This window comes from Achromobacter sp. JD-1, assembly GCF_038594925.1.
In the GTDB taxonomy this organism is placed as follows: Bacteria; Pseudomonadota; Gammaproteobacteria; order Burkholderiales; family Burkholderiaceae_B; genus Achromobacter; species Achromobacter spanius_C.
Genome location: NZ_JBCGCS010000016.1, coordinates 54,880 through 111,566 on the forward strand (window position 1 = coordinate 54,880; position 56,687 = coordinate 111,566).

The following is a 56,687-nucleotide window of genomic DNA, read 5'->3' on the forward strand; positions in this document are numbered from 1 at the left end:
GGGCAAGCGCGGCGTGGTGCGCGCCAAGCCGCCGCTGCCGGCCATCTCGGGCCTGTTCGGCAAACCCACCGTGATCAACAACGTGATCTCGCTGGCTACCGTGCCCATCATCCTGGCCAAGGGCGCCACCTACTACCGCGATTACGGCGTGGGCCGTTCGCATGGGACGCTGCCCTTCCAGTTGGCGGGCAACCTGAAGCAAGGCGGGCTGGTGGAGAAGGCCTTCGGCCTGAGCCTGCGCGACCTGCTCTATGAATTCGGCGGCGGCAGCGCCTCGGGGCGGCCCCTGCGCGCCGTGCAGGTGGGCGGGCCGCTGGGCGCCTATCTGCCCGAATCGCAATGGGACGTACCGCTGGACTACGAGGCCTATATCCAGATCTCGGCCATGATCGGCCACGGCGGGCTGGTGGCGTTTGACGACACCGTCGACATGGCGCGCATGGCACGCTACGCGATGGAATTCTGCGCCATTGAATCCTGCGGCAAATGCACGCCCTGCCGCATAGGTTCGACGCGCGGCGTCGAAACCATCGACAAGATCGCGGCGGGCGGGGCCGACGCCGGCCAGCGCGAACAGCAAGTACATCTGCTGCGCGACCTGTGCGACACGATGATGGGCGGTTCGCTGTGCGCGCTGGGGGGCATGGCGCCCTACCCCGTGCTGTCCGCGCTGAACCACTTTCCGCAGGACTTCGGCATCGAGTCCTCGCAGTCTGCCGCGCACGCGGCCTGAACCCGAGAGGCGACCATGCTGGAAACCGTCATCAAGCGCGACCGCGACCTGGGCACCCCGGCCCGCGTGTCCGAGAACACCATCACCCTGACCATCGACGGCCAGGAAATCCGCGTGCCCGAAGGCACGTCCCTGATGCGCGCGGCCGCCGAGGCCGGCATCAACATCCCCAAGCTGTGCGCCACCGACAGCCTGGAACCATTTGGATCCTGCCGCCTGTGCCTGGTGCAGATCGAAGGCCGGCGCGGCTATCCCGCGTCGTGCACCACGCCAGCGGAAAACGGCATGGTGGTCTTTACCGAAACACCCAAGCTGCACGAGCTGCGTCGCGGTGTGATGGAGCTCTACATATCCGACCACCCGCTGGACTGCCTGACCTGCCCCGCCAACGGCGACTGCGAATTGCAGGACATGGCCGGCGTGGTGGGCCTGCGCAATGTGCGCTACGGCTACAACGGCGCCAATCACCTGGACGCCAAGGTCGACGACTCCAACCCCTACTTCAGCTACGACGCGTCCAAGTGCATCGTCTGCAACCGCTGCGTGCGCGCCTGCGAGGAAACGCAGGGCACCTTCGCGCTGACGATATCCGGCAAGGGCTTTGAGTCGCGCGTATCGCCCGGGCAGGACCAGCCCTTCCTGGACAGCGAATGCGTGTCTTGCGGCGCCTGCGTGCAGGCTTGCCCCACGTCCACGCTGCAGGAAAAAACCGTCATCATGATGGGTCAGGCCGAGCACTCGGTGGTCACCACCTGTGCCTATTGCGGCGTGGGCTGCGGCTTCAAGGCCGAGATGAAGGGCCAGGAAGTGGTGCGCATGGTGCCGTGGAAAGACGGCCAGGCCAACCGCGGCCATTCCTGTGTGAAGGGCCGTTTTGCATGGGGCTACGCCACGCACAAGGAACGTGTGCTGAAACCCATGATCCGCAAGCACATCACCGATTCCTGGAAAGAAGTGTCCTGGGACGAGGCCATCAACTACGCGGCCTCTGAATTCCGCCGCATCCAAAGCGAGTACGGCCGCGACGCGGTGGGCGGCATTACCTCGTCGCGCTGCACCAACGAAGAAACCTGGCTGGTGCAAAAACTGGTGCGCGCGGCCTTCGGCACCAACAACGTCGACACCTGCGCGCGCGTCTGCCATTCGCCCACCGGCTACGGCCTGAAGCAGACCCTGGGCGAATCCGCCGGCACGCAAACCTTTGATTCGGTCATGCACACCGACGTGGTGATCGTGATGGGCGCCAACCCCAGCAGCGGCCACCCGGTATTTGCCTCGCGCCTGAAGCGCCGGCTGCGCGAAGGCGCGCGCCTGATCGTGATTGACCCGCGCCGCATCGAACTGGTCAGTTCGCCGCACATCAAAGCTGACTTCCATTTGCAAGTGCGCCCCGGCACCAACACCGCGCTGCTGTCGTCGCTGGCGCACGTGATCGCCACCGAAGGCCTGATCGATGACGCCTTCGTGGCCGAGCGCTGCGAAACCAAGGCCTTCAATGAATGGCGCGACTTCGTGTCCTTGCCCGAGAACTCGCCGGAAGCCATGGCCGAGATCACGGGCGTGCCGGCGCAAGACGTGCGCGGCGCGGCGCGTCTGTTCGCCACCGGGGGCAACGGGTCCATCTATTACGGCCTGGGCGTGACCGAGCACAGCCAGGGGTCCACCACCGTGATGGCGATTGCCAACCTGGCCATGGCCACCGGCAACGTCGGCCGCGAGGGCGTGGGCGTGAACCCGCTGCGCGGCCAGAACAACGTGCAGGGCTCGTGCGACATGGGCTCGTTCCCGCATGAGCTGCCCGGCTACCGCCACATTTCCGACAACACGGTGCGCGCGCAATTCGAAAAGGATTGGGGCGTGACCTTGCAGCCTGAACCCGGCCTGCGCATTCCGAACATGTTCGAAGCGGCGCTGGGCGGCTCCTTCAAGGGTCTGTACTGCCAGGGCGAAGACATCGTGCAGTCCGACCCCAACACGCAGCACGTGGCGGCCTCGCTGGCGGCCATGGAATGCATCGTGGTGCAGGACCTGTTCCTGAACGAAACCGCCAAGTACGCGCACGTGTTCCTGCCGGGTTCGTCGTTCCTGGAAAAGGACGGCACCTTCACCAACGCCGAACGCCGCATCTCACGCGTGCGCAAGGTGATGGAGCCCAAGAACGGCAAGTCGGACTGGGAAGTGACGGTGGCGTTGTCCAACGCGCTGGGCTATCCCATGAACTACACGCACCCGCGCCAGATCATGGAAGAAATCGCGCGGCTGACACCGACGTTTGCGGGCGTCAGCTACGACAAGCTGGACAAGCTGGGCAGCCTGCAATGGCCGTGCAACGACGACACACCCGAAGGCACGCCCATCATGCACATCGACACCTTCGTGCGCGGCAAGGGCAAGTTCATGATCACCAAGTACGTGCCCACCGACGAACGCAGCACGCGCCGCTTTCCGCTGCTGTTGACCACCGGCCGCATCTTGTCGCAATACAACGTGGGCGCGCAGACCCGACGCACGCCCAACGTCATGTGGCACAGCGAAGACGTGCTGGAACTGCATCCGCAAGATGCCGAAGACCGTGGCGTGGCGGAAGGCGATTGGGTGGGCATTCAAAGCCGCGCGGGCGAGACCGTGCTGCGCGCCACGCTGACCGACCGGGTGCAACCGGGCGTGGTATACACCACGTTTCACTTTCCCGAGTCCGGCGCCAACGTCGTCACGACGGATGCCTCCGACTGGGCGACCAACTGCCCCGAATACAAGGTCACGGCCGTGCAGGTTACGCGCGTGTCCCAGCCTTCGGAATGGCAGCGCCAGTGGTCGCGCTTTGCCGACATCCAGCAAAAACTGCTGCGCGAGCGATCGCGCGAAAACGAAGCGGCGCTGACCGGGAAATAACGCCCCACAGCCCTGGATGCCATGACCGCCCCCACGCCCCCGTCTTCTCGCCCCGACTGCACGCAGACCCAGGTCACGCGCGTGCGGGCCGGGGCCATCGCCCCGGCCTCCGAGTCCGACTTCGTTGCCGAGGAAACGCCGGTGGCCTTGGAGTTCAACGGCATCAGCCACGCCACCATGCTGGCCACCCCCGCCGACCTGGAAGACTTTGCGGTGGGCTTTTCGCTGTCCGAAGGCATCATCGACAGCGTCAGCGATGTGCGCGGCATTGACGTGCTGCCGCAGTGTGACGGCATCGTGGTGCAGGTGGAAATATCCAGTGCCTGCGAGGTCCGTCTGAAAACACGCCGTCGCGCCATGGCCGGCCGCACCGGCTGCGGGTTGTGTGGTGTGGAAACACTGCCTGAAGTGCTGCGACCGGTGACGCCGGTGACGAATGGATCGACGGTACGCATCCAGGCGGTGCTGAACGCCATGCGCGACATGCGCGCGCGCCAGGCGCTGCACGACATCACGGGCGCCACGCACGCGGCGGGCTGGGCGGGCGCCGATGGCGTGGTGGCGCTGGTGCGTGAAGACGTGGGCCGCCACAACGCGCTGGACAAGCTGATCGGCGCGCTGGCGCGCCAGGCCATGCACGCCGGCAACGGCATCGTGCTGGTGTCCAGCCGCGCCAGTTTTGAAATGGTGCAAAAGACGGCGGCGGCCGGCGTGGCCGTGCTGGCGGCGGTGTCCGCCCCCACCGCTTTGGCCATCCGCCTGGCGCAAGACGCCAACGTCAGCCTGGTGGGCTTCATGCGCGGCGACGACGCCACGCTGTATTCCCACCCCGAACGGCTTATCCCCTGAATCGGGCCTTGAATCGAGCCTAAATCCGGGCTCTGCATTGGACTTAGACACGCAATGGAAATCGGCAACCTGATCCGCATGGCCAACCGCATCGGCCAGTTCTTTGACGCCATGCCGGACCGCCAGGAAGCGCTGGAAGGCGTGACCAACCATATCCAAAAATTCTGGGAACCGCGCATGCGCAACGAGCTGCTCGGCTTTCTGGCGGCCACGCCCGACGGCGATGCCGGCGACGAACAACTGCACCCGCTGGTGCTTGAAGCGGTCACGCAGAACCGCCAGCGCCTGACGCCCGCGCCCCGCGTGGACTAACGGGCGACCAAAACAAAAAACAAACAAAGCGGCAATAAAGCCGCACCCCAGAGGAGACTTCATGGAAAGCACCGCCACCTTGGATTTGCCCGGCGCCAAGCCGGGTTTTTTTGACAAAGAACGCACCATTGCCGGGCCGGGTTTCTCGCGCTGGCTGGTGCCGCCGGCTGCCTTGGCCATCCATTTGTGCATCGGCATGGCCTACGGCTTTTCGGTGTTCTGGTTGCCACTGTCCAAGGTGGTGGGCGGCGCCCAGCCGCTGGCCTGCCCGGCCGACATGAGCCTGGCCGCCGAGCTGTTCACCACCAGTTGCGACTGGCGCATTTCCACCATGGGCTGGATGTACACGCTGTTCTTCGTACTGCTGGGGTGCTCGGCGGCGCTGTGGGGCGGCTGGCTGGAACGCGCCGGCCCGCGCAAGGCAGGCGTGGTGTCGGCCGTGTGCTGGTGCGGCGGTCTGGTCATTTCGGCCATCGGCGTGTACCTGCATCAGATGTGGATGCTATGGCTGGGGTCCGGCGTCATCGGTGGCATCGGGCTGGGGCTGGGCTATATCTCGCCCGTCAGCACGCTGATCAAATGGTTTCCCGACCGTCGTGGCATGGCAACGGGCATGGCCATCATGGGCTTTGGCGGCGGCGCGATGATCGGCGCGCCGCTGGCCGACATGCTGATGCGCCACTTCGCCACGCCCACCTCGGCCGGCGTCTGGCAGACCTTCCTGACCATGGCGCTGGTGTACTTCGTCTTCATGATGTCGGGCGCGCTGGGTTACCGCGTGCCGCCCACCGGCTGGAAGCCGCAGGGCTGGACCGCGCCGGCCAAGCATGCCAACAACGCGATGATCACCAAGGGCCACGTCCACGTGAAGCGGGTCTGGGGCGTGCCGCAGTTCTGGCTGGTGTGGCTGGTGCTGTGCCTGAACGTCACGGCCGGCATCGGCATTCTGGGCATGGCCTCGCCCTTGCTGCAAGAGGTGTTTGGCGGCGGGCTGATCAACAAGCCGGAACTGGGCTTCGGCCAGTTGGACAAGTCACAACTGGCCGCCATCGCGGCCATTGCCGCGGGCTTTACCGGCCTGCTCAGCCTGTTCAATATCGGCGGCCGCTTCTTCTGGGCCAGCCTGTCGGACAAGCTGGGCCGCAAGATGACCTATCTGGTCTTCTTCGTGCTGGGCTTCGTGCTGTACGCCGCCATTCCCTGGACGGCGCACATTGGCGCGCTGGCCCTGTTCGTGGCCGCGTTCTGCGTGATCCTGTCCATGTACGGCGGCGGTTTCGCCACGGTGCCCGCCTACCTGGCGGACCTGTTCGGCACGCAGATGGTGGGCGCCATCCACGGCCGCCTGCTGACCGCGTGGTCGGCGGCCGGTATCTTCGGCCCGGTGCTGGTGAACTACATCCGCGAATACCAGTTGTCGATCGGCGTGCCGCGCGCGCAGGTGTACGACATCACCATGTACATCCTGGCGGGCATGCTGGTGCTGGGCTTTCTGTGCAATCTGGCGATTCGCCCGGTCAACCCCAAGTACTTCATGACGGACGAAGAACTGGCCCGCGAAAAAGCGCTGGCGCATGAGCGCGCCGTGGCAGCCGAAACGCATGGCGTGGGCGCATCCACGTTCCGCACGCCCCTGGCGCTGGTGCTGTTCGCCTGGGCCTGCGTGGGTATTCCGCTGGCCTGGGGCATCTGGATCACGTTGCAGAAGGCGGTGGTGTTGTTCCACTGAACCCGCCCGACCGCTCGGCGCCTGGTGCGCCGAGCGCCGCCCCAGGGCGCGAAGCTGCTACATTGGCAGCCCGCGCCCTATCTTTTTTATTGGTCCCCATGATTCTTAGCCATTCCCCCGTCTTTGCCGGAGCGACACATTGAGCGCCCCTGAATTGCACTGGGAAGAAAACAACGCCCCCCATTCCGCCCGCTGGCGCTCTGAAACCGGCGCAACGCCGCCCAAGCGCGTGGTGGTGGTGGACGACAAGCTGACCGCCGACATGGCCTATCGCCAAGCCTGCGAAGGCGTGGGCCTGCTGTGGCGCGGAGACTTCCAGAACGCCCGCCAGTTGCTGCTGGCCATGACCCGGCGCGTGGACAAGCGTCCGCGCAAGCCCGTCGAGACCATGCTGGAAGCCTTCAACCAGCACCGCCAGATCCAATCGCAACGCGCCCGCATCCTGGGCATGCTGCTGATTCCGTTTGACGCCGGCCACGGTATTTCGCTGCGCCGCGCGCCGGATGCGCGCCAGGCCTGCGAAGAAGCCCACGGCCCGGCCGACGAACCCTATGTGGCGTCGCTGCGCGAACTGCTGGGCTTGATCGGCGCCTTTGAATGGCGCAAGAAAGGCGTGGAGATTCCCGCGCTGAACAACCGCATCCATCCGCACTACGGCGTGTTTTCGCCGCTGCGTGGCGAATATGTGGACCTGGTGGCGAACACGCCAATGCCGCGCGGCAGCGTGGCGTTTGATGTGGGCACCGGCACCGGCGTGCTGGCCGCCGTGATCGCGCGCCGGGGCGGCAAGCGCGTCATCGCCACCGACCTGGACCCGCGCGCGCTGGCTTGCGCCCGCGAAAACCTGGAACGGTTGGGCCTGTCCAAGCAAGTCGATGTGGTTGAGGCGGACCTGTTCCCCGAAGGCCGCGTGTCGCTGGTCGTCTGCAACCCGCCGTGGTTGCCCGCGCGCCCCAGCTCGCCGCTGGAACAAGCCGTGTACGACCCCGACAGCCGCATGCTGCGCGGCTTTCTCAATGGATTGACGGCGCACCTGACACCCAATGGCGAAGGCTGGCTGATCTTGTCGGACCTGGCAGAGCACCTGGGCCTGCGCACCCGCGAACAGTTGCTGGAAATGATCGACGCCGCCGGTCTGCGTGTCATCGAACGCATCGACACCCGCCCCACCCACAGCCGCGCCAAAGACCCCAGCGACCCGCTCTACGCGGCGCGTTCGAAGGAAGTGACGTCGCTATGGAGATTGGGCGCCGCCGCCTGATCGTCGCGTCGTTGCCGGATTGAACCCGCTGCGCGCATCACGCGCAGCGGTTGATCGCCGTTGCGACATCGCCGGCCAGCGATAAACGGCAAACGGCAAACGGCAAACAGCAAAGCACCCAGCGCTAACCGACCGCCAGCAAACCCACCAGCGCCCCGCCGAACAGCAGCCATAGTGGGTGAATGCGCGTCGTGCTACCCAGCACAGCCACCACCACGGTAATCGCACCCAGCACCCAGCTATGCACGGACGCTTCGGTGATGAGCGCCGCGCTGGCGGCCACCAGGCCCACCGTCATCGGAAAAATGCCGGCCTGGATCACGCCGCGCCACGGGCGGTCCTTGAAGCGTTCCCACAAGCCCAGCGCCAGGATCGTGATGAGCGACGACGGGCCAAACTTGGCGATGGTGGTCACCAACATGCCCCACCACCCGGCCACGTGCCAGCCCACCAGCGTCACCACCATCAGGTTGGGGCCGGGCGCGGCCTGGCCCAGCGCGAACAGCGCGGAAAAATCAGCGGCCGTCATCCAGCCGTGCACGTCCACGACTTGGCGCTGCATCTCGGGCAGGATGGTGTTGCCGCCGCCGAACGCCAGCACGGAAAGCTGGGAAAAGATCAGGGCCAGCGCAATCAGGGTATGGATCATCGACGTTGCCTCCAGACCATCAGGATGCTTAACGGCGTCAGCACCGCCATGGTGGGCAAGAGCGGAATGCGCAGCACGGCAATGGCCACGAAGCACAGCGTGGCCACCACGCCGGCCAGCCAATCGCGGCGCTTGATGACCGGCACGCCGATCTTGACCGCCATCGAAATCAGCAGCCCCGCCGCCGCGGCCGCCAGGCCGGCGAACAGGTGCTGGATATGCGGATCGTTCTGAAAGCGGTCATACACCATGCCCAACAGAATGACGATGGCCGACGGCGCCAGGATCAGCCCCATCAAGGCCGCGAAAGCGCCGCGCGGCCCGCGAAATTTCATCCCCAGCGCGACAGACAGGTTGATGATGTTGCCACCCGGCAGGAACTGGCACAGGCCCAGCAAGTCGGTGAATTCCGAGCCGCTGAGCCAGCCGTGCTTCTCGACGACCATGCGGCGCGCCAGGGGTAGCGCCCCGCCAAAAGCGGTCAGGCCCAGCATGAGAAAACCGGTGAACAACTGCCCACAGGTGGGCGGCGGCCGGTTGCCGGATTCAAGGGTGGAGGGTGCTGCATTCATGGGATGACGGGCCGAAGCAAAGCCGGCGGACAAGAGCTGCGCGTGTTGTCGCGCGCGGTGGAAATAACAGAGCAGGAGCCTACTCTTCGACTCAGATAATGTCTAATATATGACCTCATCACCACTCATATTCACTGCATATGGCATCAGTTGATCTACGCCTGCTGCGCTACTTTCTGGCTGTTGCCGAAGAGGCCCATCTGACCAAGGCCGCGGCGCGGCTGGGCATCCGCCAACCGCCTCTCAGCCAACAGATACGCGTGCTGGAACAAGAACTGGGCGTCACCTTGTTCAACCGTCTTCCGCGCGGCATGGAACTTACCGAAAGCGGCCGCGCGTTACTGGAAGACGCGCGCAACATCCTGGCGCTGGTGGATCAGGCCGTGGACGGCGTGCGCCGTGTCTCGCAAGGCGAAGCCGGCCGGCTGACGGTGGGCTTCACCGGGTCGGCCGCCTTCCATCCCTTCGTGCCATCGGTCATCCGGCGTTTTCGTGAAAGCGCGCCGAACGTGCGGCTGGTGCTGGAAGAAAGCAGCACGGGCGAACTGCGCGACGCGGTCAGCGAAGGCCGCGTGGACGTGGCCTTCATCCGGGGCGCGGTCCTGACCAGGCCGGGCGTGGCTGAAGAAACCGTGCTGGAAGAAACCATGCTGGCCGCCTTTCCCGCGGACCACCCCTTCGTCAAGGGCCGTGATCGGCGGCAGATCGCGCTGGCGGAACTGGCCGACGAGTCGCTGATTCTGTACCGCCGCCACAGCGGCCCCGGCCTGTATGACGCCATCATCACGGCGTGCAGCGCGTCCGGCTTCAGCCCGCGCGTGGCGCAGGAAGCGCCGCGCATGTTGTCCACGCTGAGCCTGGTGGCGGCGGGCCTGGGCGTATCGCTGGTGCCCGCGTCCTTGCGGCGGGTCAACATCGAAGGCGTGGTGTACGTGAACGTGACCGGCCCGGTGGCCTTGCGCGCCGGCTTGAACCTGATCTGGCGCGACGCTCCGCTGTCGGGCGCGACCCGCAAACTGATCGACGAAGTGCGCCGCCATCGCGCCGAGGGCCTGGACGAGGGGCATTCCCATCATGCCTAGCGATTCCCTTATTGGCGTATACGACTCGGGCGTGGGCGGCCTGAGCGTGCTGCGCGCCATCCGCGAGGCGCTGCCCCAGGAACAACTGCTGTATGTGGCCGATACGGCGCATGTGCCGTATGGCGAAAAGACGCAGGCCTTCGTTCTGCAGCGTGCCTACGCCTTGGCGGATTATTTCGTGTCGCGCCAGGCCAAGGCCATGGTCGTTGCCTGCAACACGGCGACCGCCGCCGCCATCGCGCCGCTGCGCCAGCGCCATCCCGACCTGATCATCATCGGCGTGGAACCGGCAATCAAACCCGCCGCGCACCTGACGCACAGCGGCGTGGTGGGCGTGTTCGCCACCACCGGCACCTTGGCCAGCCCCAAGTTCGCCACCTTGGTCCAACGCGAAGCGCCCGAAGTACGCATCCTGCTGCACCCTTGCCCGGAATGGGTGCGGCTGGTGGAGCAAGGCAAGTTGTCCGGCCCTGACGTCGACGCCGCGGTGCGCGGGCCGGTGGCCGCCCTGCGCACAGCGGGCGCCGACGTGCTGGTGCTGGGCTGCACCCATTTCCCATTTTTACGCGATGCGATCCAGGCGGCGGCAGGACCCGATGTGCCCCTGCTGGAAACGGGCGCCCCCGTGGCGCGCTGGCTCAAGCATCAACTCCACCAGCATGGCCTGCTGCGCACCGAAGGTGTGGGCGCGCTGCGCCTGGAAACCACCGGCGATGCGCCCACCCTGGCGGCGCTGGCCAGCCAGTTGCTGGCGCCGGGCCTGGACGTTGGGGAAACGCCCGAACGCTGGCGCTAGGCGCAACATTGTGGATGGGGCTTGATCAAGCGCAGCTTTCGATCGGCAAACCGGGCAAAACGGGCTGATCATTCGAAAACAATTCGAATACAGTAGAGCGACCGCCTACCCAGGCTCGCATAACAAGGAGACGCGCAATGAAACGCATCCTGATCCCCGTTGATGGCTCGCAACCCTCGCTGCATGCCGTGCAGGCCCTGCTGGCCGCGCGCGCGTATGACCCGGTCGAACGGGTGGCGCTGCTGACGGTGCAGATTCCGCTGCAGTCCGGCAAGATCGGGCGTGGCCTGTCGCAGGCCGACATCGACGCCTACTACCAGGACGAAGGCGCCGCCGCGCTGCAAGCCGCCAGCGAACTGCTGTCCAAATCCGGCGTGCCGTTCGATGTGCGCGTGGAAATCGGGGAAGCCGCCGAAACCATCGTCCGCGTGGCCAGTGAATCCAACGCCGATGAAATCTACATGGGGTCGCGCGGGCTGGGCTCGGTGTCGTCGCTGTTCATGGGGTCCATCGCCACCCGCGTCCTGCACCTGACGGACCTGCCCGTCACGCTGGTCAAGTAACGCATCCAGGAGCAACCATGCTGAACATTCTTGTCCCCGTCGACGGCTCCGACAATGCCAACCGCGCCGTGCTGTATGCGCGCCAACTGGCCCAGGGCACATCCGCCACGCGCATCCATCTGCTGAACATCCAGGCGCCCACGCACAGGCGCGCTGGCCTGTCGCGCTTGATCACGCAAGACATGATCGATGAGTTCTACCTTCGACAAGGCCAGGAGGCCACGCGGGAAGCCCGCGAACTGCTGGACGTGACCGGCACTGACTACATCACCCACACGGCATTCGGCCACCCCGCCACCGAAATCGCCGGCTACGCGCGCGACCACGGCTGCGCCCGCATCGTGATGGGCACGCGCGGCAACGGCACGCTGGCCAACATCCTGATCGGCTCGGTCGCCAATCAGGTCCTGCAACTGACGGATGTGCCGGTGACCTTGGTGAAGTAAACGCTCAGGCCGTGGGCAGCCGCAGGGTGACGCGCAGCCCGCCCAGCGGCGAACGCCCGGCGTGCACCTCGCCGCCATAGGTGCCGGCAAGGTCTCGCACGATGTCCAGGCCCAGGCCGGAACCCGGCAGTTGCTCGTCCATGCGCACGCCGCGCAGAAAAATCCGTTCGCGCGCATGGTCGTCGATGCCCGGGCCGTCGTCGTCGATGTGCATCAGCAAGTGCCCCGCGTTGGGCATTTCGCCCGTGATCCGCACGTGGCTGCGCGCCCATTTGCAGGCGTTGTCCAGCACATTGCCCAGCATTTCCTGCAGGTCTTGCGGGTCGCCCCGAAACACCAGCGCGCTGGACACGCCCTGCATCTCGATGTGCAGGCCACGTTCGGCATACAGGCGCTGCATGACGCGCACCAGCCCTTCTGTCGCCTCGCGCAGCGGCGCGCGCCCATCCGCCGCGCCCGATGAGGCGGCGGCGCGGGCGCGTGCCAGATGGTGGTCGATCTGGCGGTTTGCCATGGCAACCTGTTCGTTCACCAGCGATGCCGGCACGCTGGCCTGGCGCGACGCGGCGTTGGACAGAATGGTCAGCGGTGTCTTGACCGCGTGCGCCAAATTACCCGCCTGCGTGCGTGCGCGCTGCACGATCTCGGCGTTCATCGCCAGCACCTTGTTGAAGTCGTCCACCAGCGGCTGGATTTCGCTGGGGTAGCGGCCGTCGATGCGGCTGCTGCCGGCGTTCTGCCTGGCCAACTGTTGCCGCAAGCGCGCCAAGGGCCGCAGCCCCACCACCACCTGAACCACCGCCGCCGCCGTCAGCCCCGCAGCCAGCGCGCCCAGCGCCATGGCCAGCATGCCATTGAAGCGGCCGATGGGTTCGGCCAGCACGCGGCGGTCGGCGGCCACCACCAGCCGCAAGGGCGCGGCGTCTTCCTCGGCGGGTTTCAAGATGCGGGCCAACGCGCTCAGGTCACGTCCAGCCGGCCCCATCGTGTCATAGGTGTGATCGCCGGACTCGGTGGCATGCAGCGCCGACGGCGCGGGCGCGGCCAGGGTCTGATCCCACAAAGAACGCGAGCGCGCCACGCCGATGGCGGCCGGACGCGCGCCATCGGCCAGCCTGTCCACCTGCCAATACAGGCCCGACAAGGGCTGCTCCAGTCTAGGGTCGCTAAGCGGCGGGGACACCACGGGGCGCCCATCCGCGCCCACGTTCACGGCGGCGGTCAGCTGATTCAAATGCAGGGCAAGTTCGGCCTGGAACTGCTGCGTGACGTGCTGGCGGAACAGGCTGGCCAAGCCCCAGCCGGCCAAGGCCACCGACCCCACGATCCAGGCCAGGGTGCCGGCAAGCAGCCGCAGTCGCAGCGAGCCCAGCATGCCGGCGCGCGCCGGCTTCATCCGCGCGCCGCCAACCGGTAACCCAGCCCGCGCACGGTTTCGATGGTGTCGGGCGGTAGCTTCTTGCGCAGCCGGCCGATGAAGACCTCGATGGTGTTGGAGTCGCGGTCGAAGTCCTGGGCGTAGATGTGGTCGATCAATTCGGTGCGCGACACGACCTCGCCCGCGCGTTGCATCAACACGGACAACACCTTGAATTCGTGGCTGGTCAAGGACAGAGCCTGGCCGTCGACCGTGGCCTTGGCCTGGCGCGTATCCAGCATCAGCGGGCCGCAACGCCATTGCGCGCTGGCATGCGCGGTACTGCGGCGCAGCAGCGCGCGCACGCGCGCCAGCAACTCTTCCATGTGAAACGGCTTGGTCAGGTAGTCGTCCGCGCCGGCGTCGATGCCCGCCACCTTTTCATGCCAGTTGTCGCGCGCCGTCAAGATCAGCACCGGCATGTTGCGCTGCGCCGCGCGCCACTGCTTCAGCACGGTCAGGCCGTCCATGACCGGCAGGCCCAGGTCCAGCACCACGGCGTCGAACGCTTCGACGTCGCCCAGGAATCGCGCGGATTCGCCGTCGCTGGCCTTGTCCACCGTGTACCCCGCCGCGTGCAGGGCATCGGCCAATTGGGCGGCCAGCGTGGGCTCGTCTTCCACCACCAGGATGCGCATCAGTCCTTGCCCTTGAATTTGATGTCGCGCCCCTTCACGGCCAGCAAGGCGCCGTCGCGCGCGTCGATCTTCAGTTTCAGGATGCCGCCGCCGCTTTGCAACACGCGGATCTCGTAGATGAATTCGTCATCGTCCTCTTCGAATTCCACCTTGACCACCTGCCCGGGAAAATCACGTTCAACGATATCCAGCACCGCGCCCAGCGGCAGCACCTTGCCGGCTTCCAGCGCCTGGCGCGCGCGTTCGTGGTCGTTGTCGTCGGCCAGACCGCTGACCGGCCCCGACATCAACGCCACGGCCAGCACGCACCCCGACAGCAGGATGCCGCCGCGTTTACGCCGGAAGAATGGAGCTTGCCGCAATGCAGGACCTTTGAAACGTGTAGGGAATCGACCGCCATTTATACCGCGTCGGCGATGAACCGCACATGAACAAGGGCTTCAGAAAAGGTTCATGCGGCGAACCCAATAATGGCCACAGGGTCAACGAAACGGCCTGATTTTTTCCACCCTTTTTTCTCATACCCTTTCCCTTACTGCTAGGAGCTACCCACCATGACGCGCATTCAGAAAACCTTGGCCGCATTGGCAATTGGCGCTTCCGCCCTGGTCGCCGGCACCGCCGTGCAGGCGCAGACCGCCACGCCGGCGCCCGCCGCGCCCGCCGCCACCACCCCCGCCGCACCGATGCTGACCATCCGCCAGGTCTACGACAAGATGGAAGCCGCGGGCTACCGCAACATCTCCGAGATCGAGCGTTCGCGCAAACACGGCTACGAGGTCAAGGCCTACGACCCTCAAGGCCAGCGCGTGGAGCTCTACGTCGATCCGCAGTCTGGCGCCGTCACGCGCAGCCGCTTCGACGATTGATCTTGCCAGGCCGGGGCCGGCCCGCGCGGGTGAGTATGATGGGGCAGTCCAACCGCCTTGGAGTCGCCTCATGCCCCCCTTGCGAATCGCGCGTGCCCTGGCGGCCGGCGTGGCGCTTGCCACGCTTGGCGCCCTTGCCGCCTGCGGCGAAATGGCCACCTTGCCCGTCGAAGCGGGCATGGGCCCCAAGCCTACCCTGCCCGCCCCCAACACCACCCTGATCCCCACCGTCAACACCGCGCGCGCCGTCGGCTGGGCCGATGGCGCACAGCCCGTGGCCGCCACCGGCCTGGCCGTGAACGCCTACGCCAGCGGCCTGGACCATCCGCGCTGGCTCTATGTGCTGCCCAACGGCGACGTGCTGGTCGCCGAAACCAACGCCCCGCCCAAGCCCGAAGGCGCGGGCGGCGGCTTGAAGGCTTGGGCGGCGGGCATCGTCATGAAACGCGCGGGCGCCAAGACGCCCAGCGCCAACCGCATCACCTTGTTGCGCGACGCCAACCACGACGGCGTGGCCGAAACGCGCAGCGTCTTGCTGCAAGACCTGAATTCGCCCTTCGGCATGGCCTTGATCGGCAATCAGCTGTATGTGGCCAACGCCGACGCCGTGCTGCGCTTTCCGTACGAAACGGGCCAGACGCGAATCACGGCCCCGGGCGTGCGCGTCACCGAACTGCCTGCCGGCATCAACCATCATTGGACCAAGAACCTGATCGCCAACGCCGACGGCAGCAAGCTGTACGTGTCGGTGGGTTCCAACAGCAATGTGGGCGAAAACGGCATGAACATCGAAGAAGGCCGCGCCGCCATCTGGGAAATCGACGTGGCCAGCGGCAATAAGCGGCTTTATGCCACGGGCCTGCGCAACCCGGTCGGCATGGCTTGGGCGCCAGACGGCAAGACCCTGTGGACGGCGGTCAATGAACGCGACGAGCTGGGCAGCGACCTGGTGCCTGACTACATGACGTCGGTGAAAGACGGCGGTTTTTACGGCTGGCCCTACAGCTATTTCGGGCAGCACGTGGACACCCGCGTCACGCCGCCACGCCCGGACCTGGTTGCGCGCGCCATCGTGCCCGACTACGCGCTGGGTCCACACACGGCGTCCCTGGGGCTGGCCTGGTCGGGCAAGACCCGGCTGCCGGCGCCGTTTACCGGCGGCATGTTCGTGGGCCAGCACGGATCATGGAATCGCGACCCGCGCAGTGGCTACAAGGTCATCTTCGTGCCGTTTGCCGACGGCGCGCCCAGCGGGCCGGCACGCGACGTGTTGACCGGGTTTCTGAACGAACAAGGGCAGGCGCAGGGGCGGCCGGTGGGCGTGGCCATCGACAGCCAGGGTGATCTGCTGACGGCGGACGATGTGGGCAATGTGATCTGGCGCGTCAGCCCGCAGCCATGATGCGGGCCTGCCATGCCAGCCGGGTCATGCAGGCTTTCAGCAGCCTGCTTATTCGCGCCGGCTTGCGTTGTATCAAATGCGCCCTTGCGGGCCTTGGCATTCTGACTGGCAGCGGGGTGAGAATGTCGTGAAACCGGTTCCATGCGCATGGCACGGGCCGGACATCCGCTTTTTGCGAAACGTTGGAGGCATGAATATGTTGTTCAAGAAATTGTGCGTGGCAGCCGTCCTGGCTGCCGCGTCGGCCCCGGTCCTGGCCGCCGAATGTTCGGTGGATATCGCCGGCAACGACCAGATGCAGTTCGACAAGAAGGAAATCACGGTCAGCAAAAGCTGCAAGCAATTCACCGTGAACCTGACGCATCCAGGCAAGCTGGCCAAGAACGTCATGGGCCACAACTGGGTGCTGACCACCACGGCCGACATGCAAGGCGCCGTGAACGACGGCATGGCCGCCGGGCTGGACAAGGACTACGTGAAGCCGGGTGACGCCCGCGTCATCGCGCACACCAAGGTCATTGGCGGCGGTGAAAAAGATTCCGTCACCTTCGACGTCAGCAAGCTTGCCGCCGGCACCGCCTACACCTATTTTTGCTCCTTCCCCGGCCACTTCGCGCTGATGAAGGGTAGCTTGAAGCTGGTCGACTGAGCTGGCGCGCGGCTAGCTGGCGCGCGGCTAGCTGGCGCGCAGGCGCTGCGACGCACGGGCTCCGCCCCTCGGAAAATCCGGGGCGCGGGGCCCGTTTCCATGAAGGGGATCCCCCTACAATGGCTGCTCTTCGTACGCTTCGTACACCCCGACAGGAGCAGGCATGAGTACCGAAAAAGTAGCGATCGTGACGGCGGGCGGCAGTGGCATGGGAGCGGCCGCGGCGCGCAAACTGGCGGCCGACGGATATCGGGTCGCCATTTTGTCATCGTCCGGCAAGGGCGAGGCCCTGGCGGGCGAACTGGGCGGCATTGGCGTCACCGGCTCGAACCGGTCCACCGACGACCTGGCCCGGCTGCTTGAAACCACCTTGGAAAAATGGGGCCGCGTGGATGCCGTGGTCAATAGCGCCGGCCACGGTCCCAAGGGCCCGCTGCTGTCCATCAGCGACGACGACTGGCACCTGGGCATGGAGTTCTACCTGCTGAACGTGGTGCGTATCACCCGCCTGGTCGCGCCGGTCATGAAGCAGCAGAAGTCGGGCGCCATCGTCAATATCTCCACCTATGCCACCTTCGAACCCGAAGCGCTGTTTCCCACGTCGGGCGTGTTCCGCGCCGGCCTGGCCGCCTTCACCAAGGTGTTTTCGGATGAATACGCCGAACACAATGTGCGGATGAACAACGTGCTGCCCGGCTTTATCGACAGCCTGCCCGAAAAAGAAGATCGCCGCACCCGCATCCCCATGGGCCGCTACGGCACCGCCGAAGAAGTGGCGGACCTGATCGCCTTCCTGGCCTCTGACGCGTCGTCCTACATCACCGGCCAGAACATCCGTATCGACGGCGGCATCACGCGCTCGATCTGAGCCTCATGCTTTGGGATTAATCCTCTCGTCCGTATGACGGTATTGAAGCGCGCGGCGCGGTTCAGTACCGTAGTCAATCGCATACGACGAGAGGCTTGCGATGACAGTTACCCCCGGCCAGGCCTCGCGCTTTCTGGCGCAGGCCACGTTCGGGCCCACCCCCGCCCTGATCGACGCCGTGGTGCGCGAGGGCTATGCCGACTGGCTTGACGCCCAGTTGGCGATGCCGCCGTCCCAGACGCATTTTGACTGGCTGCTGCAACAGCGGAAAAACACCGAGGCGTTCAAGGGCAACGGCATCAACGCGCCGCTGGAGTCCACGCTGTGGCGCAAGTTCATCAGCGCGGAAGACCAGGTGCGTACGCGCATGGCCTTCGCCCTGTCCGAGATTTTCGTGGTGGGGGTGCAGTCCATTACCGCATCGTGGCCGCTGTTTGGCGCGGCGGGCTTCATGGACCTGCTGGCCGAACACGCGCTGGGGAACTACCAAGCGCTGCTGACCGCCGTCACCAAAAACCTGTCGATGGGTTGCATGCTGACGTATCGCGGCAACCGCAAGGAAGACCCCAAGACCGGCCGCCACCCCGACGAGAACTACGCGCGCGAGGTCATGCAGTTGTTCAGCATCGGGCTATTGATGCTGGAACCGGACGGCACCGTGAAGCTGGTGAACGGCGCACCGGTGGAAACCTATACCAATGCGGACGTGCAGGGGCTGGCGCGTGTGTTTACCGGCTGGGACATCAACGGCCCGGAAACCAATGTGGAGTTTCACCGGCGGCCCATGGCGTTGAACAATGCCCTGCATTCGATGAGTGAAAAGCGGTTTCTGGGCGCGGTGATACCGGCGGGCACCGACGGGCATCTATCGCTGCAAAAGGCCATGGACGTGATTTGCGCGCATCCGAACGTGGGGCCTTTCATCGGCATGCAACTGATTCAGCGGCTGGTCACCAGCAACCCCAGCCCGGCCTATGTGCGACGCGTGTCGGCGGTGTTCGACGACGACGGCAGCGGCGCGCGCGGCAATCTGAAGGCAGTGCTGCGCGCCATCTTGCTGGACCCCGAAGCGCGTGCGCCTGATCTGAACGACCCCACCTGGGGCAAGGTGCGCGAACCCATCCTGCGCTTCTCGGGCTGGGCGCGCGCCTTTGGCGCCACGTCCACCAATGGGGCGTGGGCCATGCCGGACACCACCGACAACACCATCCGGCTGGCGCAAAGCCCCATGCGATCGGCAACGGTGTTCAACTTTTTTCGCCCTCGCTACACGCCTCCGGTCACGGAACTGGCCAAGCGCCATCTGGTCGCGCCCGAGCTGCAGATTACCGATGAGACAAGCATCGCGGGCTACTTGAATTTTCTGGCCATCTACGCGGATCGCGGGTGGGAAGATTTACAGACTAGCTACGCGCCGGAGATCGCCTTGGCGAAGGACCCGCAAGCGTTGGTGTCGCGCATCGTGCTGCTGTTGGCGGGAGACGCCTTCAGCGCGCGCACCGCCGAGTCCATCGCGGAAGCCGTCGCCACCCTACCCGCCAATCGGCCACGCGACCGCGTGCGGGCGGCCATCCTGCTGGTGGCCGCCAGCCCTGAATACCTGGTGCAGAAATGAAGCGATCCCACGACGCAGACCGCCGCGCCTTTCTGTTGCGCGCCTGCGCGTTGGGCGCCACGGGCGCCGCCGCGCCGCTGGCCTTGAACCTGGCGGCCTTGGGCGCGGCGGCCGCGCAGTCCGCGCCAGCATCCTACAAGGCGCTGGTCTGCGTGTTCCTGTATGGCGGCAACGACCCCTACAACACCGTCGTGCCCTACGACACCGCCGCCTATCGCGCCTATGCCGCCGCGCGTGGCGATATCGGGTTGAAGCGAGATGCGCTGCAAGCCACCGTCTTGCGCGGCAAAGCGCCCGCTGCCGGCGGGGCGCAGTTCGCCCTGGCCCCCGCGCTGGCGCCGCTTGCGCCGCTGTATGAAAGCGGACAGCTGGCCGTGCTGCTCAACGTTGGGCCATTGGTCACGCCCACGTCCAAGGCGGAATACATCAGCGCGCGCGTGCCGCTGCCGCCAAAACTGTTTTCCCACAACGACCAGCAAGCCTACTGGCAGGCGCTGGCCCCTGAAGGTGCCTCGTCAGGCTGGGCGGGTCGGCTGACGGATCTGTTTGCCGGCGCCAACGCGCAGCGCACCTTCACGGGTATTACAGCGGGCGGCAGCACGGTGCTGCTGGCCGGGCGCAAGGTGGCGGGGTATCGGGTGGGTATCAATGGGTCCACGTCGATTGATCTGTTGGGCCGGGATATGTACGGCTCCAGCGCCTGCACCGCGCTGCTTCGGCAGTTGATCACGCAACCGCGTGAACACTTGATGGAACGCGAAATGGCGCGCATCGCGGCGCAGTCCATCAGCGCCGATACGCAGTTGCGCGCGGCCCTGGCGGATGTGGCGGTGCCGGGAGATTTTTCGTCGCCCCTGGCGCAGCAGTTGAAGATCGTGGCGCGCATCATCGGCGCCCGCCAGGCTTTGGGCGCGAGGCGGCAGGTGTTTTTTGTGTCGCAGAATGGGTATGACAATCACACCGGATTGAATGACACGCACCCGGCGCTGCTGCGCGAGCTGGGGCAGGCGATGGCTGCGTTCCAGCAAGCGCTGTCGTCGATGGGCGTGGCGGATCAGGTCACCACCTTCACGGCGTCGGAGTTCGGACGCACGCTGGGTTCAAACGGCAACGGCTCGGACCACGGCTGGGGTTCGCATCATTTCGTGATGGGCGGCGCGGTCAAGGGCGGCCGCTATTACGGCGCGCATCCAGAGATTGCGCTGGACGGCCCTGGGTTTGTGGATAACGGGCGCTTGTTGCCGACGTTGGCGGTGGACCAATTGGGGGCGGCGTTGGGAGGGTGGTTTGGCGCGGGGAGGGAGGAATTGGGGATGGTGTTTCCGAATTTGAGGAATTTTGATGTGGGTGGGGTGGGGGTGATGGGGGGGGATGTTTGATGGGTTTCGCGCGAATTACGCTTGGGTTCTTTTCCTGGGCATCTCGCGCTTCACCCATCCTACGATCACCGTGTTGTGCAGCCACCGTAGGATGGGTGAAGCGCGAGGATGGCCGTGGCAAGAAAAAGGCGCGGATCGCGCGTAACCCATCTGCCGCCATGGAACACCGCGTGGCTCGTTAGCGTTGTGGCGGGCTTCGCGTTGCGGGCGGCGCTGCTTGATGGGTTTCGCGCGAATTACGCTTGGGTTCTTTTCCTGGGCATCCCGCGCTTCACCCATCCTACGATCACCGTGTTGTGCAGCCACCGTAGGATGGGTGAAGCGCGAGGATGGCCGTGGCAAGAAAAAGGCGCGGATCGCGCGCAACCCATCTGCCGCCATGGAACACCGCGCGCCATACGAACGTATGGCATCCGTTATGCGTGCCGAATTCATCTCCCTATCGCGGCGCACGTTACGCCAATTTCCTATGCTTCCCTTTTCACTCCGGAGGCGGAAATGACTGCGTATCGGCGTTTGTATATCCCTGGTGGCACTTACTTCTTCACCGTCACCGCGCAGGCTCGGGAACATCAGGATCTTACCGTTCACGCAGCGTGGCTAAAGGCCTGCATACGGGCGGAACAACAGATCGCGCCGTTCGCGGTGCTGGCGGCGGTATTGTTGCCCGACCATCTGCACATGATCTGGCGGCTGCCCGCAAGCGACACCGACTACTCTGGCCGCTGGCGCAGGATAAAGGCGCGGTTTTCCCGGGCGCTGCGCCCTTACACCGTCCGCCGCAGCATCTACCGGAAAGGCGAACGCGGCATCTGGCAGCGGCGCTTTTGGGAACATGCCATACGCGATGAACGCGAACTGTCCGCCTGCATCCAGTACATCCACATGAATCCCATCAAGCACGGTTATGTTTCCGCGCCCGACGCCTGGGAGCACACGACGTTTCACGCTTGGCAAAAACGGCAAGACGACTGGTACAGCGCTTGTCGGCACACCCATAGCTTGCAACCTACACGGACCGCGCCCTAGCGCGCCATCCCTCAAGGCTTGCGACAGGCGCATGCCAGACCCTGCCGCGTCGACACACCCATCACTCGCGACCAGCACGGGCCTCCCCCCAACGCGCCATCCCAAGGCTTGCGACAGGCGCATGCCCCCCCTACCGCGCCGCCAACTTTCGCTTGTCCGCCAATTGCTTCCACCGCACCGCTTCGCTTTGCACGAAGGCTCCCAATTCAGCGGACGTACCGTGGCGAACTTCCGCGCCTTGTTCGGCAATCTTCGTTGCGACTACCGGGTCCGACAAAGCTTGATTCAGCGCCTTGTTCAGCTTGACCACAACCGCCGGCTCGACCTTGGCTGGGGCGAAGATGGCGTACCACTGCGGCACGTCCACGCCCGCCACGCCCAATTCCGCCAAGGTCGGCAACTCCGGCAGCGCCGCGATACGGTTTGACCCTGCTACCGCCAGCGCCTGGATCGTGCCTGACTTCAGGTGGGGGTACACGCTGAACAAGCTGGGAAACATCACCTGCGTCACGCCGGCCAAGGTGTCGTTCAGCGCCGGCGCGGAACCTTTGTAGGGCACGTCCAGCATGGCGAGACCGGTGGCCTGGTTGAAAAGCTCACCCGCGATTGCCGGCGCAGTGCCGGGCCCGGCAGAAGCGAAGTTCAGGCCATCGGGGTGCTCGTGCCCATACTTCACCAGCGCGGCCACATCCTTCACCGGTATGCGCTTGGACACGACCATGATGGTGGGCGAATCGGCCACCATGCCGATGGGCGTGAAGTCCTTCACGGGGTCGTAGTTCAGCTTCTGCATGGCGGGGTTGATGCCATGCGTGCCGATGTAGCCCAACATCAGCGTGTAGCCGTCCGGCGGCTGGCGGGCGACATAGTCGGACGCGATCGCGCCCTGCGCGCCGGGCTTGTTCACCACGATGACGGTCTGGCCGAGTAGTTCGCCAACCTTCTGGCCCACCACGCGCGCCAGCACGTCGTTGCCGCCGCCCGCGGCGGTGGGCACGACCAGGGTGATCGGGCGTTCGGGATACTCAGCCTGTGCGGCGGCGCTTGCAGCCAGCAGCATGGCGGCGGCGCAAAACGTTTTGATGAGGTGATGCTTCATTGCTTGTCTCCAGATATAGCGATTGCCGTGTTGTGGCAGCCTCTTTGCGGGCCGCTTCGGCGGAATAAAATTTCGGATCGATCAGTGATTTAAAACTGGCGTGTTACGCAACCGCGCGCATCGGTTCATCGCCCGCCAACACATAATGGCCAGGCACATACAACAGCCCCTTCATGATCTTGCGCGCCGTCCGCACCAGGCCCGCGCCGCGCACCTCGCCACTGACCGTGTCCAGATCGACATCGATGTCCATGCCTCCGGACGGATGTTCAATGCGCACGGTGCGATAGCCCTCCACCACGGGCGGCCCACCGCAAGCATGCGCCACGGTGCCCGGCATCAGAAACGCGCTGGCCACGCCCACTGCACCCGTAGCCGCGTGGGCACGATGGCAGGCGTGGGGCGTGAAATAGCGTGAACGCAGCGCCAAGGCGCCCGCGCGTTCGCATGGCGCCACCAGCACCGGTTTGGGTATGACGCTCTGCGACACGTCACCCAACCCCATGCGACGCCCCGCTTCCAGCCGTATACGTTCCATGCGTTCAAGCAAGCCGGAATTGCCATCCAGTTGCGCGGACGTTTCATCGCCACGCAGGCCGAAGTCCTGGGCGCGCATCAATACCATCGGCATGGCCGCATCGATCAGCGTCACCGCTACTCCGTCAACATATTCCTGCCGCTGCCCGGTGGGAAACAGCTTGCCGGTGATGGCGCCCCACGCCTCCAGAAAGTTCAACCGCACCGGTGCCGCCGTGCCCGGCACGCCATCGATGCGCGCATCGCCTTCATAGGTCAGGTGGCCGCCCGGCGTCTGCACCACGGCTTCGATCACCGCGCCGGTGTTGACGTTGTGCACCCGCACCGAGGTGACGCCATCGCGCGGCACGACCAAGCCTTCGTCGATGGCAAAGGGCGCGGCGCCCGACAGCATGTTGCCGCAGTTGGGTCGGGTGTCGACCATGGCGCGGTCCACCGACACCTGCGCAAACAGGTAATCGATATCGCAGTCGGGCCGGGTCGAGCGCGAGACGATGGCGACTTTGCTGGTCAGCGTGTTGCCACCGCCCAAGCCGTCAACCTGTAGCGCATGGGGCGAACCCATGGCGGTCAACAGCAGGCGGTCGCGCTGCAGGGGGTCGGCCGGCAGCCAGTCGCCCAGAAAAAAGGGGCCGCGCGACGTGCCGCCGCGCATCAGTACGCAAGGGATTACGGTTTCCATGGAAGCCATTCTGCGACTTGGCGGCTATTATTTGAATTGCAACTTACGGATGGATTAATGCATGGCACGCATCAATTTCGATTTGCAGGAATTGCAGGCCTTCGTGGCGGTAGCCGAACGCGCCAGCTTTCGCGCGGCGGCCGACGACCTGCACTTGTCGCAGCCCGCGCTCAGCCGGCGCATCGACAAGCTGGAAAGCATCCTGGGCGCGCGCCTGCTCGAACGCACCACGCGGCGCGTAGCCTTGACGCAGGTGGGGCGCGTGTTCCTGGAGCGCGCCCGCAGCGCCATCGACGAACTGGAAAGCGCCGTGCTCAGCATCGGCGACCTGGCCGCGCAGCGCGGCGGGCTGGTGACGGTAGCCTGTGTGCCGTCCGTGGCCTATTACTTCCTGCCGTCCGTCATCCGCGACTACACCGAGCGCTTTCCGCGCATCCGCGTACGCATCATCGATGAAACCGCCAACACGGTGCTCAATAGCGTAGTGACGGGCCGCGCCGATTTCGGCATCAGTTTTTTCGGCACCCAGGAACCAGATGTGGATTTCAAGGCGGTGCTGCGGGAAGACTTCGTATTGGCGGTGCGCCGCGACCACCCGCTGGCTGGCCGGCGCAGCGTGTCCTGGGAGGCGCTGTCGCAGGAACGCTTCATGACGGTGGCCAAGGAAAGCGGCAACCGCCTGTTGATTGACGATGCGCTGGCAAAGAGCGGCAAGCGCACCGTCAGCGCGTTTGAAGTCAGCCACGTGATGACCTTGCTGGGCCTGGTGGAAGCGGGCCTGGGCGTGGCCGCCGTGCCGCAATTGGCCATGCCGCTGGCGGGTCACGCCACGCTGACGAGCGTCAAGCTGGAACATCCGCGCGTGACGCGCACGCTGGGCCTGATCGCCCGGCGCGGCCGCCCCCTGGCGCCCGCCGCGCAACAGCTTTATAACTTGATCCATCAGGCTGGCAAGACGGCTAAACGCAAAACGCCATCCGCAGAACCCCTTACGCAGCCGTAATTCCATGACGCATTCCCCTACCCCGGAGCATTCCCTGGCCCTGCAACCCGCCACCGAAGAAGACCTGCCCTTTCTGCTCGCGCTGCGCAAAGCCACCATGCAGGAACATATGGAACGCGCCGGCGTGCCCGCGACTGACGCGGACCATCTGGCCCGCATCCAGTACCACTTCGACGACGCGCAGATCGTGTGGGTGGATGGCCGCCCCGCCGGCCTGTTCAAGCATTACCGCGATACGGACGGGTGGCACATTCTGCAGATACAGATCGCACCGGATTTCCAAGGCATGGGCCTGGGCCGCCGCCTGATCGAGCCCGTGCTGGACCGGGCAGACGCGGAAGGCGCGCCCGTCACCCTGAGCGTGTTGAAAGGCAACCCCGCCCAGCGGCTCTATGCGGCACTGGGCTTCACCCCCTTCAAGGAGACCGAGCTGGAATTTGAAATGCGTTACGAACCCGGCGCCGTCCGACCGGCCGGCTGAGCGTTGCAGATTTTTTTGGGCTGGCGGGAATAATCCCGCCATGGCCGGCGTCTGTAGCGGGCAGTCATCCCTTTCCCCCCATCTACGTACGAGGCTCACTATGCGCAAACACATCGCCGCCGCCCTGGTCCTGGGCTCCGCCGCCCTGTTCTCGGTCGGCGCCCACGCCCAAGCCGTCAAGACGCAGGACGGCATCCTGGTCAACAGCGCGGGCATGACGCTGTACACCTTCGACAAAGACGCCGGCGGCAAAAGCGCCTGCAACGACGGGTGCGCCAAGATCTGGCCGCCGGTCACCGCCCCCGCTGACGCCAAGCCCATGGGCGACCTGACGGTCATCACCCGCGACGACGGCTCCAAGCAATGGGCCCATAAAGGCAAGCCCGTCTACCTGTACGTGAAGGACACCAAACCGGGCGACAAGACCGGCGACAACTTCAAGGAAGTCTGGCACGTCATCAAGCCCTGATCCGCGACGATTCCCCGGTTGCCATGCGCGCCGACGACGAGGCCCTGATCCTGGCCTGCATCCCCAGCCTGCGGCGATACGCCCGCGGGCTGACGGGCGACCCGCATCGGGCCGATGACCTGGTTCAGGACACGTTGGAGCGCGCCTGGAGCCGCTATTCGCGATGGCAAAAGCGCGGCGAGCTGCGGGCCTGGATGTTCGGCATCATGCACAACCATTTCATCGACGGCGTGCGCGCCAACAACCGGCGGGCGGATCAGACTGCCCCGGGCGATCTGCCCGACATGCCGGTGCGCGCCACGCAGACCGATCAACTGGAGGTGCGCGACCTGGACCGCTGCCTGCAAGCCCTGCCGCCCGAGCAGCGGGAAGTGCTGTTGCTGATCTGCGTGGAAGACCTGTCTTACCAGGACACCGCGCGCGTGCTGGACGTGCCCATCGGCACGGTCATGTCCCGACTGTCGCGCGCCCGTGAGAAGCTGGGCGCGCTGATGCGCGGACACGATTCGGTCAGCCGCTTGCATCGCGTGAAATGACATGAACGAAAAATCCCTCCATCCCGTTCCCTGCTCGGGCAGCCCCATCACCGAAGCCGATCTGCATGCCTATGCGGACGGCCAGTTGGCCCCTGCCCGCCATGCCGAGGTCGACGCCTTTCTTGCCTCGCATCCGCAGGATCAGACCCGTGTGGCGGACTGGCAGGCGCAACGCCGTGCGTTGCATGCGCTGCTGGACCCGGTATTGGATGAACCTTTGCCATTGCGGCTGCCCTTGAAGGCGCCGTCGCGACAGTTGCCGTGGCGTGCGCTGGCCGCCAGCGTGGCGATCGCGGCGGTCAGCGCGGGCGCGGCGTGGACGGTACGCGGCGCGATGGATGCGCGCCATCTGCAAACCGTGCTGGCCACCGCCGGCCCGGACCGAGCGGCGGGCGGTTACGCCCAACGCGCCGCCATCGCGCATGCGGTGTATGCACCTGACATGGGCCGCCCGGTGGAAGTCAGCGCCGACAATGAAAAGGGCTTGGTGACGTGGTTGACCAAGCGCATGGGCGCACCGGTGCGCGCGCCATCGCTATCGCAGGTAGGTTATGAATTGGTGGGCGGCCGTTTGTTGCCGGGCGGCTCGGGACCGGTGGCACAGTTCATGTACGGCGCGGCGGACGGGCAAAGGCTGACGTTGTACGTCACCCGCGAAGCCGCGGGCGGCCAGACCGCATTTCAGTTCACGCAGGAAGGGTCGGTACGGGTGTTCTATTGGGTGGAAGGCCAGTTCGGCTACGCCCTTTCCGGCGCCGTCAGCCGCGATGAACTGCAACGAGTATCGCAAGAGGTTTATAAGCAGTTGCAGGGGTAGCGAAGCCGATTCGGTTACGGTAGCCAGATGCGTTACGCCGAGGGCACCGCCCGATGGGATTCTTTGCGAGCACCGTCCGATGGGTTACGCGCGATCAACACCGGTTTTCTTCAGAAGACATTTCCGCGCTTCACCCATCCTACGATCCACGAGCCGCACGTAGGATGGGTGAAGCGCGCAAAATCCGCCGCAAGAAAACCCACCATCGATCGCGCGTAACCCATCAAGCAGCCCCCCCGGTCACCGCCCCCCTTCCCTTGCCGCATGCAGCATATGCAGCGTGATCTTCCGCACCTCCGCCTTGCTCATCTCGATATGCGACTTCAGCATCCGTGCCGCTTCATCCCCGCGCCGTGCCAGCACCGCCCGCAAAATCGCCGCATGCTCCTCATACGTCGCGTCCACCCGAAAATCCTTGGTGAAATCCAAGCGCCGGACGATACGAATCTTCTCCGTCACGTCCCGGTGTATCTGCGCCATCTCCGGATTCCCGGCCGCCGCCACCAATGAACAATGGAACGCCTCGTCCAACTGCCCGACCAGCCGCCCGTCCAGAATCCGCTGCGGCGGTGGCACCAGCCACACGTCTTTCAACGCACCCAGAATGCCGGACTCATCCATGTGCTCGCGCGTGCACAGCTTGTCCACCGCCGCCTGTTCCAGCACCACGCGCACGTCGTACAGCGCTTCGAAGCGTTCGAAGTCAAACGGCCGTACCTGCCAGCCACTGCGCGGGCTGGCCAGCACGAAGCCTTCGCGCTCTAGCCGTGCCAAGCCCAGCCGCACCGGGGTACGGCTGACGCCCAGACGCGCCACCAGATCCGCCTCGGTAAAACGTTCACCCGGCAGCATCCGGAAATCGAACAAATCGTCCTTGATGCGCTGATACACCTGGTCAGCCAGTGACCCGGCCAGCACCGGCGCCTGCCGGATCGCCGGGCTGACCTGGACGGATTCCAGGCGCATCATCCCGCCACGGTGCAGGTGGCGTCTTCCGCCAGCACCACCAAGGGGTCGCCCGCGTTCACCGGCTTGCCCGGCACGCAGCGGATCGCAGTGACCGTGCCCGATGCCGGCGCAATCACCGACAGCTCCATCTTCATGGCCTCGACCACCACCAGCGTGTCGCCCGCCGATACGCTCTGCCCCACCTGGACCGGAATCTTCCAGATGTTGCCGCACATATCCGCGCTGACCATGCGTTCGCCCTCGCGCAACGCCGTGTCGGCGTCCACTTCAAGCGCGGGCGCCTCTTGCTCCGCCGCCACGTCTTCGCTCTTCCACAACGCCACTTCGGCGTCGAAGGCGCTTTTCTGGCGCGTCTGGAACACGGCGATGCTGTCGGCCTGCTCGGCCAGGAAGCGCTGGTGCGCAGCGAAATCGAACACCTCTTCTTCGATGCGCACCGTGGCGCGGCCTTCGCGGAAGTCTTCGCGCAGCACATCCAGCTCGGCCTCCGTAACCGGGTAGAAGCGCACCTGATCAAAAAAGCGCAACAGCCAGGGCTTGCCATCCTGGAACACCGGGTTCTTCAAGAACTTGTTCCAGATGGGCAAGGTGCGGCCGACCAACTGATACCCGCCAGGCGAATCCATGCCGTAGATGCACATGTACACGCCGCCGATGCCCACCGTGCCTTCCGCCGTGAACGTGCGCGCCGGGTTGTACTTGGACGTCAGCAGGCGGTGGCGCGGATCGATCGGCACCGCGCAAGGCGCGCCCAGGTACACGTCGCCCAAGCCCATGATCAGGTAGCTGGCGTCGAACACAATGTCGCGCACATCATTGCGGCTGGCCAAGCCGTTAATGCGCTGGATGAAGTCCACATTGTTCGGCAGCCACGGCGCGTTGGCGCGCACGGTTTCCTGATAGCGCTGCACCGCGCCCAGCGTGGCCGAATCCTCGAAGGCCATGGGCAGGTAGACCACGCGCGTGGGCACCTTCAGCGTGGCCACGTCGGCCAGGCCGGCCTCGATCTTCAACAAGCGTTCGATCAACGCGCCTTGCAGAATCTGGCGGCTGTCATAGCGGATCTGCAACGAGCGCACGCCCGGCGACAATTCCTGCACGCCCGCGATCGGGTCGGTATTCAACGCCTCCATCAGCAAGTGAATGCGCATGCGCAACGCCAGGTCCAGCACGTTGTCGCCGTATTCCAGCAGCAGGTAACCGTCACCCGCCTGGCGGTACGACACCGACGGGCGTGAGCCCTCGGCGGGCAAGGCGGCGACGATGGTTTCGGACACCGTGGCGGGCACGGGCGATGGCGCCGTTGCCGTGGGCGCTACCGCCGACAGTGCCGCCACGCTTTGGTCTTGCGCGGCTTCCAGCGCCACGGCCTGCGGGTAGTCCATGCGCACGAAGCGGATGCGGTCGCCCGGCTTCACCTGGCCCACCTTCCACAGTTCGGCGCGCGCGATGGTGACGGGGCACACAAAGCCGCCCAGGCTGGGGCCGTCGCGCGTCAGGATGACAGGGCTGTCGCCCGTGAAATTGATGCTGCCGATGGCGTATTCGCAATCGTGGATATTGGACGGGTGCAGGCCCGCCTCACCGCCGTTCTCGCGCGCCCAGGTGGGTTTGGGGCCGATCAGGCGCACACCCAGGCGGTTCGAGTTGTAGTGCACTTCCCAATCCGCCGCGAAGAAGGTGTCGATGGCTTCGGGCTGGAAGAAGTCCGGCGCGCCATGCGGGCCGTACAGCACGCCGATTTCCCAGGTGTTGCCGTAGGTGGGAATCAGCTCGGCCGGCGCGGGCATCGGCTCTGCCACGGGCGCGGCGGCACTGCCCTCGCCCAGCTCCGGCCGCACCAAGGGCAGCATGTCGCCCACGCGCAGCGTGCGGCCGGCGTGTCCGCCGAATTGGCCCAGCGCAAAGGTCGAGCGGCTGCCCAGGTAGACCGGCACATCAAGCCCGTTGCGCACGGCCAGGTAGCTGCGGCAGCCCGACAGCGCGCGGCCCGTGGCCAGCACCTGGCCGGAACGCACGGCAATCGGCTGCCACATCGGCACGGGTTCGCCATCCAGCGTGGCGGCGCATTCGGCGCCGGTCAGCGCCACGACGGTGTCGCCATGAAAACGCAAGGTTGGCCCGATCAGCGTGGCCTCGATGCCTGCCGCGTCCGGCGCGTTGCCGACGATGCGGTTGGCCAGGCGGAAGGCATAGTCGTCCATCGGACCCGAGGGCGGCACGCCGATATCCCAGTAGCCGGTGCGGCCGGGGTAGTCCTGCACGCTGGTGTAGGTGCCGGCTTCCAGCACTTCGATGGCGGCGGGCCGGTACGTGAAGCTTTCCAGGAAGCGCGTGGACAGCTTGCCCGCGCGGAACCGTTCGTCGGCAACGATCTGGCGCAGGTAGTCCAGGTTGGTGGCAATGCCGTGCAGCCGCGTGCGCGCCAAGGCGTCCGCCAACTTGTCCAAGGCGGCTTCGCGGGTGTCCGCGTGCACGATCAGCTTGGCCAGCATGGGGTCGTAGAACGCCGGCACGTCGGTGCCGGTGGCCACCCAGCCATCCACCCGTACCCCTTCAGGGAAGGACACCTCGGTCAGCACGCCCGGCGACGGCTGGAACTGGCGCAGCGGGTCTTCGGCGTACAGGCGCACCTCGATGGACGCACCCTGCGGCGCGCGCGACATCGCGGCGATGTCCAGCGCTTCGCCCGCGGCCACGCGCAACATGCATTCCACCAGGTCCAGGCCGGTGACGGCTTCCGTCACCGGGTGCTCAACCTGCAGGCGCGTGTTGACCTCCAGGAAGTAAAAGCTGTCGCGCGCCGGGTCGTAGATGAATTCCACAGTTCCCGCCGAACGGTAGTTCACCGACTCGCCCAACTGCACGGCCGCCGCCAGCAGGGCCGCGCGTGTGGCGGCCGGTAGCAGCGGCGCGGGCGTTTCCTCGATCACTTTCTGATTGCGCCGCTGCACCGAGCAATCACGTTCGCCCAGCGCCAGCACGCGGCCCGCGCCGTCGCCGAAGATCTGCACTTCCACGTGGCGCGCGTTATCCACATAGCGTTCGATGAACGCGCCGCCATCACGGAAGAAGTGTTCGCCCATGCGTTGCACGCTGTCGAACGCCACCGTCAGTTCCGCTTCGTTCTCGCAACGCGACAAGCCGATGCCACCGCCGCCCGCCGTGCTCTTGAGCATGACCGGGTAGCCGATGCGTTCGGCCTGCGACAAGGCTTCACCCAGGCTGGCCAAGAGCCCCGTGCCCGGCGTCATCGGCACGCCCGCTTCGGCCGCCAGTTCACGCGAACGGTGCTTCAGCCCGAACTCGCGGATCTGCAAGGGCGTGGGGCCCACGAAGGCAATGCCCGCCGCTTCGCAGGCTTCGGCGAATTCCGCGCTTTCGGACAGGAACCCATAGCCGGGGTAGATGGCTTGTGCGCCATGCTCGCGCGCGGCCGCCAGCAGCAGGTCCATGCGCAAGTAGCTGTCGACGGCTTTCTCGCCGCCCAAGGCCACGGCCACATCGGCTTCGCGCACGTGCGCGGCGTTGCGGTCGGGGTCGGAATACACGGCCACACTACGGATGCCCAGCCGCTTCAGGGTGCGGATGGCGCGGACGGCGATCTCGCCGCGGTTGGCAATCAGAACGGTATCGAACACGGTTCGGCTCCCAAATGGCTTGCTGGAATTAGCGGGGGGTGGCGGTGGGGTTGGCGCCGGCGGCGGCACTAAGGCTCGCCAGATAAGCGCGCCAGCCGCCAAAGGTGGTGATGTCGCGCGCGCCGTCCAGGCCGCGCGGCTCGCAGATGAAGCCCTTGACCAGGCGGCCGTCTTCCAGCTCCAGCGTGCCGATGCCCAAGGGCGCGGGAATCTCGGCCACGAAGGCGCCGAACGCCGTCACCGGCACATCCCACAGTTCCACTTCAATCGGCGCGCCGGACTCGGACTTCACCAGCCCCGGCTTGGGCGGCGTGGTGTTGGCCAGTGCATACAGGCGGTAGTCGCCCGCCGTGCGGGTCTTTTCAACCAGCACCGCGCGGCGCGAGGTCAGTTGATGGTTCAGCGGCATGCCGGTCAGGTGCGCGCCCACCACCGCCACGCGCACGGTGTCGGCGGGCGGGGTCGCCACGTCCATGCCGGCCGGCAGTGGTGCGCCGGTGGCACCCAGCGGCAGGCCGCGCTGCGCTTGCCACAGGCGGCCAAACTGCGCCAGCGCGCGGTCCTGCCAGGCCAGGCCGATCAGCGTGATGCCCGACGGCAGGCCGTCGGCGCGCATGCCGGCCGGCACCGCCAGCGCCGACAAGTCAGCCAGGTTGGCAAAGTTGGTATAGACACCCAGCCGCGAATTCAGCGTGACCGGGTCGGCCTGAAGCTGCGCGATGGTGTAGATGGACGGCGACGTCGGCACCACCAGCGCATCAAAGCCCGCCAGCGCCTGATGGATTTGCCGCGTCAGTTCAGCACGGCGGTACTCGGCCTTGAAGGCATCCAGCGCGCTGTAGTTGGCGGCTTGCTCGACGATGCCGCGCACCACGGGGTTGATGACCTCCGGCGTCTGCTTCCACAGGTCTTCGACCGCCGCGAAGCGTTCGGCCACCCAAGGCCCTTGATACAGCAGCGCGGCCAGTTCATTGAAGGGCGCGAAGTCTATCGTTTCCACTTCGGCGCCGGTGGCCTTCAAGGCCCGCACGGCGTCTTCGAACACCGTGGCCGCCTGCGCGTCGCCAAAGAATTCCAGCGTGGCGGGAATGGCCAGCTTGGGCGCGCGCGGCCAAGGCAGCGATGCGCCCGCCGGCATCTGGCGCGAATAGGGATCACGTTCGTCATAGCCGCCCGCCACCTCGGCAACCAGTTCGGCATCGGCCACGGTCAGCGCAAAGATCGACACGCAATCCAGCGTGCGACACGCCGGCACCACGCCCGCCGTGCTGAGCCAACCCTTGGTCGGCTTCAGGCCCACGATGTTGTTGAAGCCCGCCGGCACGCGGCCCGAACCCGCCGTGTCGGTGCCCAGGGAGAACGCCGCGATGCCACGCGCCACCACCGACGCGGAACCCGAGCTGGAACCGCCGCTGACGTAGTCGGCGTTGAAGGTGTTGGCCACCGCGCCGTGCGGCGAGCGCGTGCCCACCAGGCCGGTGGCGAACTGGTCCAGATTGGTCTTGCCGATCAGGATGGCGCCCGCGGCGCGCAGGCGCTGCACCACGGTCGCGTCCTCGCCCGGCGTGTAGGCGAACTCGGGGCAGGCGGCGGTGGTGGGCCAGCCGGCCGCGTCGATGTTGTCCTTGATGGCGAAGGGCACGCCATACAGCGGCAGGCGCGTCATGTCGCCGCCAGCCGCGGCCAGCATCAAACGCAGCCCGTCCAGTTGCTCATCCAGCGTGGCGCGGTCCACCCGGCATATCCAGGCATTGTCCGCCGGCCCGTCTTGCGGCGCGGCGTAGTCGGCCAATAGCGTTTCGGGCTGCGCCCCGCCTTCGCGATAGGCGGCTTGCCATTGCGCGATGGTCCAACCGATGGGGCTCGTCTGCGTTGCTGCGGCGTTCATGCTGGAATCCTTTCTTGTATACAAGTACGGATTCCCAAGCAATCGGCGTGCCATGTTTGGCGGCTGTGCGGCTTTCCCTCTGGCGCCGCATGCCGATGCCGTCAAACACGCGCGGCGAACGGCTCCACACCAGCCGCGCCCGCACCGCAAGCGGGCAGGACGCGCACCTGTTTTGTGCATGGCGCACGGTTTTGACCCGGCCATGCCAAGCGCACAAGCGCCAACCGCATTCGCGTAAACACCCCCTCTTCATACAGCGACGCACCTCGTCCGCCGCACTTGGCATGCCTTTTGCTTTGAGGTCCTTGAAGTCCTTGTCGTCGACTGTTTTCCGAGATCGTTCCTGCCGGCCAACCCGGCACATTCCAAATCAGGAGTCACCATGAAACGCAGACTAGCCCTTAAGCAACTGACCGCCGTGAGCCTGTTGGCCATGTCCGGCTGGATGCCGCAGGTATTCGCCGCCGAAGACACCATCAAGGTCGGCATCCTGCATTCCTTGTCGGGCACCATGGCCATCTCGGAGACGTCGCTGAAAGACGTTGCGCTGATGACCATCGACGAAATCAACGCCAACGGCGGCGTGATGGGCAAGAAGCTGGAAGCCGTGGTGGTGGACCCCGCGTCGAACTGGCCGCTGTTTGCCGAGAAGTCGCGCCAATTGCTGTCGCAAGACAAGGTGGCGGTGGTGTTCGGCTGCTGGACCTCGGTGTCGCGCAAGTCGGTGCTGCCGGTCTTCAAGGAATTGAACGGCCTGCTCTTCTACCCCGTGCAATACGAAGGCGAAGAGCTTGAGAAGAATGTGTTCTACACCGGCGCCGCGCCCAACCAGCAAGCAATCCCGGCCGTGGAATACCTGATGAGCGAAGACGGCGGCGGCGCCAAGCGCTTCGTGCTGCTGGGCACCGATTACGTCTACCCGCGCACCACCAACAAGATCCTGCGCGCCTTCCTGCACTCCAAGGGCGTCAAGGACAGCGACATCGACGAGGTCTACACGCCGTTTGGCCATTCCGACTACCAGACCATCGTCGCCAACATCAAGAAGTTCGCCACCGGCGGCAAGACGGCCGTCATCTCGACCATCAACGGCGATTCGAACGTGCCCTTCTACAAGGAACTGGGCAACGCCGGCCTGAAGGCCACCGACGTGCCGGTCGTGGCGTTCTCGGTGGGTGAAGAAGAACTGCGCGGCGTGGACACCAAGCCGCTGGTCGGCCACCTGGCGGCATGGAACTACTTCGAATCGATCAAGAACCCGGTCAACGCGGAATTCATCAAGAAGTGGAAGGCCTACGCCAAGGCCAAGAACCTGCCCAACGCCAACACGGTCGTGACCAACGACCCGATGGAAGCCACCTACATCGGCATCCACATGTGGAAGCAGGCCGTGGAACAAGCCAAGACCACCGACGTGGACAAGGTGATTGCAGCGATGGGCGGCCAGAAGTTCAACGCGCCGGACGGCTACACCATCGAAATGGACAAGAGCAACCACCACCTGCACAAGCCGGTCTACATCGGTGAAATCAAGGCGGACGGCCAGTTCAACGTGGTGTGGAAGAGCAAGGGCCCGATCCGTGCCCAACCCTGGAGCCCGTACATCCCGGGTAATGAAAGCAAGCAAGGCCTCTAAGCGGAGCTAGCATGCACATCGCGGCAATCGCCCATTTCTTGCGTCGTTCCATTCTTGCGTGGCTGCTGGCCATGCCGCTCCTGGCCGCGCCCGCGGCCGCGGCTGGCGTGGACCCCGCCCTGCTTGCGCCGCTGGCCGGCGACGACACCGACGCCAAGCTGCAAGCGATTGCCGCGTTGGGCCAACACCCTGACCCGCTCGCGGCGGCGGTCTTGCAGGCGCTGGGCAATGACCAGCTCTATGCAACGGCCGATGGCCGCGTGCTGATCGGGCAGGACGACACACGCGCCACCGACCCCGTCACGGGCGCGGCCGTGGACCTGCCCGCTGACAGCGGCACCGTCAGCATCAACAACCGCCTGCGCCGCGCCATCCAGGCCGCGCTGGCGGGTTCGCGCTTGTTCTCGGACCAGCCCGAAGAACGCCTGGCCGCCGCGCGTCGGCTGCAACAGACGGGCGACCCGGCGCGCCTGCCCATGCTTGAAAAAGCACTGGCCTCTGAAAAGAACGAAGCCGTGCGCGAAGCGCTGTTGATCGCGCAGGCCAACCTGGAATTGAAAAGCACCGACCCCGCCAAGCGCCTGCATGCCGTAGAGGTGCTGGGCGAAACACGCAACGCCGGCTTCCGCCCCATGCTGGACTCGCTGACGCAGCAGCGCGACGGCGTCTACGTCGAACCCGATGCGCGCGTGCGCGATGCGGCGGCCACGGCGCTCAAGCAGATCGACCGCCATCTGGCCACCATCGAATGGGCGGGCAACCTCTTTTATGGCATCAGCCTGGGTAGCGTGCTGCTGCTGGCCGCGCTGGGCCTGGCCATTACCTTCGGCCTGATGGGCGTCATCAACATGGCGCACGGCGAGCTGCTGATGATTGGCGCCTACGTGACCTATGTGGTGCAGACGCTGTTCCGCGCCTGGCTGCCGGGCTGGCTGGACTGGTATGTGGTGGCCGCGTTGCCGCTGGCGTTTGTGGTGACGGCGCTGGTCGGCATGGCGCTGGAACGCACGGTGATCCGCTGGCTGTACGGGCGCCCCCTGGAAACGCTGCTGGCCACCTGGGGCATCAGCCTGATGCTGATGCAAGGCGTGCGCACGTTGTTCGGCGCGCAGAACGTGGAAGTGGGCAACCCCAGTTGGATGTCCGGCGGCATCAACGTGCTGGGCGGGCTGGTGCTGACCTATAACCGCATCGTCATCATCGGCTTTGCGTTCTTCGTGGTGTTCCTGGTGTGGGTGCTGCTGAACCACACGCGGCTGGGCCTGTTCGTGCGCGCAATTACGCAGAACCGGCGCATGGCCGATTGCGTGGGCGTGCCCACCGGGCGCGTGGACATGCTGGCGTTTGGCCTGGGCTCCGGCATTGCGGGGCTGGCGGGCGTGGCCCTGTCGCAGTTGGGCAACGTGGGGCCAGACCTGGGCCGTGGCTACATCGTGGATTCCTTCATGGTGGTGGTGCTGGGCGGCGTGGGCCAGTTGGCCGGCACCGTCATTGCCGCGATGGGCCTGGGCGGCGTGAACAAATTCCTGGAGCCCTATGCGGGCGCCGTCATGGCCAAGATCACCATCCTGGTGTTGATTGTGCTGTTTGTCCAAAAACGGCCGCAAGGCCTGTTCGCCCCCCGCGGCCGGAGCGTTGAATGAAACAGACCGCGCTGACCGATCTGAGCTTGCTGACCCGCCGCCCACTTTTTTCGGGCCGCGCCTGGACGGCCCTGGCCGTGGCGGCCGCGCTGCTGGCGCTACTGCCGCTGCTGAACCTGGTGTTTCCGCCGGGCCACGCGTTACACGTGTCGGCCTACGCCGTAGCGCTGCTAGGCAAGTTCATGTGCTATGCCATGGCCGCGCTGGCCTTGGACCTGGTGTGGGGCTATGCGGGCATCCTGTCGCTGGGCCATGGCCTGTTCTTTGCGCTGGGCGGCTACGCGCACGGCATGTACCTGATGCGCGCCATCGGCCGCGACGGCGTCTACCAAAGCAACCTGCCCGACTTCATGGTGTTCCTGGACTGGAAGGACTACCCCTGGTACTGGGCGTTCACCGAACACTTCTGGTACGCCATGCTGCTGGTGATGCTGGTGCCGGGCGTGCTGGCGTTTGTGTTCGGTTACTTCGCCTTCCGCTCGCGCATCAAGGGCGTGTACTTTTCGATCATCACGCAGGCGCTGACGTTCGCCGCCATGCTGCTGTTCTTCCGCAACGACACGGGCTTTGGCGGCAACAACGGCTTTACCGATTTCAAGCGCATCCTGGGCTTTGACATCACCGCGCCGGGCACGCGCGCCACCTTGTACTGGATCACGCTGGCCGCCTTGGCGGGCGCCCTGATCCTGGCGCGCATCGTCACGCAATCCAAGCTGGGCCGCGTGCTGACCGCCGTGCGCGATGCCGAAAGCCGGCTGCGCTTCATCGGCTACGACCCCTTGGGTTTCAAGCTGTTCGTGTGGACCTTGTCCGCCGTGCTGTGCGGCATCGCGGGCGCTTTGTACGTGCCGCAGGTGGGCATCATCAACCCCAGCGAAATGTCGACCGAGACCTCGATTGAAATGGTGATCTGGGTGGCCACCGGCGGGCGCGGCACGCTGATCGGCCCCATCATCGGCGCGGGCGCGGTCAATGGCTTGAAGACCTGGTTCACCAGCGTGCTGCCCGAATTCTGGTTGTATGCACTGGGCTTGATCTTCGTGTTGGTGACGCTATTCCTGCCCACCGGCATCGTGGGCCTGGCCCGCCGCATCACGGCACGCTTGCAGGAGAAAAAGGCATGACCAGCACGCATACCGAACTGGCCGCGCTGGACGGCGGCCCCAGCGGCGACGCCGGCTACGGCCGCGTCAGCCCCAAGGGCCTGGACACCAGCCACGGCGCCATCCTGTACCTGGAAGGCATTACCGTCAGCTTCGACGGCTTCAAGGCATTGAACGACCTGACGCTGGACATCGGCGTGGGCGAACTGCGTTGCATCATCGGCCCCAACGGCGCGGGCAAGACCACGATGATGGACGTCATCACCGGCAAGACGCGACCCACGGCGGGCACCGCGTTCTTTGGCCAGAGCATCGACCTGACGACCCTGAACGAAGCGCAGATTGCGCACGCGGGCATCGGCCGCAAGTTCCAGCGGCCCACGGTGTTCGAGCAGCACAGCGTGTTTGAAAACCTGGAATTGGCGATGAAGACGGACAAGCGCGTGCGGCCCACGCTGTTCTCGCGCTTGACCGGCGAACAGGCCGACAAGATCGGCGAAACGCTGGACCTGATCCGCCTGCGCCCCGAAGTGCAACGCCCTGCCGGCCTGCTGTCGCATGGTCAGAAGCAGTGGCTGGAAATCGGCATGCTGTTGATGCAGGAGCCGCAGTTGCTGCTGCTGGACGAACCGGTTGCCGGCATGACCGACGCCGAAACCGAGCGCACCGGCGAGCTGCTGAACGAACTGCGCGGCCGCCATTCGCTGATGGTGGTGGAACACGACATGGACTTCGTCAACCAGATTGCGGGCGACGGCAAGGTGACGGTGCTGCACGAAGGCTCGGTGCTGGCCGAAGGGCCGATGAGCAAGGTGCAGGCCGACCCGCGCGTGATCGAAGTCTACCTGGGGCGCTAAACATGCTGGACGTAAGCACGATCAACCAATACTACGGCGGCAGCCACACGCTGCGCGGCGTGTCGCTGTCGGTGCGCCAGGGCGAGTGCCTGGCGCTGCTGGGCCGCAACGGCGTGGGCAAGACCACGTTGCTGAAATGCGTGATGGGCGTGTTGCCCGTGGCCAGCGGCAACATCGCGTTCGACGGCGCCGACATCACGCGCCTGGCGCCGCACCAGCGCGCCGCGCGCGGCATGACTTATGTGCCGCAAGGCCGCGACATCTTCGCGCGGCTGACGGTGGAAGAGAACATCCTGATGGGCATGGCGACGAAGCCCGCCGCCCGCGCGCGCCGCATCAAGGAAGAGGTCTTTGAACTGTTTCCCGTGCTGAAGAGCATGCTGTCGCGGCGCGGCGGCGACTTGTCCGGCGGACAGCAGCAACAGCTTGCGATTGCGCGCGCGCTGGTGGCCGAGCCCAAGCTCATCATCCTGGACGAGCCCACCGAAGGCATTCAGCCGTCCATCATCAAGGACATCGCGCGCGTCATCCACATGCTGCGCGAACGCGGCGACATCGCCATCCTGCTATGCGAGCAGTACTTCGATTTCGCGCGCGAACTGGCGGACCAGTTCGTCGTGCTGTCGCGCGGGGAAGTGGTGGCCAGCGGCGACCGCAGCGCCATCGATGGCGAGGACGTGCGCAGGCACTTGTCGGTATAGCCATGGGCTAGCGTCGAAAGCCGTGGCGCGGGCGTCTTCAGATTTCCTTGATGTTGTGCACGCATGGGAAAACTGCTCCGATATAATTCCGCTCCATGTGCTTCGCTACTTTCCTGACTCGCCCCAACCTGTGGATCGCGCTTGCCGCGATCCTGTGGGCGTCGTTGGCGCCGTCGCTAGCGCATGCCTTGAGCCTGTCGCCCGACGGCCATCACTTCCATCGCATCAGCGTGGAATACTGCGTCAGCGAAGGCGAAGCCAGCGGTACGCTGACGCTGGAAGTGCCGCACAACGACTCGCATAACGACCTCGATAGCCCGCACGGCAGCAAGGCCGACGACGCCCATGGCGATCATCATTGCCCGCTGTGCCGCAACCCCCATGCCGACGTGAGCATCCTGCCCACGGCCGTGCCGGTGGTGCCCGCCCCCGTGGGCCGCACCATCACCTACCCGCCGCTGTTCTTTCTGGCGGAAAACTCCCTTCATGCCTGGAGCGCGGTTCAGCCGCGCGCACCGCCCGCAAACTGAGCGGGCCTCGGTTGTTGCCGCCTTGGATTTCTGCTGCGTAGTTTGTCCGCAGCGTGATCGTGGCAGCGCCGTGCGCCCCGCTTACGTCTTCCCCTGACACGCATGACTAGCGGCTTTCTCCGCCAGGCTTAGCGCCGTCGACATCAGACCCTCGCGACGCGTCGCGCCCCGCTTGTGACCAGGCGGCGCGCTGGATGCGCTCGCCCGTTTGCTTGCTTGCCGACCTCCGACATGAAACACACGACTCTTTACTCCTTGCTGCTGGGCGCCATCGCCGGCGCTCCCGCCTTGGCCTTGGCCGACGAACCTGCCGTGAAGACCCTGGCGCCCACCACCGTCTACGGCGCGGGTTACGCCGCACCCGCGCCCAATGGCGTGATCGACCTGGACGCCCACGACAGCACCGGCAGCCGCCTTGGGCTGACCCTGCGCGAAACGCCGGCCAGCGTCACCGTGATCTCGCGCGAGCAGATCGAGGCACGCGGCTCCTTGAACACGCAGGAAATCGCGCGCGGCATTCCCGGCGTGAACAACGCCTCGCCCCCCGGCAATGCCGGCGCGGTCAGCTATCGCGGCTTTTCGGGTGGCCAGGTGTCGCAACTGTTCAACGGCATTTCCGTGCAGTACGACGCCATTGCCGGACGCCCCGTCGATAGCTGGATCTACGACCGCGTCGAAGCCATCGGCGGCCCCGCCACCTTTCTGTTTGGCGCAGGCGCGGTGGGCGGCGCCATCAACTACGTGACCAAGCTGCCCGAACTCGACACCTTCTACGACGCCCAGTTCCGGCTGGGTTCGTTCAACAGCCAGCAGCAGTCCATCGGCCTGAACCAGCAGTTGGCGGGCGATGCAGGCGGCCAAGGCCACTACCTGCGCATCGACGCCAACACCGGTTCCAGCCACGGCTGGGTCGACGGCAACCATAGCCGCGCCACTCAGGTGGCCGCGTCCTTGCTGTCGGACCTGGGCGCCGACGTGACCCAGACCTTCGCCTTTGAATTCCAGCGCGAACAGGTTGACCGCCCCTACTGGGGCACGCCGCTGAAGTCCAACGCCAACGGCGTGGTGCAGGGCGCGGGCCACATCATGGATGGCACGCGCTTCAAGAACTACAACGTGAATGACGGCCTGTACGAGCAGTCGGTGCTGTGGGCGCGTTCCGTGACCGAATGGCGCGCGGGGTCGAACCTGACGTTGAAGAACACGCTGTACCACTACCGCGCGGACCGCGACTTCCGCAACCTGGAAAGCTATCGTTTCAACGCCAACAACAGCCTGGTGCTGCGTTCGGGCGCGCTGCTGCAACGGCACGAACAGCGCCTGGTGGGCAACCGCATTGAAGGGCTGTACCACTCATCCATCGCGGGCCTGCGCAGCGATTGGTCGTTTGGCGCCGACATCAGCCAGAACAAGGTCACGCGCTTTCCCACCAGCCTGTCCGGCACCGTGGACGCCGTGGACCCCTACGATTTTTCGGCGGGCGATTTCTACGACATTCCCGGCATGACGCGCGGCCACAAGCCCGACCGCGAGAACCGCATCCGCACCTTTGCGCTAACGCTGGAAAACCGCACGCAAGTGCTGCCCGGCGTGGCCATTGTGTCGGCCCTGCGCAAGGACTTCATCGACCTGGACCTGACCAACCGCCGCGCCGTCACCGCCACGTCACCCGCCAGCGCGCAGCGCAGCTATTCGCCCTTGACCGGGCGCTTGGGCGTGAACTGGGAGATCAGCCCGGAAGCGTCGCTGTACGCGCAGTACGCCACCGCGGCCGATCCCCCGTCGGGCCTGATGGCCACGGCGTCCTTCGCCGACGTGCTGAACAACGACAAGCTCACCACCGGCACGCAGGCCGAAGTCGGCGGCAAGTTCAACTTCTGGGATGGGCGCGGCGCGGCCACCGTGTCGGTCTACGAGATCAAGCGCAAGAACCTGGCAACGTCCGACCCCAACAACCCCGGCGTCAGCGTGCCGGTGGGTGCGCAGTCCGCGCGCGGCGTGGAACTGGCGGGTGGTTTGCAGCTGACGTCGAAGCTGTCATTGCAAGGCAACGTGGCGTTTGTGGACCCCAAGTACGACGACTTCACGCAGTCGGTAGGCGGTGTATCGGTGTCACGCAACGGCAAGGTGCCGACCAACACGCCGCGCCGCCTGGCCAACGTCTGGGTGGACTACGCCTTCGTGCCGGACTGGAACGCCAGCGTGGCGGCGCGCTACGTGGGCCGCGCGTATGCGGACGCGGCCAACACCGTGTGGGCGCCGTCCTACACCGTGTTTGACGCGGCGCTGTCGCACCAGGTCAACCGCAACGTGAACGCGACCTTCCGCGTGCGCAACCTGACCGACAAGGCCTACGCCGCGAACAGCAGCCCCACGATGTACTACCTGGGCGCGCCGCGTTCGGTGGAACTGAGCTTGCAAATGCGGTTCTGACGAACGCGCTTAAGGGGAATGCCATGAGCGCCACTTCTACACGCCAAGCCGCAAGTAAGCCCGCCCGCCGCGCCGGGCCGCCGCTGTCCTCTCGCCTCAAGCGATGGCTCTACCTGACCCATCGCTGGGCCGGCATCGTGCTGTGCCTGTTCTTTGCCATGTGGTTTATTTCCGGCGTGGTGATGATGTACGTGGGCTACCCCAAGCTGACGCCGCAGGAACGGCTGACGCACCTGGCGCCGCTGGATGCGGCCACCATCGCCATCACGCCCGCCCAGGCGCTGGCGGCGGCGGGCGCCAGCGACACCAGCGGCCTGAGCCTGGCCGCCACGCGGGCCGGCGCCCCCGTCTATCTGGTGCCCGGCGCGCCGCGCACAACGCCCAAGGTGGTGGATGCCGCCAGCGGCGCGCTGCTGCCGCCCGCCGATGCCGCCGTGGCGCAGGCGTCGGCGCTGGCGTGGTTTGGCGGCCAATACGCCGCGCGCCATCAAGAGACGGTGGATGAAGACGTCTACACCCACTCCGGGTCGCTGGACGTGCACCGGCCGCTGCACCGCATCGACATGGACGACCCCGCGCGCACCCGGCTGTATGTCTCGTCGGCCACCGGCGCGGTGGTGTTGGACGCCACGCGCAACGAACGCGCCTGGAACTACGCGGGCGCGTGGATCCATTGGCTGTATCCGCTGCGCGGCAATGCGCTGGACCGCTGGTGGCACGACGTGGTGGTGTGGCTGTCGGTGGCCGGCGTGGTGCTGGCGCTGACGGGCACGGTCGTGGGCATCCTGCGCTGGCGCTTTTCGCGCCCCTACGCCACGGGCAGCCGTTCGCCCTACCGCGAAAGCATGATGCGATGGCATCACATCAGCGGCCTGCTGTTTGCCGCCATCACCATTACCTGGATCTTCAGCGGCCTGATGTCGATGAACCCGTGGAAGCTCTTCACCAGCACGGGCGCGCCGCTGGCGCACAGCGCCTACGCCGGCTCCCCGGCCGACGCGCCCCTGTCCACGCCGCGTGACCTGATCGCCGCCCTGCCCAGCGCCCCGCGTGAATTGGTGTGGACGCGCGCGGCCGGCCAGGACGTGGCCCTGGCGCGCAGCACCGCAGGCGCGCCGCGCGTGCTGTCTGCGACCGACGCCGTACCCACTACGTTCGCCGAAAGCGACTTGCGCGAGGCCGCCACGCGCCTGCTGCCGGGCGCCGCGGTGCGGGACGTTCAGGTGCTGACCCAGTACGACTTCTATTACTACGCGCGCGACGCGCACGCCATGCTGGGCCATGTGGAAAAGCCGCTGCCCATCTGGCGCGTGATCTACGACAACCCGCAAGCCACCTGGGTCTACCTGGACCCGGCCACCAGCCAGATCGTGGGCCGGCAAGACCGCAGCAACCGTGTCAGCCGTTGGCTGTTCGCCTTTCTGCACAGCTGGGACTGGACCGGTCTGTTGTCGCGCCGGCCCTTGTGGGACCTCTTGTTGATCGTCCTGAGCCTGGGCGGCGCGGCGTTGAGCCTGACGGGGGTTGTGGTTGGATGGCGCCGGCTGGGCAAGAAGTTGGGAGGCGGATGAAAGCGCGGCCGCATCAACCAAAGGGATGACGAGTGTGGACGATAGCGAAGGCGAAGGACGCTAGCAAAGCGCGTGTCCAGAAGTAAAAGCCCAAATTCAGCCGCATTTTGTAAGCGGACTGACGGGTAAGCCCACTACCATCGCGGCTATTGATTATTACGCTGCGATGACTTGTCATGAACGCCCTGGATATCCTGAACCACGCCCTGTTTCTGTCGATCAACGCCGACCCGGCTACCGCCACCTGGCAGATCCAGGCCGCCTTGCTGCTGGCCAATCGCTTGATCCTGCTGGTGCCGGGCGCGCTGGTGGCGATGTGGCTGTGGGGCGGGCAGGCGCAACGCAGCCTGGCCCTGAAAGTGCTGACCAGCATCGGCGCGGCGTTGTTCATCAGCTACCTGTGCGGTGCGCTGTGGCCGCAGCCGCGCCCCTTTGTGCTGGGCCTGGGCCATGCGTTTTTCCCGCACAAGGCCACTTCTTCATTCCCCAGCAACCACACCATCATCATCGCCACGTTTGCGTTCGCGCTGATCTTTGACCGGCGCTGGGTGGGTTGGGGATGGACAGCGCTGCTGGCCGCCATTGTCGTGGGCACGTCGCGCGTGTACCTGGGCGTGCACTTTCCGCTGGACATCGCAGGCGGCCTGATCCTGGCGCCCGTCGCGGCAGCGGCCACCGCGGCGGTGTGGAACCGCGTTGGCGCGCCGCTGACGCTGGCCGCACAAGCCCTCTACCGCAAGCTGCTGGCCTTGCCAATCGCGCGCGGCTGGATCCGCGCGTAACGGGCTCAGTTGATCGCCACGTTCGCGTCCTTCACCAGCTTGGCGTAATTCGCGGTATCCGTGCCGATGCGGGCGCGCATCTGCTCAGGTGTGTCGCCAATAGGCACCGCGCCAATCTCGGCCATGCGGCGCGAGAAATCGGGCGACTTGATGATCTTCACCATCTCGGCGTTCAGCCGCGTCACCACGTCCTTGGGCACTGCGGCCGGCGCCAGCACGCCGAACCAGGTGCCCATGTTGAAGGGCTTCAGGCCCGCCTCTTCCATCGTCGGCACGTTGGGTAGCACCTCTGAACGCTTATTGGTGGTAACCGCCAGCGCCCGCAGCTTGCCGCTTTGTATGTGCGGCAAGACGGGCGTGATGGTGTCGAACGACATATCGATCTGCCCACCCAGCAGGTCCGTCGTCAAGGGCCCGCTGCCCTTGTACGGCACATGCAGCAGCTTGACGTGGCCTTCTTGCTCAAACTGCGCGCCAATCAAATGCTGGCCGGTGCCCATGCCGTTGGACCCGAAGGTCAGCTTGCCGGGCGCGGCCTGCGCCAGTTTCAACAAGCCTTGCACGTTGGTCGCGTCCAGCTTGGGGTTGACCACCAGCACGTTTGGCACCAGCGCCACCGTGGTGACGGGCGCGAAGTCCTTCTGGAAGTCGTAATGCAGGCTCTTGTAGACGCTGGTGGCGATGGTGTGATGCACCGCGCCCATCAACAAGGTGTAGCCGTCGGGCGCGGCCTTGGCCACATAGTCCGCGCCCAGGGTCGAGCCCGCGCCGGGTTTGTTTTCCACCACCACGGGCTGGCCCAGGCTTTTGCTGAGCTCCTGGCCCAGCGCGCGCGCCAGCACGTCGGTGGTGCCGCCCGCCGGAAACGGCACCACCAGGCTGATGGGCTTGGCGGGGTAAGTCTGTGCAACGGCCATGCCGCCTGCCAGCGGCAGGCTGAACAGGCAGGCGAACGCCAACGCGCGCGCGCGGGAATTTTGCTTGGACATGCTTGTCTCCTTGGATTACGAATGAACTTCGCTTCTTGTTGTATTGCCGGCCAGGCGCCCTCCAGCGCTATGCCGCTTTCACTGCCTTGCCCTGCGCCAGACGCGCGCACACCGCGGCCGTGACATCTTCGGTGGTGGCGTTGCCGCCCAGGTCGCGCGTGTGCAGCGCGGGCGTGCCGGTGACTTGTTCTATGGCTTGCATCAAGCGTGCCGCCGCATCGGCTTCGCCCAAATGCTCAAGCAGCATCACCACCGACCAGAACGTGCCGACCGGATTCGCCAGGCCCTGGCCCATGATGTCGAAGGCCGACCCGTGGATGGGTTCGAACATGGACGGGTAACGGCGTTCGGGGTCGATGTTGCCGGTGGGTGCAATGCCCAGGCTGCCGGCCAGTGCCGCCGCCAGGTCGCTGAGGATGTCGGCATGCAGGTTGGTGGCAACGATGGTGTCCAGCGACGCGGGCCGGTTGACCATGCGCGCGGTGGCGGCATCCACCAATTCCTTGTCCCAGCTCACGTCCGGAAATTCACGGCTGACTTGCCGCGCGATCTCGTCCCACATCACCATGGCATGGCGCTGCGCGTTGGACTTGGTGACCACGGTAAGCAGCTTGCGCGGCCGTGATTGCGCCAGCTTGAAGGCAAAGCGCAGAATGCGTTCGACCCCGGCGCGCGTCATGATCGATACGTCGGTGGCGGCTTCGATGGGATGGCCCTGGTGCACGCGTCCGCCCACGCCGGAGTATTCGCCCTCGGAGTTTTCGCGCACGATGACCCAGTTCAGTTGCTCGGGCGTGCAGCGCTTGAGCGGCGCGTCGATGCCGGGCAGGATGCGCGTGGGGCGCACGTTGGCGTACTGGTCAAAGCCCTGGCAGATCTTCAGGCGCAGGCCCCACAGGGTGATGTGGTCGGCAATGTCGGGGTCGCCCGCCGAGCCGAACAGAATCGCGTCTTTGTCGCGCAGGGCGTCCAGGCCATCGGCCGGCATCATCACGCCGTGCTGGCGATAGTAGTCGCCGCCCCAGTCGAAATTCTGAAATTCGAAGCGCAGTCCGCCGTCGTCGGCCAGGGCCTGCAAGACGCGCTGGCCGGCCGGAATGACTTCCTTGCCGATGCCGTCGCCGGGAATGGTTGCGATGCGATAGGTCTTCATGGGCCGACAGGCTCCTTGCTGATAAGGGTCTGTCGGCAATGTACCGAGCGCCGCGCGCCGTGCGCGCAGCGCCATTCACAACATCTTCAACTTCAGGTTGAAGATGTTGTGTCGGAGATCAGCAACGGCTGACGTTCAGGTTGTTGATCAGGTTGTTGAAGTTCTGGCGCAGGCCATAGGCGTCGTCGACGATGGTGGGGCGCATCATCTTGAAGGCGCCCGTGCGCGCGGCGTCTTCCTTGTAGCGGCCGCTTTCCGTGTGCTCCAGCACCTTGCGTCCGGCCGCCAGGAAGGCATTGGCCTGCATCATCGTGCTGGCGCAACCCTTGGGGTTGGCTTCGCGGGTCTTCTTGTCAAAGCCCAGCGCCATCTCGTTGAGCTTGTCCAGGTCTTGCTTGAAGGCGTCCTTCTTGTCGCCCAGGCCGGTACTGTCAAAAATGCCGGTCGCCTGATTCAGCGTGGACTTGCCGTAATACACCATGCCGGCGCGGTAGTAGGCCACCGTGTCCTTCTTGGCCTTTTCAAACGCTTCCTTGGTGTTGGCGGTGTCTTTCACCGAAATGCCGTGATAGAAGGCGCTTTCGGCCTTGGCCACCTCGGTCAGCGCGGCCACGTAGGCCGGGCTTTTCTCGCGGGCCAGCGCGCCGTTGTCCGACAGGAAGGTCTTGGCGGCGGCGTAGTTCTGCAGGTCGGTGCTAAGCGGGGCCAGCTTGCCCAGGGCCTGCGCAAAGTCCTTGGCGGCGGCGTCGATCTCGGGGATGGCGGGCTGCATCGCCAAGGCCTTTTCCAGCTTTTCCTTGGTGCGCAACACCATGATGTCGTTGCCGATGACGTAGTCCTTCACGGGCTTCTTGTCGGCCAGCTTGGGCACCATGTATTGCTCGTACTGGTCCAGCGTTTCTTCAAACGACTGGTTGATGCCGTTGGCCGTATCCACGTACTGGTTGTACTTGATGATCTCGGCCTGGGCGGTGCTGGCTTCGGCGGTTTTCGCTTCCGGCTTGGCGTTGTCGTCGCCACACGCGGCGAGCATCAACGTGGCGGCTAAAAGGGCGGACATGCACAAGGGGCGCGACATAAACATCTGTTCTCCGAAAAAGGGAACGCATCATATTCCGACCGCATCGTTAACACGCTACAAAGTCATTCAGAGCTGTCACAAGGGTTTGCCAGATGCGACCTTCTGCTGAAATTCTGGTCGCGTTAGCATGGCCGGCATGACACTCGCCCACGACATCCACCACGAAGCCATACGGCTTGCCTACCGCCCGCCCTACGATTGGGCGGCCATGCTGGGCTTTCTACAGCTGCGCGCCATTCCCGGCATTGAGCAGGTGGACGGCGACAGCTATGCGCGCACGATCAGCCTGGATGGCGTGCAGGGCACGATCCGCGTGCGGCCCGCCAGGGGCAACGCGCTGCAAGCCACCGTGCGTGTTGCGCGCGCGGACGCGCTGCCGGCCATCATTGCGCGAATGCGGCGGGTGCTGGATCTGGACAGCGACCCGGTGGCATTCGCCGCACGGTTCGCGCACGACCCCGTGCTGGCCGCGCTGATCGCCGCGCGCCCCGGGCTGCGCGTGCCGGGCGCGTGGGACGGGTTTGAATTGGCGATGCGCGCCGTGCTGGGCCAGCAGATAACCGTGTCGGCGGCCATCCGGCTGGCGGGCAAGCTGGTGGCCACGCATGGCGCCTTGCTGGCACAGCCGGAGGACGGGCTGACGCATGTGTTTCCCACGCCCGAGGCGGTGGCGCCTGCCGAGCTTGCCGTGCTGGGCATGCCGCGCAGCCGGGCAGCCACCTTGTCCGCCGTGGCGGCCGCAGCGGTGGCGGACCCGAATTTGTTTGAACCCGGCAGCAGTCTGGACGACGCCATCACGCGGCTGCGCGCCATCCGGGGCATCGGCGAATGGACGGCGCAATACATCGCCTTGCGGCAACTGCGCGAACCCGATGCGTTTCCCAGTGCGGACATCGGCTTGATCCGGGCCTTGGAGAAATTGGAATCGCGCGCCTACACGCCCAAGCAACTGCTGGCGCGCGCCGAGTCATGGCGGCCCTGGCGGGCCTATGCCGCGCAGCATTTGTGGTCGGCGGGATGAACGCCCGCCGCGCCGGCCCCTACCAGCGCGCGGGCGTGTCCTGCTGGAAATAGCCGACCAGGAAGTCCACGAAGATACGGACCTTGGCCGATAGATGATGGCGTTCCGGGAACACCGCGTAGATGTCCGCCTGCGGCAGCGCGTAGTCTTCCAGCACGCGCACCAAGCGGCCGCTGCGCAGGTAGCGCGCCAGGTCCCATTCTGCGCGCTGCAAGATGCCCAGGCCCGCCAGGCCCCAGGTCAGCGTCACTTCGCCGTCGTTGCTGCTCAGCGCGCCGCGCACCTTCACGGTTTCGCTACGGCGCCCCTTGGTGAATCGCCACAGGCTGTTGTAGGCGTCTTCGTTCTGGCGCAGCACGATGCACTGGTGGCGCGCGAGGTCATGCGGGGTGGTCGGCACGCCGTGTGTCTTCAGGTAGCCGGGGGACGCGCACACCAGCCGGCGGTTGGGCGCTATCTTGCGGGCGATCAGGCTTGTGTCGGGCTGGTCGCCAAACCGGATCGCCACGTCGAAAGCGTCGCGCACGAAGTCGGCGGGGCTGTCGGTCAACTGTAATTGCAGCGTGACGTCGGGGTATTTCTGCGCGAATTCGGCAATGGCGGGCGCGATGTAGCTGCGGCCGAAGCCCAAGGGCGCGTTGACCTTCAGGCGGCCGCGCGGGCTGTCCTGGCGGCTGGCGATAAGCTGATCTAGGTCTTCGATGTCATCCAGGATGCGGCGCGCGCTTTCCAGGTAGACCTCGCCTTCGGCGGTGAGGCTCAGGCGGCGGGTGCTGCGGTTGAACAGCCGCACGCCCAGCCGCGCCTCGATCTGCGCCAGCCGTTTACTGACGGCCGCCGGGGTCACGTCCAACTGCCGGGCGGCGGCGGACATGCCGCCCGCGCGCGCCAGCTCAACCACCAATTGCAGTTCGCTGGAGTGCCCCATGGCTAGCGGCCGGGGCGCTTAGTCGCGGAAGTTCTCGAACTGCAGGGGCAGGTCCACGTCGGTCTTTTTCAACAGCGCGATGGCGGCTTGCAGGTCGTCGCGCTTCTTACCGCTGATGCGCAGCTTGTCGCCATTGATCTGCGATTCCACCTTGAGCTTGGCGTTCTTGATGGCGGCGATCAGCTTCTTCGCCACGGGCTGTTCAATGCCCTGCTTGATGGTGACCTTCTGGCGCGCGCCGCCCAGGTTTTCCAGCGGGTCGGCCACGTCCAAGCAGCGCACGTCGATGCCGCGCGCCGACAGGCGGCCGCGCAAGATGTCGAGCATCTGCTTGAGTTGAAACGCGCTGGAGGCAACCTGAGTCACGACAAAGCCTTCCAGTTCGAACTTGGCCTCGGTGCCTTTAAAGTCGAAACGGGTGGCGAGTTCGCGGTTGGCTTGGTCGATGGCGTTGGTAAGTTCGTGTTTGTCGACTTCGGAGACGACGTCAAAAGTAGGCATGACACGGGTCCTGTTGGTGATGAGTGAAATTAGGCCGCCTATTTTACCGGCCCTGGTCCGGGCTTCACATCGTCAACACCAACAGCCGGTCCGGTTGCAGTGGATGCGGGATCACCTGCGCGTCGATGCCGAACGCCAGATACAGGTTAGCGGGCGTCAGCACGTCCCCCGGCGCGCCTTGCGCAATGTCTCGGCCGCCGCTCAGCAGCAGCAAGCGGTCGCACCAGCGCGCGGCCAGGTTCATATCGTGCAGGATCACCAGTACGCCCGTATTGCCGGCGTGCGCCAGTTCCCAGGCGCGGCGCAGCAGGTCGGTTTGATGCTTGGGGTCCAGGCTGGCGGTGGGCTCGTCCAGCAGCAGGTAGCGCGCTTCACCGGGCGCGCGCGCGGCTTGGCATTGCACCAGCACGCGCGCGAACTGCACGCGCTGCTGTTCGCCGCCAGACAGTTCGGGATAGCGGCGGCCGCCCAGGTGAGCCGCGTCGGCCAGGTCCAGCGCCTGCGTGACCAGCGCATCGACCTGCGCAGGCGCCAGTTCGGGAAAAGGGTAAGCGCCCATGGCGACCACTTCACGCACGTCCAGGTCGAAGGTCAGGCCCGGCTTTTGCGGCAGCACGGCGCGGCGTCGTGCTTGCCGCGCCAAGGCCATGCCGGCAAGCGCGGCGCCGTCCAGGCTTAACTGGCCGGCATCGGCCGATAGCTCGGCCGCCAGCGCCCCCAACAGCGTGGACTTGCCCGCGCCGTTGGCCCCCAGCAAGCCCAGGACTTCACCGGGGCGTATCGCCAGCGAAACATCAGTCAGGATGCGCGTACCGCCGCGTGTAAGCGTCAGTTGGTGTGCGGCCAAAGTCATCCCAGCCTCCGTCCACGCGCCAGCAGCCACAAAAAGAATGGGCCGCCCACCAGCCCCGTGACCAGACCGATCGGCAATTCGGCTGGGACCACAACAGTGCGGGCCATCCAATCGGCCAGCACCAGCGCCAGACCGCCCGCCAGTACCGTGGCGGGCAGCAGCCAGCGGTGATTGGCGCCCAGCGTCATGCGCACCAGATGCGGCACGACCAGCCCTACAAAAACGATGGTGCCGGTGGCCGCTACCAGCGGGCCGACGATCAGCGCGCTGGCCAGCACCAGTTGCGCGCGCACGCGCTTGAGCGCGTAGCCCAGATGCTGGGCCTCGCGCTCGCCCAACAGCAAGGCGTTCATGACGCGCCATTGGCTGATCAGCCAGGCACTCATCAGCAGCACCCACGGCCCCAGGAACGCCAGCACGTTCCAGTTGGCCCCGCCCAGGCTGCCCATGTTCCAGAACGTCAGGTCGCGCAGTTGCGCATCGGTGGCCACGAAGGTGAACAGCCCGATCACGCTGAACGACATCGCCGTGATGGCCACGCCGGCCAGCAGCAGGCCCGCCACGCCCGGCACGCGCCGGCCCACGGCGTACGCGCACATCGTGGCCACCAGGCTGCCAACGAAGGCCGACGGCGCGGTAATCCAGAAGCCGCCCGAAGTCAGCACAATGGCGGCCACCGCGCCCAAGGCCCCGCCCGCGGAAATGCCGATCAGCCCGGGTTCGGCCAAGGGGTTGCGAAACAGCGCCTGCATGGCCGCGCCCGATATCGCCAGCCCCGCGCCCGCCACCACCGCGAACAGCACGCGTGGCAGTCGGATGTCGATCAACACATTGCGCCACAGGGTGTTGTCCGGCGTGGCTGGCCCCCACAGCAGCGCGGGCAGTTCGCGCAGCGGAATCGCCACCGCGCCGTGGGCGCTGGCGGCCAGCACGGCCAGTACCAACGCCACGGCCAAGAGGCCCAAGGCCCACGGCGCGCTAACGCGCCATAACATTAGCGACCTCTTGCTTGAGCTGGGTCAGCGCCAGGGGCAGGCGCGGTCCCATGCCCAGGATCAGCAGGTCGTCCATGACCACCACCCGACGCTTTACCGCCGCCTGCGAACCGGCAATACCTGGCTGCGCCAGGAATTTTTCCATGCCGCCGCCGGCGTCCAGCGACGCCTTCGTCACCACGATCAGGTCAGGCGCCAGCGCGCCGATGGACTCGGCGGACAAGGGCTTGTAGCCTTGCTGGCCGTCCAGCACGTTGACCAGCCCCGCCAGATGCATGACTTCATTGGCGGCGGTGTCGCGGCCCGCGCCCTGCGGCGTGCCGGTGCGGTTCAGCAGCAGCAAGGCACGCGCGCGCGTGGCCGGGATGGCTTCGGCGCGGGCGAGTTCGCGGGTGACCTCGTCCACCATGCGCTCGCCCGCGGGCGCGACGCCCAGCGCCTCGGCCACGGCGCGGATGCGCGCCTTCAACGAATCAACCGAAGGCGCATCCGATACGGTGACCACGCGCACGCCCACACCGGCCAAGCGCTTGAGCGCGTCCGGCGGCCCCGCCTGTTCGGACGCCAGCACCAGGTCGGGCTTGAGCGACAGCACGCCTTCCACCGGCACGGCGCGGTAATAGCCCACGCGCGGCAGCTTGGTGGCGGCCTCGGGATACAGGCTGGATAAATCATCGCCGACAAGCCGATCGCCCTCACCCAAGCCATAGACGATTTCCGTGACGCTGCCGCCCAGGCTCACCACCCGGCTGGGTTCGGCGGCATGCACGCCCACCGCGACGACCCAGCCCAACGCAATTGCCAACCATTTTTTCATCAAGCGTCCTTACAGGATCTTCAAAGCGTTCTTAGGTCGTCTTCAAACCGCCAACGGCGCGCCGCACAGGCCCACCATCAACTCGCGCCAGCCCGTCAGTTCCGGCTTGCCGGGCTTGCGCTCGCCGAAGAACTGCACGATCAGGTCGCCGGTGGCGGCGTACACCTCAAGCGAGGTCACCCAGCCGTCGGACGTGGGCTTGTTCACCACCCAGGCCGACGCGATGGCGGTGGTGTCCAAATGCAGGTTGAACTTCGGGTCCAGCACGTTGTACCAAGGGCCGGTGCGGCGCAGTTGCTGGACGGGGCCGGTATGGATCTGGATCATGCCGCGATTGCCCACGAAGCACATGATGGACAGACCCGATTCCGCTGCCGACTGCAGCATGCGTTCAACCGATTCCGCCGGCACGGGCTGCGCCAGGTCTTCACCAGCGGCCGCCAACGCCGCCAGGCGCGACACCTTGAACTTGCGCAACAGCGGGAAGAATTCGTGTGTGTCTTTCATGCCGAGCCAGGCCTCGCGCCAGCTTGCCGCGTCGTCGACCTCGTCCGCATCCGTGGCGGGCGCATAGGCTTCGGTGGTGGGCCATTGCGCGTCGCCCGCGAACTTTTCCACCAGCGCGTCGTAGGCGGCGGCATCGGTGGCCTCGGTGCGGTAGACCTTGTGCACCGCCACGCCGGCGCCATCGAAGAATTGCAGGCTGTGGCGGCCATCCTGCTCAACCGCCCACGCGGACTTCCACGCGCTGAAGAACACGCGCAGATCGATATCGGGGCCTAGCACCAGGCCCACCGGGCCGTCGGCCTGGATGTCCAGATACGCGCCGTGGCGCTCGTGTACGCACCAGTCGTTGCGCGTCAACGCCATCACTTCGCCCAGCGTGCCCAGTTCGCGAAAGATGGCTTGCGGGGTGCCGTGCAGCGCGGTGGATCTCACACCGCCACAGCCCGCGGCAATCCACTCCGCCTCGGATACGCCCAGCGCCTGCGCCAGGTTGCGGGCGCGCAGGCCCGGTTGCGACGCGGCCAGCGTTTCGTTGCGGGCGCGCAGTGCTTCGGCGCGGGTGTTGAAATCTTGATTCGTCATCGTAGGCCTCCAGCCTTGGGTGTTGCTTGCGCTTCGATATGCAAACTGCCGCCGCCCGCGCAAATGCCGGGCGGCGGCGCGAAATCAATACTGGTACGTCAGCGACACGCGCACGCTGCGTCCCGGTTCGGTGTACCAATCCACCGTGCGCGGCAAGGCGAGCGAACCCGCTGTCGGCACGTTGATGGCTTCCCAATACTTCTTGTCGAACAGGTTGAACACGCCTGCCTGCACTTGCAGCCCCTTCACGGCGGCAGGCCGCCAATAACCCATCAAGTCCACCACACCATAGCCCGGTGCTTGAAAATCGGCATTGGGCGCGGTGGCCGATGCATCCGGGTATTCGACCTTGTCGCGCTTGAGCGCGGTGGTGAGCATGGCGTCCACGCCCCATACGTCGCGGCCGTAGCCCACACCCAGAATGGCCTTCAACGGCGCCACCGAATTCAGGTATTGCCCGGTGCCTTCGTCCTTGCCGACGGCCCACGCCAGCGAGCCCCAGGTGCGCCAACCCGGCGAGAACTTCCAGTGCGCGCTGGCCTCGGCGCCATAGATGCGGACCTTGGCGCGGTTGACGTTGCCCGTGATTCCCAGCGGATATTGCCCCGCCCAGCCCGCCTGCCATTGCGGCGAATTGGGGTCCAGCGGCTGATTGCTATCAATGAAGTTCTGATAGCGGTTATCAAAGAACGATACCGCACCGCCCAGCGCGTCAGACCCGATCTTGGCGCCCAGTTCCCAGCCCTTGCTGGTCTCGGGTTTCAAGTACGGATTGCCCACGCGCAGATAGGTGCCGGGGCCGCCGTAGTTGGTGTAAAGCTGGCTGGCGCTGGGCGCCTTGAAGCCGTAGGCGTATTGGGCGTAGACGCTCAGTTCGTCCATCGCCTTCCACGTGGCCAGCAGCTTGGGCGAAAAGCGGCTGCCGCTGTTGGATGGCGGCAGCGCACCCGCGTTGGGATTGCTGTCGTAGCTGTCGGTGGATTGCGGCTTTTGTTCGTAGTGGTCGTAGCGCAGGGCTGGCATGACGGTGTAGCGGCCATCGGCGAAGCTGAACTCGTCTTGCACCCACAGCGCCCATTGGTTGCCCTTGGACTGCGGCACGTCGGCCTGGTTGGTATGCAGCATGTCGCAGGCACGCGGGCCGAACGGCGCGGGCAGGCCCGGGCGGATGGTCGGGCAATTGTCGTAGCCGCTGGAATTCTGCTCGGTCTTGTTGCCGTACCATTCGCCGCCCAGCGTCCACAGTTGCGACACGGACGTGCCGGCAAAGCGCTTGGTCAGTTCGCCGTTCACGCCAAACAGCGTCTGCTGGATGGAGTTGCTGCGCCCGTAGGGGCCGCTGGGAAAGCCGTAGCGGAACGGGTCGCCGGGAATGATGCGGGCGCGCGAATCCACGCTGCGCACACCGTCCAGTGAATTGTCCAGCCGCACGCGCTGCCAGTAGACGATGGCGCTGGCCGTGTCGATCAGGCCGCCCGCGCTGGGCGCCTGGTAGGAATAGTCGAACGACACGCGCTCGCGCTCGGTTTCTTTCTTGGTGCTGTTTTCGCCGTACAGATAGCTGGTGCCCGCGCCCTGCTCGTACATATTGTCGATGTCGGCGTTGCGCTTGAAGGTTTCGCCCGTCAGGCCGAAGCGGTGGCCGCCTTCCACGCGCTGTTGCAGCTTCAGCAGGAAGCTGCGCTGGTCGTAGTCTTCGGGGCTGGGTTCACTGCGTTGCGGGCCGTAGCCGCCCACGTCGCCCCGGTTGTCCAGCGCGTGGCCATTGCGCACGCCTGCCTGCACCAGCCAGAAGGTATTGCTGTGGATCTGCCCCGCCAGCGCCGCGTTGGCGCCCCAGCTTGAATCGGCGGAATCGTAATCGGTCTTGGCCAGCGCGCCGAAGGTCTTGCCGTCGGTGAGCAGGTCGGACGGGTCCAGCGTGCGCAGGTCGGCAATGCCCGAGATGGCGCCGGAGCCGCCGCCGATGGCGTCCGCGCCGCGCACGATGTCCAGCCGCGACAGGCTGTTGAAGTCCACGGCTTCCAGGCCGCCCTTCACCCCGCGCGCGCCATCGTCCAGCCACGGCAGCCGGATACCGTCCACGCGGGTCAGCACGCGGTCTTGGTCAAGGCCGCGAATGTTGATGCTGT

General features: G+C 65.8%; 52 protein-coding genes (1 of these 52 running past the window's edge). 32 read left to right on the forward strand and 20 right to left on the reverse strand.

From position 1 onward, the window contains the following. The 6 genes from WBR68_RS22210 to WBR68_RS22235 all read left to right on the forward strand — a co-directional run. Window positions 1-733 (forward strand): NADH-ubiquinone oxidoreductase-F iron-sulfur binding region domain-containing protein (locus tag WBR68_RS22210; RefSeq protein ID WP_304505229.1); only part of this gene is annotated, 733 nt, incomplete at its 5' end. A gap of 15 nt (window positions 734-748) precedes the next feature. After that, on the forward strand, window positions 749-3,625 hold the full coding sequence (gene fdhF / locus WBR68_RS22215; RefSeq protein WP_230695272.1) for a formate dehydrogenase subunit alpha: 2,877 nt from the start codon (window positions 749-751) through the stop codon (window positions 3,623-3,625). A 21-nt stretch (window positions 3,626-3,646) separates the two neighbouring features. Beyond that, on the forward strand, window positions 3,647-4,474 hold the full coding sequence (fdhD, locus tag WBR68_RS22220) for a formate dehydrogenase accessory sulfurtransferase FdhD (RefSeq protein WP_230695273.1): 828 nt from the start codon (window positions 3,647-3,649) through the stop codon (window positions 4,472-4,474). A gap of 54 nt (window positions 4,475-4,528) precedes the next feature. Continuing rightward, on the forward strand, window positions 4,529-4,786 hold the full coding sequence (locus tag WBR68_RS22225) for a formate dehydrogenase subunit delta (RefSeq protein ID WP_050448228.1): 258 nt from the start codon (window positions 4,529-4,531) through the stop codon (window positions 4,784-4,786). A gap of 61 nt (window positions 4,787-4,847) precedes the next feature. Further along, a complete protein-coding gene (locus tag WBR68_RS22230) occupies window positions 4,848-6,515 on the forward strand; it encodes an OFA family MFS transporter (RefSeq protein ID WP_050448227.1) in 1,668 nt (555 codons plus the stop codon). Window positions 6,516-6,654: 139 nt separating this feature from the next. Then, the gene (locus WBR68_RS22235; RefSeq protein ID WP_050448226.1) at window positions 6,655-7,776 is read left to right on the forward strand and encodes a methyltransferase; all 1,122 of its coding nucleotides are present in this window, start codon (window positions 6,655-6,657) and stop codon (window positions 7,774-7,776) included. 124 nt (window positions 7,777-7,900) lie between these two features. On the opposite strand, the gene WBR68_RS22240 is transcribed toward WBR68_RS22235, so the two are convergent. Together WBR68_RS22240 and WBR68_RS22245 are read right to left on the reverse strand one after the other, a co-directional pair. Then, entirely contained in the window at window positions 7,901-8,425 is a 525-nt protein-coding gene (locus tag WBR68_RS22240; protein ID WP_050448225.1) for a chromate transporter, read from the reverse strand. Then, window positions 8,422-8,997, reverse strand: a complete 576-nt coding sequence (locus WBR68_RS22245) for a chromate transporter (RefSeq protein WP_127185538.1) — start codon at window positions 8,995-8,997, stop codon at window positions 8,422-8,424. The genes WBR68_RS22240 and WBR68_RS22245 overlap by 4 nt, the downstream gene beginning before the upstream one ends. 140 nt (window positions 8,998-9,137) lie before the next feature. Here WBR68_RS22245 and WBR68_RS22250 point away from each other — a divergent pair, with 140 nt between their 5' ends. The 4 genes from WBR68_RS22250 (at window position 9,138) to WBR68_RS22265 (ending at window position 11,884) form a co-directional block, all read left to right on the forward strand. Continuing rightward, the gene (locus WBR68_RS22250) at window positions 9,138-10,079 is read left to right on the forward strand and encodes a LysR substrate-binding domain-containing protein (protein WP_050448223.1); all 942 of its coding nucleotides are present in this window, start codon (window positions 9,138-9,140) and stop codon (window positions 10,077-10,079) included. Beyond that, the gene (gene murI, locus WBR68_RS22255) at window positions 10,072-10,875 is read left to right on the forward strand and encodes a glutamate racemase (RefSeq protein WP_230695274.1); all 804 of its coding nucleotides are present in this window, start codon (window positions 10,072-10,074) and stop codon (window positions 10,873-10,875) included. Before WBR68_RS22250 ends, murI begins: the two co-directional genes overlap by 8 nt. 137 nt (window positions 10,876-11,012) lie before the next feature. Further along, the gene (locus WBR68_RS22260; RefSeq protein ID WP_050448221.1) at window positions 11,013-11,438 is read left to right on the forward strand and encodes a universal stress protein; all 426 of its coding nucleotides are present in this window, start codon (window positions 11,013-11,015) and stop codon (window positions 11,436-11,438) included. 17 nt (window positions 11,439-11,455) lie between these two features. Next, window positions 11,456-11,884: a universal stress protein gene (locus WBR68_RS22265; RefSeq protein WP_050448220.1), complete on the forward strand. Its 429-nt coding sequence runs from the start codon at window positions 11,456-11,458 to the stop codon at window positions 11,882-11,884. Between the two features lie 4 nt (window positions 11,885-11,888). Here the strand turns inward: WBR68_RS22265 and WBR68_RS22270 are convergent, their stop codons facing one another. The 3 genes from WBR68_RS22270 to WBR68_RS22280 are packed head-to-tail and all read right to left on the reverse strand — an operon-like array spanning window position 11,889 to window position 14,226. Next, the gene (locus tag WBR68_RS22270; RefSeq protein WP_230695275.1) at window positions 11,889-13,280 is read right to left on the reverse strand and encodes a sensor histidine kinase; all 1,392 of its coding nucleotides are present in this window, start codon (window positions 13,278-13,280) and stop codon (window positions 11,889-11,891) included. Further along, window positions 13,277-13,939 carry a response regulator transcription factor gene (locus WBR68_RS22275; protein WP_230695276.1) on the reverse strand — a complete coding sequence of 221 codons (663 nt, stop codon included), beginning with the start codon at window positions 13,937-13,939 and terminating at the stop codon, window positions 13,277-13,279. The genes WBR68_RS22270 and WBR68_RS22275 overlap by 4 nt, the downstream gene beginning before the upstream one ends. Further along, on the reverse strand, window positions 13,939-14,226 hold the full coding sequence (locus tag WBR68_RS22280) for a PepSY domain-containing protein (protein WP_050448272.1): 288 nt from the start codon (window positions 14,224-14,226) through the stop codon (window positions 13,939-13,941). Before WBR68_RS22280 ends, WBR68_RS22275 begins: the two co-directional genes overlap by 1 nt. Window positions 14,227-14,493: 267 nt before the next feature. Between WBR68_RS22280 and WBR68_RS22285 the strand changes: the two genes are divergently transcribed. From WBR68_RS22285 to WBR68_RS22315, 7 genes are all read left to right on the forward strand, one after another. Continuing rightward, window positions 14,494-14,808: a PepSY domain-containing protein gene (locus WBR68_RS22285; protein WP_127185541.1), complete on the forward strand. Its 315-nt coding sequence runs from the start codon at window positions 14,494-14,496 to the stop codon at window positions 14,806-14,808. Between the two features lie 70 nt (window positions 14,809-14,878). Beyond that, window positions 14,879-16,210, forward strand: coding sequence for a PQQ-dependent sugar dehydrogenase (locus WBR68_RS22290; RefSeq protein ID WP_230695277.1), 1,332 nt, complete (start codon window positions 14,879-14,881; stop codon window positions 16,208-16,210). Between the two features lie 196 nt (window positions 16,211-16,406). Then, entirely contained in the window at window positions 16,407-16,859 is a 453-nt protein-coding gene (gene azu, locus WBR68_RS22295; protein WP_050448215.1) for an azurin, read from the forward strand. 163 nt (window positions 16,860-17,022) lie between these two features. Next, complete coding sequence (locus tag WBR68_RS22300; protein ID WP_050448214.1) at window positions 17,023-17,727, forward strand: SDR family oxidoreductase; 705 nt, start codon at window positions 17,023-17,025, stop codon at window positions 17,725-17,727. A 100-nt stretch (window positions 17,728-17,827) separates the two neighbouring features. Further along, window positions 17,828-19,342 (forward strand): DUF1800 domain-containing protein, encoded by a 1,515-nt coding sequence (locus WBR68_RS22305; protein ID WP_230695278.1) that lies wholly within the window; start codon window positions 17,828-17,830, stop codon window positions 19,340-19,342. After that, window positions 19,339-20,721, forward strand: a complete 1,383-nt coding sequence (locus WBR68_RS22310) for a DUF1501 domain-containing protein (RefSeq protein ID WP_230695279.1) — start codon at window positions 19,339-19,341, stop codon at window positions 20,719-20,721. Before WBR68_RS22305 ends, WBR68_RS22310 begins: the two co-directional genes overlap by 4 nt. Window positions 20,722-20,829: 108 nt before the next feature. Continuing rightward, window positions 20,830-21,750: an REP-associated tyrosine transposase gene (locus WBR68_RS22315; protein ID WP_230695280.1), complete on the forward strand. Its 921-nt coding sequence runs from the start codon at window positions 20,830-20,832 to the stop codon at window positions 21,748-21,750. Window positions 21,751-21,880: 130 nt separating this feature from the next. On the opposite strand, the gene WBR68_RS22320 is transcribed toward WBR68_RS22315, so the two are convergent. Beyond that, window positions 21,881-22,849 (reverse strand): Bug family tripartite tricarboxylate transporter substrate binding protein, encoded by a 969-nt coding sequence (locus WBR68_RS22320; protein WP_230695281.1) that lies wholly within the window; start codon window positions 22,847-22,849, stop codon window positions 21,881-21,883. A 103-nt stretch (window positions 22,850-22,952) separates the two neighbouring features. Next, entirely contained in the window at window positions 22,953-24,068 is a 1,116-nt protein-coding gene (locus WBR68_RS22325; protein WP_230695282.1) for a 4-oxalomesaconate tautomerase, read from the reverse strand. Window positions 24,069-24,129: 61 nt separating this feature from the next. Here WBR68_RS22325 and WBR68_RS22330 point away from each other — a divergent pair, with 61 nt between their 5' ends. The 5 genes from WBR68_RS22330 to WBR68_RS22350 all read left to right on the forward strand — a co-directional run bounded on the left by WBR68_RS22330 (window position 24,130) and on the right by WBR68_RS22350 (window position 27,374). Further along, a complete protein-coding gene (locus tag WBR68_RS22330) occupies window positions 24,130-25,071 on the forward strand; it encodes a LysR family transcriptional regulator (RefSeq protein ID WP_230695283.1) in 942 nt (313 codons plus the stop codon). 4 nt (window positions 25,072-25,075) lie between these two features. Next, the gene (locus WBR68_RS22335; protein ID WP_230695284.1) at window positions 25,076-25,552 is read left to right on the forward strand and encodes a GNAT family N-acetyltransferase; all 477 of its coding nucleotides are present in this window, start codon (window positions 25,076-25,078) and stop codon (window positions 25,550-25,552) included. Window positions 25,553-25,652: 100 nt separating this feature from the next. Continuing rightward, complete coding sequence (locus tag WBR68_RS22340) at window positions 25,653-26,021, forward strand: COG4315 family predicted lipoprotein (protein WP_050448207.1); 369 nt, start codon at window positions 25,653-25,655, stop codon at window positions 26,019-26,021. 23 nt (window positions 26,022-26,044) lie between these two features. After that, window positions 26,045-26,557, forward strand: a complete 513-nt coding sequence (locus WBR68_RS22345; RefSeq protein WP_050448206.1) for an RNA polymerase sigma factor — start codon at window positions 26,045-26,047, stop codon at window positions 26,555-26,557. Between the two features lies 1 nt (window position 26,558). Further along, window positions 26,559-27,374, forward strand: coding sequence for an anti-sigma factor family protein (locus WBR68_RS22350; RefSeq protein WP_230695285.1), 816 nt, complete (start codon window positions 26,559-26,561; stop codon window positions 27,372-27,374). Window positions 27,375-27,614: 240 nt separating this feature from the next. Here the strand turns inward: WBR68_RS22350 and WBR68_RS22355 are convergent, their stop codons facing one another. From WBR68_RS22355 to atzF, 3 genes are read right to left on the reverse strand one after another with little or no spacing between them, the layout of a single operon-like run. Continuing rightward, the gene (locus WBR68_RS22355) at window positions 27,615-28,343 is read right to left on the reverse strand and encodes a GntR family transcriptional regulator (RefSeq protein ID WP_230695286.1); all 729 of its coding nucleotides are present in this window, start codon (window positions 28,341-28,343) and stop codon (window positions 27,615-27,617) included. After that, the gene (uca, locus tag WBR68_RS22360; protein ID WP_230695287.1) at window positions 28,340-31,984 is read right to left on the reverse strand and encodes an urea carboxylase; all 3,645 of its coding nucleotides are present in this window, start codon (window positions 31,982-31,984) and stop codon (window positions 28,340-28,342) included. The genes WBR68_RS22355 and uca overlap by 4 nt, the downstream gene beginning before the upstream one ends. Before the next feature lie 28 nt (window positions 31,985-32,012). Beyond that, window positions 32,013-33,872: an allophanate hydrolase gene (gene atzF, locus WBR68_RS22365; RefSeq protein WP_230695288.1), complete on the reverse strand. Its 1,860-nt coding sequence runs from the start codon at window positions 33,870-33,872 to the stop codon at window positions 32,013-32,015. 382 nt (window positions 33,873-34,254) lie between these two features. Between atzF and urtA the strand changes: the two genes are divergently transcribed. The 9 genes from urtA (at window position 34,255) to WBR68_RS22410 (ending at window position 45,128) form a co-directional block, all read left to right on the forward strand. Continuing rightward, window positions 34,255-35,508 (forward strand): urea ABC transporter substrate-binding protein, encoded by a 1,254-nt coding sequence (gene urtA, locus WBR68_RS22370; protein WP_050448201.1) that lies wholly within the window; start codon window positions 34,255-34,257, stop codon window positions 35,506-35,508. Between the two features lie 11 nt (window positions 35,509-35,519). Then, on the forward strand, window positions 35,520-37,151 hold the full coding sequence (gene urtB / locus WBR68_RS22375) for an urea ABC transporter permease subunit UrtB (protein ID WP_230695289.1): 1,632 nt from the start codon (window positions 35,520-35,522) through the stop codon (window positions 37,149-37,151). Further along, the gene (gene urtC, locus WBR68_RS22380; RefSeq protein ID WP_230695290.1) at window positions 37,148-38,275 is read left to right on the forward strand and encodes an urea ABC transporter permease subunit UrtC; all 1,128 of its coding nucleotides are present in this window, start codon (window positions 37,148-37,150) and stop codon (window positions 38,273-38,275) included. Before urtB ends, urtC begins: the two co-directional genes overlap by 4 nt. After that, window positions 38,272-39,111 (forward strand): urea ABC transporter ATP-binding protein UrtD, encoded by an 840-nt coding sequence (gene urtD, locus WBR68_RS22385; protein ID WP_050448198.1) that lies wholly within the window; start codon window positions 38,272-38,274, stop codon window positions 39,109-39,111. The genes urtC and urtD overlap by 4 nt, the downstream gene beginning before the upstream one ends. Window positions 39,112-39,113: 2 nt before the next feature. Continuing rightward, window positions 39,114-39,812: an urea ABC transporter ATP-binding subunit UrtE gene (gene urtE, locus WBR68_RS22390; protein WP_230695291.1), complete on the forward strand. Its 699-nt coding sequence runs from the start codon at window positions 39,114-39,116 to the stop codon at window positions 39,810-39,812. Between the two features lie 95 nt (window positions 39,813-39,907). Continuing rightward, window positions 39,908-40,342, forward strand: coding sequence for a DUF2946 domain-containing protein (locus WBR68_RS22395; protein WP_230695292.1), 435 nt, complete (start codon window positions 39,908-39,910; stop codon window positions 40,340-40,342). A gap of 231 nt (window positions 40,343-40,573) precedes the next feature. Then, the gene (locus tag WBR68_RS22400; RefSeq protein ID WP_230695293.1) at window positions 40,574-42,775 is read left to right on the forward strand and encodes a TonB-dependent receptor; all 2,202 of its coding nucleotides are present in this window, start codon (window positions 40,574-40,576) and stop codon (window positions 42,773-42,775) included. A 23-nt stretch (window positions 42,776-42,798) separates the two neighbouring features. After that, window positions 42,799-44,346, forward strand: coding sequence for a PepSY-associated TM helix domain-containing protein (locus WBR68_RS22405; protein ID WP_230695294.1), 1,548 nt, complete (start codon window positions 42,799-42,801; stop codon window positions 44,344-44,346). Between the two features lie 176 nt (window positions 44,347-44,522). Further along, window positions 44,523-45,128: a phosphatase PAP2 family protein gene (locus WBR68_RS22410; protein WP_050450036.1), complete on the forward strand. Its 606-nt coding sequence runs from the start codon at window positions 44,523-44,525 to the stop codon at window positions 45,126-45,128. Between the two features lie 5 nt (window positions 45,129-45,133). Here WBR68_RS22410 and WBR68_RS22415 read toward each other — a convergent pair whose 3' ends face one another. The 3 genes from WBR68_RS22415 to WBR68_RS22425 form a co-directional block, all read right to left on the reverse strand. Further along, window positions 45,134-46,117 (reverse strand): Bug family tripartite tricarboxylate transporter substrate binding protein, encoded by a 984-nt coding sequence (locus WBR68_RS22415; protein WP_230695295.1) that lies wholly within the window; start codon window positions 46,115-46,117, stop codon window positions 45,134-45,136. A 67-nt stretch (window positions 46,118-46,184) separates the two neighbouring features. Beyond that, entirely contained in the window at window positions 46,185-47,270 is a 1,086-nt protein-coding gene (locus tag WBR68_RS22420; protein WP_230695296.1) for a tartrate dehydrogenase, read from the reverse strand. 118 nt (window positions 47,271-47,388) lie between these two features. After that, window positions 47,389-48,330, reverse strand: a complete 942-nt coding sequence (locus WBR68_RS22425) for a DUF3829 domain-containing protein (RefSeq protein WP_230695297.1) — start codon at window positions 48,328-48,330, stop codon at window positions 47,389-47,391. Window positions 48,331-48,487: 157 nt separating this feature from the next. Between WBR68_RS22425 and WBR68_RS22430 the strand changes: the two genes are divergently transcribed. Then, window positions 48,488-49,372 (forward strand): DNA-3-methyladenine glycosylase family protein, encoded by an 885-nt coding sequence (locus WBR68_RS22430; protein WP_342490514.1) that lies wholly within the window; start codon window positions 48,488-48,490, stop codon window positions 49,370-49,372. Between the two features lie 19 nt (window positions 49,373-49,391). On the opposite strand, the gene WBR68_RS22435 is transcribed toward WBR68_RS22430, so the two are convergent. The 7 genes from WBR68_RS22435 to WBR68_RS22465 all read right to left on the reverse strand — a co-directional run. Next, complete coding sequence (locus WBR68_RS22435; RefSeq protein ID WP_230695298.1) at window positions 49,392-50,300, reverse strand: LysR family transcriptional regulator; 909 nt, start codon at window positions 50,298-50,300, stop codon at window positions 49,392-49,394. Between the two features lie 18 nt (window positions 50,301-50,318). After that, window positions 50,319-50,801, reverse strand: coding sequence for a YajQ family cyclic di-GMP-binding protein (locus WBR68_RS22440; protein ID WP_050450041.1), 483 nt, complete (start codon window positions 50,799-50,801; stop codon window positions 50,319-50,321). Between the two features lie 64 nt (window positions 50,802-50,865). Next, entirely contained in the window at window positions 50,866-51,654 is a 789-nt protein-coding gene (locus WBR68_RS22445; protein WP_230695299.1) for a heme ABC transporter ATP-binding protein, read from the reverse strand. Further along, complete coding sequence (locus tag WBR68_RS22450) at window positions 51,651-52,649, reverse strand: FecCD family ABC transporter permease (RefSeq protein ID WP_050450043.1); 999 nt, start codon at window positions 52,647-52,649, stop codon at window positions 51,651-51,653. Before WBR68_RS22450 ends, WBR68_RS22445 begins: the two co-directional genes overlap by 4 nt. Then, the gene (locus WBR68_RS22455) at window positions 52,633-53,466 is read right to left on the reverse strand and encodes a heme/hemin ABC transporter substrate-binding protein (RefSeq protein ID WP_230695300.1); all 834 of its coding nucleotides are present in this window, start codon (window positions 53,464-53,466) and stop codon (window positions 52,633-52,635) included. Before WBR68_RS22455 ends, WBR68_RS22450 begins: the two co-directional genes overlap by 17 nt. A gap of 42 nt (window positions 53,467-53,508) precedes the next feature. Then, a complete protein-coding gene (locus WBR68_RS22460) occupies window positions 53,509-54,555 on the reverse strand; it encodes a hemin-degrading factor (protein WP_230695301.1) in 1,047 nt (348 codons plus the stop codon). Between the two features lie 84 nt (window positions 54,556-54,639). Then, window positions 54,640-56,687: the 3' portion of a TonB-dependent receptor gene (locus tag WBR68_RS22465; protein ID WP_230695302.1), read on the reverse strand. Its footprint extends 574 nt past the window's final position; only the last 2,048 of its 2,622 coding nucleotides appear in the window; its start codon lies beyond the right edge, outside the window — the gene reads right to left on this strand; it ends in the stop codon at window positions 54,640-54,642.

Excerpts from the sequence above, each read along its gene's own strand:
- WBR68_RS22270 (WP_230695275.1), bottom strand. The coding sequence starts at position 13,280 with ATGAAGCCGGCGCGCGCCGGCATGCTGGGCTCGCTGCGACTGCGGCTG.
- WBR68_RS22225 (WP_050448228.1), top strand. The coding sequence starts at position 4,529 with ATGGAAATCGGCAACCTGATCCGCATGGCCAACCGCATCGGCCAGTTC.
- WBR68_RS22420 (WP_230695296.1), bottom strand. The coding sequence starts at position 47,270 with ATGAAGACCTATCGCATCGCAACCATTCCCGGCGACGGCATCGGCAAG.
- fdhF (WP_230695272.1), top strand. The coding sequence starts at position 749 with ATGCTGGAAACCGTCATCAAGCGCGACCGCGACCTGGGCACCCCGGCC.
- WBR68_RS22450 (WP_050450043.1), bottom strand. The coding sequence starts at position 52,649 with ATGTTATGGCGCGTTAGCGCGCCGTGGGCCTTGGGCCTCTTGGCCGTG.
- WBR68_RS22435 (WP_230695298.1), bottom strand. The coding sequence starts at position 50,300 with ATGGGGCACTCCAGCGAACTGCAATTGGTGGTTGAGCTGGCGCGCGCG.
- WBR68_RS22230 (WP_050448227.1), top strand. The coding sequence starts at position 4,848 with ATGGAAAGCACCGCCACCTTGGATTTGCCCGGCGCCAAGCCGGGTTTT.
- WBR68_RS22260 (WP_050448221.1), top strand. The coding sequence starts at position 11,013 with ATGAAACGCATCCTGATCCCCGTTGATGGCTCGCAACCCTCGCTGCAT.
- azu (WP_050448215.1), top strand. The coding sequence starts at position 16,407 with ATGTTGTTCAAGAAATTGTGCGTGGCAGCCGTCCTGGCTGCCGCGTCG.
- WBR68_RS22460 (WP_230695301.1), bottom strand. The coding sequence starts at position 54,555 with ATGACGAATCAAGATTTCAACACCCGCGCCGAAGCACTGCGCGCCCGC.
- atzF (WP_230695288.1), bottom strand. The coding sequence starts at position 33,872 with ATGAACGCCGCAGCAACGCAGACGAGCCCCATCGGTTGGACCATCGCG.
- WBR68_RS22280 (WP_050448272.1), bottom strand. The coding sequence starts at position 14,226 with ATGTCGGGGCCGGTCAGCGGTCTGGCCGACGACAACGACCACGAACGC.
- WBR68_RS22305 (WP_230695278.1), top strand. The coding sequence starts at position 17,828 with ATGACAGTTACCCCCGGCCAGGCCTCGCGCTTTCTGGCGCAGGCCACG.
- WBR68_RS22455 (WP_230695300.1), bottom strand. The coding sequence starts at position 53,466 with ATGAAAAAATGGTTGGCAATTGCGTTGGGCTGGGTCGTCGCGGTGGGC.
- urtD (WP_050448198.1), top strand. The coding sequence starts at position 38,272 with ATGACCAGCACGCATACCGAACTGGCCGCGCTGGACGGCGGCCCCAGC.
- WBR68_RS22355 (WP_230695286.1), bottom strand. The coding sequence starts at position 28,343 with ATGATGCGCCTGGAATCCGTCCAGGTCAGCCCGGCGATCCGGCAGGCG.
- WBR68_RS22240 (WP_050448225.1), bottom strand. The coding sequence starts at position 8,425 with ATGATCCATACCCTGATTGCGCTGGCCCTGATCTTTTCCCAGCTTTCC.
- WBR68_RS22275 (WP_230695276.1), bottom strand. The coding sequence starts at position 13,939 with ATGCGCATCCTGGTGGTGGAAGACGAGCCCACGCTGGCCGCCCAATTG.
- WBR68_RS22345 (WP_050448206.1), top strand. The coding sequence starts at position 26,045 with ATGCGCGCCGACGACGAGGCCCTGATCCTGGCCTGCATCCCCAGCCTG.
- WBR68_RS22320 (WP_230695281.1), bottom strand. The coding sequence starts at position 22,849 with ATGAAGCATCACCTCATCAAAACGTTTTGCGCCGCCGCCATGCTGCTG.
- WBR68_RS22445 (WP_230695299.1), bottom strand. The coding sequence starts at position 51,654 with ATGACTTTGGCCGCACACCAACTGACGCTTACACGCGGCGGTACGCGC.
- WBR68_RS22335 (WP_230695284.1), top strand. The coding sequence starts at position 25,076 with ATGACGCATTCCCCTACCCCGGAGCATTCCCTGGCCCTGCAACCCGCC.
- fdhD (WP_230695273.1), top strand. The coding sequence starts at position 3,647 with ATGACCGCCCCCACGCCCCCGTCTTCTCGCCCCGACTGCACGCAGACC.
- urtA (WP_050448201.1), top strand. The coding sequence starts at position 34,255 with ATGAAACGCAGACTAGCCCTTAAGCAACTGACCGCCGTGAGCCTGTTG.
- WBR68_RS22290 (WP_230695277.1), top strand. The coding sequence starts at position 14,879 with ATGCCCCCCTTGCGAATCGCGCGTGCCCTGGCGGCCGGCGTGGCGCTT.
- WBR68_RS22415 (WP_230695295.1), bottom strand. The coding sequence starts at position 46,117 with ATGTCCAAGCAAAATTCCCGCGCGCGCGCGTTGGCGTTCGCCTGCCTG.
- WBR68_RS22405 (WP_230695294.1), top strand. The coding sequence starts at position 42,799 with ATGAGCGCCACTTCTACACGCCAAGCCGCAAGTAAGCCCGCCCGCCGC.
- WBR68_RS22245 (WP_127185538.1), bottom strand. The coding sequence starts at position 8,997 with ATGAATGCAGCACCCTCCACCCTTGAATCCGGCAACCGGCCGCCGCCC.
- WBR68_RS22285 (WP_127185541.1), top strand. The coding sequence starts at position 14,494 with ATGACGCGCATTCAGAAAACCTTGGCCGCATTGGCAATTGGCGCTTCC.
- WBR68_RS22330 (WP_230695283.1), top strand. The coding sequence starts at position 24,130 with ATGGCACGCATCAATTTCGATTTGCAGGAATTGCAGGCCTTCGTGGCG.
- urtE (WP_230695291.1), top strand. The coding sequence starts at position 39,114 with ATGCTGGACGTAAGCACGATCAACCAATACTACGGCGGCAGCCACACG.
- WBR68_RS22340 (WP_050448207.1), top strand. The coding sequence starts at position 25,653 with ATGCGCAAACACATCGCCGCCGCCCTGGTCCTGGGCTCCGCCGCCCTG.
- WBR68_RS22300 (WP_050448214.1), top strand. The coding sequence starts at position 17,023 with ATGAGTACCGAAAAAGTAGCGATCGTGACGGCGGGCGGCAGTGGCATG.
- WBR68_RS22395 (WP_230695292.1), top strand. The coding sequence starts at position 39,908 with ATGTGCTTCGCTACTTTCCTGACTCGCCCCAACCTGTGGATCGCGCTT.
- WBR68_RS22350 (WP_230695285.1), top strand. The coding sequence starts at position 26,559 with ATGAACGAAAAATCCCTCCATCCCGTTCCCTGCTCGGGCAGCCCCATC.
- WBR68_RS22410 (WP_050450036.1), top strand. The coding sequence starts at position 44,523 with ATGAACGCCCTGGATATCCTGAACCACGCCCTGTTTCTGTCGATCAAC.
- urtC (WP_230695290.1), top strand. The coding sequence starts at position 37,148 with ATGAAACAGACCGCGCTGACCGATCTGAGCTTGCTGACCCGCCGCCCA.
- WBR68_RS22430 (WP_342490514.1), top strand. The coding sequence starts at position 48,488 with ATGACACTCGCCCACGACATCCACCACGAAGCCATACGGCTTGCCTAC.
- WBR68_RS22325 (WP_230695282.1), bottom strand. The coding sequence starts at position 24,068 with ATGGAAACCGTAATCCCTTGCGTACTGATGCGCGGCGGCACGTCGCGC.
- WBR68_RS22250 (WP_050448223.1), top strand. The coding sequence starts at position 9,138 with ATGGCATCAGTTGATCTACGCCTGCTGCGCTACTTTCTGGCTGTTGCC.
- WBR68_RS22265 (WP_050448220.1), top strand. The coding sequence starts at position 11,456 with ATGCTGAACATTCTTGTCCCCGTCGACGGCTCCGACAATGCCAACCGC.
- urtB (WP_230695289.1), top strand. The coding sequence starts at position 35,520 with ATGCACATCGCGGCAATCGCCCATTTCTTGCGTCGTTCCATTCTTGCG.
- WBR68_RS22400 (WP_230695293.1), top strand. The coding sequence starts at position 40,574 with ATGAAACACACGACTCTTTACTCCTTGCTGCTGGGCGCCATCGCCGGC.
- WBR68_RS22440 (WP_050450041.1), bottom strand. The coding sequence starts at position 50,801 with ATGCCTACTTTTGACGTCGTCTCCGAAGTCGACAAACACGAACTTACC.
- WBR68_RS22310 (WP_230695279.1), top strand. The coding sequence starts at position 19,339 with ATGAAGCGATCCCACGACGCAGACCGCCGCGCCTTTCTGTTGCGCGCC.
- WBR68_RS22315 (WP_230695280.1), top strand. The coding sequence starts at position 20,830 with ATGGCCGTGGCAAGAAAAAGGCGCGGATCGCGCGTAACCCATCTGCCG.
- murI (WP_230695274.1), top strand. The coding sequence starts at position 10,072 with ATGCCTAGCGATTCCCTTATTGGCGTATACGACTCGGGCGTGGGCGGC.
- WBR68_RS22425 (WP_230695297.1), bottom strand. The coding sequence starts at position 48,330 with ATGTCCGCCCTTTTAGCCGCCACGTTGATGCTCGCCGCGTGTGGCGAC.